Raw genomic sequence first — 43247 nt, forward strand, 5'->3', positions numbered from 1 at the left:
CCGAAGCCGCCAGGCACCAGGATCGCGTCCTTGCCGGCCAGGCGTTCGGTGCCCTGACGCTCGATGATCTCGGAGTCGATGTAGTCGACGTTGACCTTGACCCGGGTCTGGATGCCGGCGTGGATCAGCGCCTCGTTGAGCGACTTGTAGGCGTCGAGCAACTCCATGTACTTGCCGACCATGGCGATGTTGATCGACTTCAGCGGGTTGAGCTTGGCATCGAGCACGTGAACCCACTCGGTGAGATCGGCCGGCGCCGCCTCGAGACGCAGCTTGTCGCAGACGATCTCGTCGAGGCCGTGCTCGTGGAGCATCAGCGGAATGCGGTAGATGGTGTCGGCGTCCTGCAGCGGCACCACGGCGCGCTCTTCGACGTTGGTGAACAGCGCGATCTTGCGCCGCTCGGTCTCTTCCAGCTCGACTTCGCTGCGACAGATCAGGATGTCGGGCTGGATACCGATGGAGCGCAGCTCCTTGACGCTGTGCTGGGTCGGCTTGGTCTTGGTCTCGCCGGCGGTCTTGATGTAGGGCACCAGGGTCAAGTGCATGAAGATCGCCCGGCTCGCCCCCAGCTCGCTGCGGATCTGGCGGATCGACTCGAGGAACGGCAGCGACTCGATGTCGCCCACGGTACCGCCGATCTCCACCAGCGCCACGTCGAAGCCCTCGCCGCCGGCATACACACGACGCTTGATCTCGTCGGTGATATGCGGGATCACCTGCACGGTGCCGCCCAGGTAGTCGCCGCGGCGCTCACGACGCAGCACGTGCTCGTAGACGCGGCCGGTGGTGAAGTTGTTGCCCTGGGTCATCTTGGTGCGGATGAAGCGCTCGTAGTGGCCCAGGTCGAGGTCGGTCTCGGCGCCATCTTCGGTGACGAACACCTCGCCGTGCTGGAAGGGGCTCATGGTGCCCGGATCCACGTTGATGTAGGGATCGAGCTTGAGCATGGTGACCTTGAGGCCACGCGCCTCGAGAATCGCCGCCAGCGAGGCCGACGCGATGCCCTTGCCAAGAGAGGACACAACGCCGCCGGTCACGAAGATATATCGTGTCATGGAGAACCTGTCGAAACGTGATCGGTAGGCCCGGCAGAAAGCCGCGCCAGGATGGGACGACAGCGTAGCAGATTACGACCAATGGCTCAATTTCAGCCGACCGCAGCCATCAAACAAGAGCAAGCCTGTGAGAATGAGCCATCCACAAGGTGAGCGGCGCTGGGGGCAGGTCGAAGCGGGGGTCCGATTCCAGGGAAGGAATCGGTAGCGTACAGGGATGTATTCACAGCGCCCCCGCCTAGACCTGTCGACGGGGTAGCCGCGGAGGCGGGCCATCATAGGCCCGCCCCACATCAGCAGAGCCTCAAACCTTCAGGTAGTCGAGGATACCCTCGGCGGCCTGACGGCCTTCGAACACGGCGGTGACCACCAGATCGGAGCCGCGCACCATGTCGCCGCCGGCGAAGATCTTCTCGTTGGTGGTCTGGAAGGCGTAGGTGCCCTTCTCGGGCGCCAGCACACGGTCGCGCTCGTCGAGCTCGATGCCGAACTTCTCGAACCAGGGTGCCGGGCTCGGCTGGAAGCCGAAGGCAATGACCACGGCATCGGCCTGCAGGATCTCCTCGGAGCCGGGCACCACCTCGGGGCGACGACGGCCGTTCTCGTCGGGCTCGCCCAGACGCGTGCGCACCACCTTGACCCCCTCGACCTTGCCTTCACCGACCACCGCCACCGGCTGACGGTTGAACAGGAACTCCACGCCCTCCTCGCGGGCGTTGGCCACCTCGCGCTTGGAGCCGGGCATGTTCTCCTCGTCTCGGCGGTAGGCGCAGGTCACCGTGGCCGCACCCTGGCGAATCGCCGTGCGGTTGCAGTCCATGGCGGTGTCGCCGCCGCCTAGCACCACCACCTTCTGGCCTTCCAGCGAGACGTAATCGGCCGGATCCTTCTCGAAGCCGAGGCAGTGGTTGACGTTGGCGATCAGATAGTCGAGTGCCTTGTGCACGCCGGGCAGGTCCTCGCCGGGGAAGCCGCCGGTCATGTACTTGTAGGTGCCCATACCGAGGAACACCGCGTCGTACTCTTCGAGCAGCTGTTCCATGGTGACATCCTTGCCCACCTCGACATTGAGACGGAACTCGATGCCCATCTCCTCGAACACCGCACGCCGCCGCTCCATTACCGTCTTGTCGAGCTTGAACTCGGGTATGCCGAAAGTCAGCAGGCCGCCGATCTCGGGGTATTTGTCGAACACCACCGGCTTGACGCCATTGCGCACCAGGATATCGGCACAGCCGAGCCCGGCCGGACCGGCCCCGATGATGGCGACCTTCTTGTCGGTCCAAACGACCTGAGACATGTCGGGGCGCCAGCCCATGGCGAAGGCGGTATCGGTAATGTACTTCTCCACCGAACCGATGGTCACCGCGCCGAAGCCGTCGTTGAGGGTGCAGGCGCCCTCGCACAGGCGATCCTGCGGGCACACCCGGCCGCACACCTCGGGCAGCGAGTTGGTCTTGTGCGACAGCTCGGCGGCCTCGAGGATGTTGCCCTCGGCCACGAGTTGCAGCCAGTTGGGAATGTAGTTGTGCACCGGGCACTTCCACTCGCAGTACGGGTTGCCGCAGTGCAGGCAGCGGTGCGACTGGCTGGCCGCCTCCTGGGGCTTGTACGGCTCGTAGATCTCGGCGAACTCGCGCGAGCGGGTCCGGGCATCCTTCTTCTGCGGGTCTTGACGGCCCACGTCGAGGAATTGAAAGTCGTTTCTGGTCAATCGGTTGGCCATTTGCGTATCTCCTGGAATCCGGCTCACTCGGGACGTCTGCGCGATTCGTCGAGCAGGCTGCCAAGGCTTGCCGCCTTGGGCTTGACCAGCCAGAAATGACGCACGTGTTCGCTGAAGTCGTCGAGAATCTCGTGTCCGCGGGCAGAGTTCGTCTCACTCACGAACTCCTCGATGATCTCCCGCAGGTGACGCCGGTAGGCCTCCATGGCCTCGGTGTTGATCCGGTGAATCTCCACCAGCTCATGGTTGTAGCGATCGACGAAGGAGCGGTCCTCGTCGAGCACGTAGGCAAAGCCACCTGTCATGCCGGCACCGAAGTTGACCCCGGTCTCGCCGAGGACGCAGACCAAGCCGCCGGTCATGTACTCGCAGCAGTGGTCGCCGGCCCCCTCGATCACTGCATGGGCGCCGGAGTTACGCACGGCGAAGCGCTCGCCGGCAGTGCCGGCGGCAAACAGCTTGCCACCGGTGGCGCCGTACAGGCAGGTGTTGCCGATGATCGCCGTCTTGTGGCTCTCGAAACGGCTGCCGCGGGGCGGTACCAGCACCACCTTGCCGCCGTTCATGCCCTTGCCGACATAGTCGTTGGCATCGCCTTCCAGGTAGAGATTGAGACCGCGGGCGTTCCACACACCGAAGCTCTGCCCGGCCACGCCGGTGAAGCGCAGCGTGATCGGGGCGTCCTCGAGGCCGGCTTCGCCGTAGTGCTTGGCCACCGCACCCGAGGAGAGCGCCGGCACCGAACGGTCGCAGTTGGTGATGGTGAACGAGAACTCACCGCCGCTCTTGTCGGCAATGGCCTGCTCGATAGCGGCCAGTATCTCCTGGTTCTTGGCGCCCGGGTCATGCGGCACATTGCGGCTGACCTGGCAGAACTGCGGCGCGTCGGCGGGCACGAAGTCGTTGACCAGCAGCGGCGTCAGGTCGAGCTTGCGCTGGGAAGCGGTCTCACCCTCCAGCACCTCGAGCAGGTCGGTGCGACCGATCAGGTCGGTCAGCTTGCGCACGCCCATCATCGCCATCAGCTCACGCACTTCTTCGGCGATGAAGCGGAAGTAGTTCTTGACCATGTCCACGGTACCGCGGAAATGCTCGTCGCGCAGGTACTGATGCTGGGTGGCCACACCGGTGGCACAGTTGTTGAGGTGGCAGATGCGCAGATACTTGCAGCCCAGCGCCACCATCGGCGCGGTGCCGAAACCGAAGCTCTCGGCGCCGAGGATCGCCGCCTTGACCACGTCGAGGCCGGTTTTCAGGCCGCCGTCGGTCTGCAGACGGATCTTGTCGCGCAGGCCGTTGATGCGCAGCGCCTGATGCACCTCGGGCAGACCCAGCTCCCACGGCGAGCCGGCGTGCTTGATCGAGGTCAGCGGGCTGGCCGCGGTGCCGCCGTCGTAGCCGGACACGGTGATCAGGTCGGCGTAGGCCTTGGCCACGCCGGTGGCAATGGTGCCGATGCCGGGCTCGGAGACCAGCTTCACCGACACCTGCGCCTCGGGGTTGACCTGCTTAAGGTCGAAGATCAGCTGCGCCAGGTCCTCGATGGAATAGATGTCGTGGTGCGGCGGCGGCGAAATCAGCGTCACGCCGGGCACCGAGTAGCGCAGCCGCGCGATCAGATCGTTGACCTTGCCGCCGGGCAGCTGACCGCCTTCGCCGGGCTTGGCACCCTGGGCCACCTTGATCTGCAACACCTCGGCGTTGACCAGATAGGTCGGGGTGACGCCGAAGCGTCCGGAGGCGACCTGCTTGATCTTGGAGCTGCGGATGGTGCCGTAGCGGGCCGGATCCTCACCGCCCTCGCCGGAGTTGGAGCGTCCGCCGGCCTCGTTCATGGCCTGGGCCAGCGCCTCGTGGGCCTCGGGGGAGAGCGCGCCCAGCGACATGCCGGCGCTGTCGAAACGCGGAATCAGCTCATCGATCGACTCCACCTCCTCGAGCGGCAGCGCCGTTTCGGCGGCCTTGAGCTTGAGCAGGTCGCGGATGGTCGCGGCCGGGCGCTCGTTGACCAGCTGAGCGAATTTCTTCCACTTGGCGTAGTCGCCCTCCTGCACGGCCTCCTGCAACGCCTTCACCACGTCGGGGTTGTAGGCGTGATACTCGTGGTCGTGCACGTACTTGAGCAGGCCGCCCTGGGCGATGCCCTTGCGCGGCGTCCAGGCGTCGCGGGCCAGCAGCTCCTGCTGCAGCTGCAGCTCGCTGAAGCCGGTACCCTCGATGCGCGAGGCCATGCCGGTGAAGCACAGCTCGATCACCTCGGAGGAGAGTCCCACCGCCTCGAACAGCTGCGAGCCGCGGTAGGAGGCCAGCGTCGAGATCCCCATCTTGGAGAGAATCTTGTAGAGCCCCTTCTGCATGCCCTTGCGGTAGTTCTCGCGGGCATCGGCCGGGTTGCCGGTGAGCTCGCCGGTGCGGTGCATGTCGGCCATCACCTGATAGGCCAGCCACGGGAACACCGCGGTGGCGCCGACGCCGAACAGCACCGCCATCTGATGAGCGTCGCGGGCATAGCCGGTCTCGACCACGATGTTGGCGCGCGGGCGCAGGGCCAGCTTGCCCAGATGATGGTGCACCGCCCCCACCGCCAGCGCGGCGTGGATCGGCAGCTGCCCCTTCTCGAGGTTGGCATCCGACAGCACCAGGATCACCCTGCCCTCGTGCACCGCGGCTTCGGCCTGACGGCACAGCTCGTTGATGGCCGCCTTGAGCCCCATCTGCTCCGGGTCGTAGCCCAGGCAGAGGCGGTGATGGGAGAAGGCCGGGTCGTCCTGCTCAAGCAGCGCGGTGAACTTGCGCGGCGACAGCACCGGCGTGGTCAGAATGATCCGGTGGGCATGCTCGGGCGTGGCCTTGAACACGTTGAGCTCGGCGCCGATGCAGGTCTCCAGCGACATTACGATCGCTTCGCGCAGCGGATCGATGGGCGGGTTGGTGACCTGGGCGAACTTCTGGCGGAAATAGTCGGTGAGCAGCCGGCTGCGGCCGGACAGCACCGCCATGGGGGTGTCGTCACCCATGGAGCCCACCGCCTCCTGACCGCTCTCGGCCAGCGGGCGCAACACCTGGTCACGCTCCTCGAAGCTGACCTGGAACATCTTCTGCCAGGTATTGACCGCATCGGAGTCCATGTTCTGGAAACTGGCCAGCTCAGTCAGCGCCGATTCCAGATAGTGCGCCTCTTCCTTGAGCCAGCGCTTGTAGGGATACGCGGACTTCAGCCGCTCGTCGATGTCTCCGGTGTGCAGCACTTCGCCGGTGTGGGTGTCCACGGCGAGGATCTGACCCGGGCCGACACGCCCCTTGGCCACCACATCGTCGGGCTTGTAATCGTAGGTGCCGATCTCGGAGGCCAGGGTGATGTAGCCATTCTTGGTGATCACCCAGCGCGCCGGACGCAGGCCGTTGCGGTCGAGCATGCAGATCGCCTGGCGGCCGTCGGTCATGACCAGGCCGGCGGGGCCATCCCAAGGCTCCATGTGCATGGAGTTGTATTCGTAGAAGGCGCGCAGCTCTGCGCCCATGGTCTCGACGTTCTGCCAGGCCGGCGGCACCATCATGCGCACCGCCCGATGCAGCTCCATGCCGCCCATCAGCAGCACTTCGAGCATGTTGTCCATGCTCGAGGAGTCGGAGCCCACGGTATTGACGATCTCGTCGAGCTCGGCGATGTCGGGCAGCCGCTCGTTGACGAAGTTCTCCTTGCGCGAGTTGGCCCAGCCGCGGTTGGCTTCGATGGTGTTGATCTCGCCGTTGTGGGCGAGGAAACGGAACGGCTGCGCCAGCGGCCAGCGCGGCTCGGTATTGGTGGAGAAGCGCTGGTGGAACACGCAGATCGAAGTCTGCAGCCGCTCGTCGCCCAGGTCCTGATAGAAGGTGGGGAGATCCACCGGCATCATCAGGCCCTTGTAGGAGATCACCTGGGACGACAGCGAGCTGACGTAGAAGTCCTCTTCGTCGCGCAGCATCTGCTCGGCGCGACGGCGCGCCATGAACAGGTCGACGTCGAAGCGCTCGGGGTCGCTGAGCTTGCCCGGCTCGACGAACAGATGGCGAATGCGCGGCAGGCAGGCGCGGGCGATGGGCCCGCAGTAGGAGGGATCCACCGGCACGTTGCGCCAGCCACGGATGACCAGGCCACAGGCACGCAGCTCACCTTCCAGAATACCGCGTGCGCGAGCTTCCTTGGCGTCGTCGTCGGGCAGGAACACCGCGCCCACGGCGAACAGCTCGCCCAGCTCGACGTCGAGCGCCTCGGCGGCGGCCTCGCGCATGAAGGCCTCGGGCATCTTCAGCAGCAGACCGCAGCCGTCACCGGTCTTGCCATCGGCGGCAATACCGCCACGATGGGTCATGCAGGTAAGGGACTCGATGGCGGTACGCAGCAGATCGTGGCTGGCCTGCCCTTCCATATGTGCGATCAGGCCGAAACCGCAGTTGTCACGGAACTCGCCTGGTTGATGAAGGCCTCGGTTCATGGGCGTGCCTCAGAAAATGACTATTGACCAAACAACAGCAGTTATGTATTTTGATCTGTTTTCTTCTTATTATGACTGCCTGGAGCAGCCTGCTGCCGTCGCGAGAAAAGGACGCCCAGCATAGACACTTACTGCCCCGCCGTGCAATCTCCCGCCCGCCACGCCGCCTCCAAAACTCTCGTCAAATCCGCAACTTGCTGAATGACCCAAAGCAAAAAAAACCACCAGTTCAAAGACTTGCGAATCCCATAAACGGATTTCAAACGCTCAAAACCAAGAATACGACTTTAGTCTAAAAACGACCGTTTTCCCCATGCCGATACGGCATGAGGCATACGGATTTGATGCTTGAGCTGCAACACGGGTTGCTCTGAACAGTTCAGAACAGCGCTCGACGAACGGCAAGAAGGCCGCACGAATCGCTTCGTGCGGCCTTCTTGCACTCAAGAGAGGAAAAAGCGGCGGAACGTCAGCGCCGGGGAAACGTAGCCAGCAATTCCTCGAGCAACTCCCGAGGGGTCTGGTCGTGGATCACCGCCCGGCCCAGCGTCTCGAGCAGGATCAGGCGCAGATGCTCATCGACGTTCTTCTTGTCCAGACGCATGCGGGTGAGGAAGTCCTCCACGCCCATGTCGGCGGGAGCCTCCAGCGGCAGGCCTGCGGCAGTGATGATAGCGGCGGTGCGCTCGACGTCACCGGCATTCAGCCAGCCGAGCCGATGCGACAGCTCGGTCGCCATCAGCATGCCGACACCCACCGCCTCGCCGTGCAGCCACTGGCCGTAGCCCTGGTGCGCCTCGATGGCATGACCGAAGGTATGCCCCAGGTTGAGCAGTGCCCGTACGCCTTGCTCGGTCTCGTCCTCGGCCACGATCTCGGCCTTGAGCCGGCAGCTACGCTCGATGGCCCTGGCCAGCGCCTCCGGCTGCAAGGCTCGCAGCGCGGCCATTTCGCCTTCCAGCCAGGCGAGGAACTCGGCATCGCGGATCAGGCCGTACTTGATCACCTCGGCCAGCCCCGCCGAGAGCTCCTTGGCCGGCAGCGTGCGCAGGGTATCGGTGTCGATCAGCACCACCCGAGGCTGCCAGAAGGCACCGATCATGTTCTTGCCCAGCGGATGATTGACGCCGGTCTTGCCGCCCACCGAAGAGTCCACCTGGGAGAGCAGCGTGGTGGGCACCTGAATGAAGGCCACGCCGCGCTGATAGCAGGCGGCGGCGAAGCCGACCATGTCGCCGATCACCCCGCCGCCCAGGGCGACCAGGGTGCAGCGGCGGTTGAAGCCGGCCTCGAGCAGCGCATCCCAGATCAGGCCGACGCTGGCCAGGGTCTTGGTCGCCTCACCGTCGGGCAGCACCAGCTCGCGCACCACGGCGTCATTCGGTAGCCCCGCCTTGAGGCGCTCGAGATAATGAGGGGCGACCGCTTCGTTGGTCACGACCATGACCTGGCGCCCGGCCAGGTAGGGGGTCAGCCAGACGGGATCGCCGAGCAGGCCTGCACCGATGTGAATGGGATAGCTGCGCTCACCCAGCGCCACCTGAAGCGTGCGCGGGACGGTAGAGGTGTCACTCACGGTCATGGTTCATGCCTTGGCTTGTAAAGGGTCGACCAGCCGCTGCACGCGGCGCACGATCTCGTTGACTACCGCACGGGGGCTGCGCCGGTCGGTGCGCACTACGATATCGGCCGTGGCGCGATAGAGCGGGTCGCGCAGATCGAACATCTCGCGCAGCACCTGTTCGCGGTCGGGGCGCTGCAGCAGAGGGCGGTTGCGATCCTTGGCCACGCGCTTGAGCTGCTGCTCGACGGTGGTGAACAGATAGATCACACTGCCTCGCTCGCGCAGGCGCCGACGGTTCTCCTCGCGCAGCACTGCCCCGCCGCCGGTGGCAATGACCACCCCTTCGAGTTCGGTCAGCTCTTCGATCATCTGCACTTCGCGCTGGCGAAAGCCCGCCTCGCCCTCGACGTCGAAGATCCACGGGATGTCGGCACCGCAGCGGGCCTGGATCTCATGGTCGCTGTCGAGGAACTGACGCGAAAGTTCGGCCGCCAGAAGGCGGCCGATGGTGCTCTTTCCCGCCCCCATGGGGCCGATCAATATCAGATTGGGCAAATCCTGCATCAGCGAATCGCCAGGCCGTCCTCGAGTATGCGTGGAGTGATGAAGACCAGCAGCTCCACCTTCTGATTGCTCGACTCATTGTACCGGAAAAGCCTGCCCAGCACAGGCAGGTCGCCGAAGAAGGGCGTCTTGGCCAGACGACTGAGCTGTTCGGTAGTGAGGATGCCGCCGAGCACCACCGTCTCACCGTTGTCGACCAGCACCTGGGTCTCGATGCGATTGGTATCGATGGGCGGCGCCTGGCCCGGCAGGGCCTCACGGAAGCTGTCGTTGGTGATCACCAGGTCCATGATGATGCGGTTGTCCGGGGTAATCTGCGGCGTCACCTCCAGCGACAGCAGTGCCTCCTTGAAGTCGGTCTCGGTGCCCCTGTCGCTGACGGTCTGGAAGGCCCGCTCCTCGCCCTGCTGAATGAGAGCAGTGCGCTGGTTGGCGGTGATCACCCGCGGCTGCGAGATGGTCTGACTCTTGTTCTCGCTCTCCAGTGCCCGCAGCTCGAGATCGAGCAGAATGTCGCCGGAGAGGTAGCCGAAGCCGAAGCTGGTCATGGGGTTGGCGCTGCCCAGATCGACGGCTAGGCCGCCGCGTTGGAAGCGGCTGCCGGGTGGAGTGTCGAACTCGCCGGTGAACTGGCCGCGCGGGTCGCGCTGTCCGGTGAAACCGTCACCCGTCACGGCAGTGGGCACGCCGGTGGAGGCACCCCCCAGGTTGAGGCGGCTGCTGCCGCGCGACGACGCTCCCCAGTTGACGCCAAGCTCCTGGGTCACGCCATCGCGGGCGATGACGATACGCGCCTCGATCTGCACCTGACGCACCGCCACGTCGAGCTGGTCCAGGGTGCGCAGGATCTCCTGGATCTGATCGGCGGTGTCCTGGATCAGCAGGATGTTGGTACGCTGATCCACCGCCACGCGACCGCGCTCCGTGAGCAGGCCGAAGCCGTCGCCGCCGCGCAGCAGCTGCGCCAGATCCTCGGCGCGGGCATAGCGCACCTGAACGTACTCGGAGACCAGCGGCGCCAGGGTTTCGACCTGGGCCCGCGCCTCAATCTCCTGGCGCTCGATGTTGGCCAGCTCGCTGGCCGGTGCCACCATGATCACGTTGCCCTCCTGACGACTGGCCAGGCCATGGCTCTTGAGCACCAGATCGAGCGCCTGGTCCCAGGGTACATCCTGTAGATTGAGGGTGACCTGGCCGGTCACGCTGTCGCTGGCCACCAGGTTGAGACCGGTGAAATCGGCGATGATCGCCAGCACCGAACGCACTTCGATGTCCTGGAAATTGAGCGTGATGCGCTCGCCGGTATAGGGAAACTGCTGGCGCACGCGCTGCTCGCGCTCCTGCTGGGTGACGGGCTGTGCCTCGATGGTGAGCTGGCGCCCGCTCTGGGTGGAGAGCATGGCGAACTCACCGCTGCCTTCTATCTCCAGGGTCACGCCGTCGCGCCCGACCCTCGGCGTGATGCGCCGCAGCGGCGTGCCGAAGTCGCTGACATCGAGCACCTGGTTATGCGCTTCCGGCAGGTCGACGCCACTGAGCTCGGCGACGATGCGGTTGCGGCCCGATTCGCGCACCCTGGCGTCGACCCCGCCCCGGTCGAAAGTGACGATCAACCTCCCAGCACCACCCTCGCCGCGGCGAAAGTCGATGTCGGCGATACTCGGCATGCCGCCGGGGCAGCCGCTGCCGGCACCGAGGCCTGAGGCGCCGCCGGCTCGGGGCGCGCCGTGGCCGTGGACGGCGCAGTCGCCGGTCCACCGATGGTCAGCCGCAGCTGGTCGCCCTGCTGCACGGTGTCGTAGGGCAGCGGGCGGTCCATATGAAAGACCAGCCGCGTACGCGAGCCGGCCTCGAGCGCCGTGACCTGCTCGACGCCGCCGATACCCAGGTCGAGACGGCGACGCTCCAGGGCGTTGGCCGTATCGACGAGATCGATGGTCAGCCGCGCGGGCTCATCCAGCCGGTAGCCGCGCACTTCGGGCACCCCGCCACGAAAGCTCAGGTCGATCAGCAGCTCGCCGCGCTCGCCTTGACGAAAGTCGAGATCGGTCAGCGTGGATGCCGCCAGGACCGGTGCCGCCGTCAATGCCAGGCAGAGTGCCGCCAATGTGCCAATCAGTTGTCTCATCGTTCCCTTTCCCCTCTGCCCGTTACCACTACCCTGCTGCCACGATCGGAATGCTCCCGTCGCTTTGCTCTAGCGACGCTCTTCGAGCGCCAGGCGAGCCGTGCGCTCCATCCACCCACCACCGCCGGTGGGCACCAGCTCCACCAGTTGCACCGACGAATCGGTGATGCCGACCACTCGGCCGTGATCGCGTCCCAGATGGTTGCCGGTGCGCAGGCGATGAACCTCGCCTCCCGGCGCCCTCACCAGGGCATTCGTCTGGCCGCCCATGGTCAGGATGCCCACCAGCCTGAGCGCTTCCAGGTCGTATGCCTCGAGGGGCTCCCGGGAGCGCTCGGGATCGGGCGCCAGGTCGCTACTGCCCCGCGGCACCGCGTCCGGCTCCGGCAACTGCGGCCTGAACGGGCTGCGACGATCGCTGGCCCGGTAGGGCACCGATTCGTAGTCGGGCACCTCCGGCATTTCCAGCGGACGCGGCGTACCGGGATCGTTGCGAATGTCGGTCAGCCGGCGGTCCAGCTCGCCCAACTGGGGATCGGCGCAGCCGGCCAGCAGCAGGATTGCCAAGGCCGGCAGCCAGCGCACTTTCATCGCGCACCCTCCCCGCCCTGCGGCCGATAGCTGTAGGTGCGTGCCAGCATGGAGAGGCGCAGACGATCGCCGCCCTCCGCCGGCGCCAGCACGAAGTCGTGCAGCGTGACGATGCGCGGCAATGCCGCAACGCCGGCAAGGAAGCCGGCAATGTGGTGATATTCGCCCTCCACCTGGATATCGAAGGGCCGCTCTATATAGAAGTCGCGCTCCACGGTGCTGCGCAGCCGAATGAAATCGATCGACAGGTGGTGGTCGAGGGCGCTTTCGCTGATGCTGTCTATCAACGAGGGAATCTCGGCGCCGGAAGGCAGCATGGCCATGAGCTCGCCCATGCGCGTTTCGAGCCGGGCCATCTGCTCGAGCATCTCCGGCAGTTGGGCCGCCTGAGCGGCACGGTTGCGGTAATCCGCCAGCAGGCGTGCCTCCTCGGCCTGGGCACGCTGCAGCTCATCGGCCTTGGGGCCCGCCAGGTACCAGTGTGTGGCGGCGAAGGTCAGGCCCAGCACCAGCAGGCAGCAAAACCACTGCAACAGTAGCGGCCAGGTGCCGGACTCCTTGAGGTCCAGTTCGCGCCAATCGAGCTCGCGAAGACGACGAATCTCTGCCTGCAGGTTCATGATTCGTCTCCCGCTTCACCGTTTTCCGCGCCCTGAGCGCCCTCCAGGAGCTGCACCACACCGAGACTGAAGCGACGGCGCTCACCGCCGCCATCGGCCTCGACCTCCGACAGCACCGGCTCGGAGAACGAGGGCGCGGCCGCCAGGGCCCGCATCTGCTCGGAGACCCGGTGATTGCTCTCGGCCCGACCCGACAGCCGCAGTTGATCGCCCTGCCGGCTCAGTTGGGTGTAGTGCACACCATCGACCAGACTCAGGGTCAGGTCGCGAAACACACGCACGGTCTGGGAGCGTCCCTGCTGCAGGTCGCTGAAGACCTGGACCTGACCGATCATGCGCTCGCGTATGGCTTCGTATTCGCGAATCGAACGTATGTCGCCGTCGAGCTGCTGCATGCGGGCCTGCACATGGGCGTTGCGCTGCTGCTGGGCACTCACTGCCATGTCGTAATAGTGGGTCATGCCCAGCCCACCGGCGCCGCCGAGCACCGCCATTGCCGCCAGGGCCAGATAGAAGCGCCGACTGCGGCGCGCGCGCTGTTGCTCCCGCCAGGGCAGGAGATTGATTTCGATGCTCATGAGACCGACCTCATCGCCAGGCCACAGGCGGTCACCATGGCCGGCGCATCGCTGGCCAGGGTCTGCACGTCGATACGTGAATTGATCCGCATGCGCAGGAAAGGATTGGCGATCACCACCTGCATGGCGCTCTCCTGGGCGAGCCGCTCGGCCAGCCCCGGAATCACGCTGGAGCCACCGGCAAGGACCATGCGCCTCACTTCATGCTTGCGCCCGGCGGTGTAGTAGAGCTGTAGCGAGCGGCCGACCTGCTGCACGACGGTCTCGATGAAAGGGGCCAGGACGCTGGCGCGATAATCTTCGGGCAGGCCGCCGCGCTTCTTGGCCAGCCCCGCCTCCTCCAGGGTCAGACCGTAGCGCGCGCGAATCTCCTCGGTGAGCTGACGTCCGCCGAAGACGGTGTCGCGGCTGTAGACGATGCGACCGCCGCGCAGCACATGGAAGGCATTCATGGTGGCGCCGACATCGACCAGCGCCACGCAGTCGTCTTCGCCCGCCGCGGGCGGCAGCTGCTGGCGCAGCTCGCCGAAGGCGCGCTCCATGGCAAAGGTCTCGACGTCTACCGCCGCGGGCACCAGCCCTGCCTGGTTCAGCGCATCGGTGAGCTGGTTGACGTCCTGCTGGCGGCAGGCGACCAGCAAGACGTCCTGCTGGTCACCATAGCGGGCATTCAGCCCCAGCCGCTGAAAATCGAAGGCCACTTCACTGAACGGAAACGGAATGTGCTTGTCAGATTCGAGTTGAATGCGCGCCTCGATCTCGTCGTCGTTGAGCGAGGCGGGAAGCGTGAGGGTCTTGGTGATGGCGGCGCTGGCCGGAACGGCTGCCACGGCCAGGCGTGACGTGGGACGTGCACTCTCCACGGCTCGTCGCAGCGCGTCGGCCACTTCGCCCATGTCGCGTATGCGCCGTTCGACCACGGCACCTTCACGCAGCGGCCTCACGGCATAGCTTTCGATCTGGTAGCGGGAACCCATCCGCCTGAGTTCGATCAGCTTGACCGTTGCCGAGGTAATGTCGACACCGATCAACCCTTTACCGGAGGGTCTGAGTCGCATCAATCGTTGCCCTTGCGTATGTGCTGCGATGAGCGGCTGTCCTGCATTATGCTTATGCGCCTTGAAGCAGCAGGAACCACAAGGCTGACAGAAATCATACTCGCTCTCCATGACCGAGGTTACATGATATTTGGCCAGCCCACACAAAGTTGGACGGACACTCCCTCAACGCTGGTGGTAGAAGGTCCGGATTCCTTATAATGGGCAGGCCAGTGAAGGCTCCCTTTCATCGCCATTTCTTCACGCTCTCACCACGGACAACGCCTTTTCATGAAGTGGATCAAGACTTTGGTTTTCTCGGCCTTCTGGCTATTGGTATCGCTGACCGCCGCGGCACTGCTCAGCGTGGCCGGGGCGGCCCTCTACTTCGCCCCGGGTCTGCCCGACGTGCGCCAGTTGCAGGACTTCGAGCTGCACACGCCGCTGCGCGTCTTCACCCGTGACGGCAAGCTGATCGGCGAGTTCGGCGAGGAGCGTCGCATGGCGGTCTCCTTCGACGAGATTCCCGAAGACTTCATCCAGGCACTGCTGGCCGCCGAGGACGCCGCCTTCTTCGAGCATCGCGGCGTGGACCCCCGCGGCCTGGCGCGAGCCGCCGTGGAACTGGTCTCCAGCGGTGGCGACATCCAGTCGGGCGGTTCCACCATCACCATGCAGGTGGCGCGCAACTATCTGCTCACGCTCGACCGCACCTTTACCCGCAAGATTCGCGAGATCCTGCTGGCGCTGCAAATGGAGCGCATCCTCACCAAGGAGGAGATCCTCGAGCTCTACGTCAACAAGATCTTCCTGGGCAACCGCGCCTACGGCATCGCCGCCGCCGCGGAGGTCTACTACAACAAGCCGCTGGAAGAGCTGACCCTGGCAGAGAAGGCAATGATCGCCGGCCTGCCCAAAGCGCCGTCGTCGTTCAACCCACTGGCCAATCCCGAGCGCTCGCTGATCCGCCGCAACTGGATCCTCTACCGCATGCGTCATCTCGGCAACATCGACCAGGCCACCTATGAAGCCGCCGTGCAGGAGCCGGTCACGGCCCGCCGCCACGTGGCCCAGATCGAGGTCGACGCCGACTACGTGGCGGAGATGGCGCGTCAGTACGCCGTGGAACGCTTCGGCGAGGAAGCCTACACCGGCGGCTACCGCATCCACACCACCCTGGACAGCGAACTGCAGCCCTACGCCCGCCAGGCCCTGGCGCGCGGTCTGATCGACTACGATACGCGCCATGGCTGGCGCGGCCCGGAGGAGCGTGAAATCCCCTCGAGCCTCGCCGAGGCTCAGGCCCGTACCGAACGCCGCGGCCTGGAGGAAGAACTGGCCGAGTCGCCGGAGATCATGCAGACCGCCCGCCAGGCCGCCGAGCGCAGCCAGACCCGCGTGGAAGGCATCGAAGGCGACGTCAGCAACTGGCTGCGAGTGCTCGAGCGCACCCCCGGCTTCGGCCCGTTGCAGCCGGCCATCGTGGTGGCCAGCGAAGGCCGCGAGATGCGCGTGCTGACCCGCGGCGGCGAACTCGTCACGCTGAACTGGGACGGCCTGTCATGGGCCCGCGCCTACCGCAGCCCCAGGGCCCGCGGACCGGAGCCCAGCTCGGCCAGCGAGATCGCCTCGCGCGGCGACCTGGTGCGCATCCTGCAGCGTGACGATGGCAGTTGGCGACTCTCCCAGCGGCCCGATGCAGAAGGCTCCATCGTGGTCATGGAGCCCGATACCGGCGCCATTCTCGCCCTCCAGGGTGGCTTCAGCTTCAACGCCAGCAAGTTCAACCGCGCGGTGCAGGCCCAGCGCCAGTCCGGCTCGATCTTCAAGCCGTTCGTGTTCCTCGCCGCGCTGGACACCGGCCTGATGACTGCCTCTACCGTGGTCAACGACGCCCCGGTGGTCATGCACGACGGCAGCAGCCTGTGGCGTCCGGTGAACGCCAGCGGCGACTTCCTCGGCCCGACCCGGCTGCGCGAAGCCCTGGCCCGCTCACGCAACCTGGTGACCATCCGCATCCTGCAGACCCTGGGCCTCGACAGTACCATCGAGTACCTGGAAGGCTTCGGCTTCAGCCGCAGCCGCCTGCCTCACGGCCTGTCGCTGGCACTAGGCAGCGCCGACCTGACGCCGCTGGAGATGACCAACGCCTATGCCGTGCTGGCCAACGGCGGCCATCGGGTGTCCCCGTGGTTCATCGAACGCGTCACCCGCGGCAGCGACGACAACGTACTCGACGAGGCCCGCCCGACCATCGCCTGCCGTAGCTGCGACGAGGGCCAGACCGAGGTCGTCATCGATGGCAGAACCTATGACGTCGCCCCCCGGGTCGCCGACCCCACTGCCGTCTACATCTTGCGCGACATGCTGCGCGACGTGATCGAGAGCGGCACCGGGCGCTCCGCGCTGTCGCTCAATCGCAACGACGTGGTGGGCAAGACCGGCACCACCAACAACCAGCGCGACGGCTGGTTCGCCGGCTACAACGACGATCTGGTGGTCACCGTCTGGATCGGCAAGGACAACAACGAGACCATCGCCGAGTACGGCGGCAATGCCGCCCTGCCGATCTGGATCGACTTCATGGGCAATGCGCTCAACGGCCGCCCGGAAGCCAGGCCCGAGCCGCCTGCCGGCCTCATCACCGCCCGCGTCGACGCTCAGACCGGTCGCCGTCTGACCGACGGTCAGCCCGGCGGGATCACCGAGATCTTCCATCCGGACTATCTGCCCGACATGGAACCTCGCCGCGTCGAGCAGGAGATCGAGCAGCGCAGCGGCTCGCAGGGCACCGGTAGCTACGAGGCGATCTTCTAGCAAGCTCGCCGCTCCCGGCGGCAAGGATGCCGCCATCGTCTTGTCGACTGACGAATGCCGCCCTCGAGGCGGCTTTACCTTGGACAACAGGACAGGTTCGTTGCCATGTTACGATTCAGGCCACGACTCAGGCCATGGAGTGCCATTGGACTCGCACTTCTGCTTCTGCTCTTTCCGGGTCTCGCCCTTGCCGCCAGTGTATTCTATGCGCCGCCGCCGCCAGGAGAGGATTCCCCCACCTTCAGCGGCGAAGCCGAGCTCGGCTACACCCACCTCGCCGGCAATACCGACAGCCAGACCCTGATCGGCAAGAGCCGGCTCACCTGGCTGACGGGGCGCCTGAGCCACACCCTACGTGGCGAAGTGCGCAACGTGACCCGAGACGGCACCACCAGCGCCGAGCAGTACCTGCTCTCCCTGCGTGAACGCTACGACTTCTACGGGCCTCACTACCTGTTCGGCTTCGGCCGCTGGGAGAGGGACCGCTTCAGCGGCTACGAACATCAGCTTACTGCCATCGGCGGCTATGGACGCGACGTGATCGATACCCAGCGCCACCGCCTCTCGCTGGAGGCGGGGCCGGGCTATCGCTACGACCAAATCAAGGATGAGGAGAACGACAATCTAGGATTGCTATACGCCGCTCTCGATTACATGTGGACGCTCTCCCCTCACTCCTTCGTACGCCAGGAAATGTCGGTGGAAGCCGCCAACGAGAACACCACGTCTCGCTCGGTCTCCTCGCTGACCGCCAGGCTCAACTCCCGGCTGTCGATGCGCCTCTCCCATGAGGTGAGGCACAACTCGAGCCCGCCGGAAACGGCCGATGCCAACACCGACCATACCACCAGCGTGACGCTGCTCTACACCTGGTAATCGCTACCCACGCAACGCACTGCGCCGGCCCTTGGGCCGGCGCAGTGTAATGGGGACGAAGCCGCGAACGCGCTCGATCAAGCGCCGTAGACGTCATCCACCGTCTTCAGCGGGTAGTGGGCCGGATAAGGACGCCGTGCCACGCCGGAGTCCACCGCAGCCTGGGCCACCGCCGCCGGGATACGCTCCAGCAGACGCACGTCGACCGGCGTGGGAATGATGTACTCGGGGCCGAACTCCATGTGCTCGCGCTCGTAGGCGTCCAGCACTTCCTGGGGCACCGGCTCACGCGCCAGATCCTTGAGCGCATGTACCGCGGCCACTTTCATCTCCTCGTTGATGCGCGTGGCGCGCACGTCCAGCGCCCCGCGGAAGATGAAGGGGAAGCCCAGCACGTTGTTGACCTGATTGGGATAGTCGGAGCGACCGGTAGCCATGATCACGTCGGGACGCGCCTCGCGTGCCACGTCGGGGTGAATCTCCGGATCGGGGTTGGTGCAGGCAAAGACGATGGGGTTCGGCGCCATCTTGCGGATGTGCTCGGCGGTCATCAGGTTGGGCCCGGAAAGGCCGATGAAGACGTCGGCCCCATCGATGGCATCGTCCAGGGTGCGCTTGTCGGTGTCCAGCGCGAACATCGCCTTGTAGGGGTTGAGCCCCTCGCGCCCGGCGTGGATCACGCCACGACGGTCGAGCATCACCAGATTCTCGGAGCGCGCCCCGCAGGCCAGCAGCAGCTTCATGCAGGCGATGGCCGCCGCGCCGGCGCCCAGGCAGACGATCTTGGCATCTTCCAGCCGCTTACCGGCGATCTCCAGCGCATTGAGCATGCCGGCCGCGGTGACGATGGCGGTGCCATGCTGATCGTCATGGAACACGGGAATGCTGCACTGCTCGATCAGGGCCTGTTCGATCTCGAAGCACTCCGGCGCCTTGATGTCCTCGAGATTGATGCCGCCCCAGGTATCGGCAATGCGCGCCACCGTGTCGATGAAGGCCTGGGGGCTCTCGGCATTGACCTCGACGTCCACCGAGTTGATGCCGGCGAAGCACTTGAACAGCACGCCCTTGCCTTCCATCACCGGCTTGCTGGCCAGCGGCCCGAGATTTCCCAGGCCGAGGATGGCGCTGCCGTCGGAGATCACCGCGACCAGATTGCCCTTGCCGGTGTAACGGTAGGCATTCTCCGGATCACGGGCAATTTCCCGTACCGGCTCGGCGACACCTGGACTGTAGGCAAGGGAGAGATCACGAGCGGTAGCGGTGGGCTTGGTCAGCTCCACGGAGAGCTTTCCGGGAATCGGTTTGGCGTGATAGTCCAGCGCTGCCTGCTTCTTGGCGTCTGTCATGCTGAAAGTCCGGTATCCATCTTGGGGGAGGGCCACCTACCATATAGAAAAACCTTCCACATCTCAATGAAACACCCGTTCGCGCTTTTTATACGCGCTTTCGCGAACGTTGCTGACCATTTGCTGCAACTTATACCTCGCAAGGCAACCATAACCGATACCTTATCGATCTCCCCGGCAAACGACAGACAAAAGAAAACCCGCCGTTAAGGCGGGTTTTCTCGCGCTGCGATCGTCGCCCTGGGGGCGAGCCGGATCAGCCGCGCTTGATGGCAGCTCCGAAGCGCTTGTTGAAGCGCTCGACGCGACCACCGGTGGTCGCCTGCTTCTGCTTACCGGTGTAGAAGGGGTGGCACTGGGAGCAGACGTCCAGTGACAGGTCATGGCCGACGGTTGTGCCGACCTCGAAGGTTGCGCCGCAGGAGCAAGTCGCAGTGACCTTCTTGTAATCCGGGTGAATACCTTGTTTCATCTTGAGCCTCATGGAGCGGTATGCCGCCACCTGATCCGTTGCCAGGCACCGCATACGGGTTGTCTTTTCGTACAACGTTGAGTCGTTCAACCAACCGGTAGCCGCGGGCCCGAGCCAATGAGCTGGCGCCACGACGGCCGGATATTCTAGCAGAGTCGATGCCGGAGGCCAATTGCCCGACTCCATCTCCTCGCTTCCGCCTCGCGTGCTTCGCGTCGCGGTGCCCAGCCCCTTGCGACGCATGTTCGACTACCGTCCGTGCCGCGAGGCGCCTGCCTGCGGCTGGCAGCCCGGCATTCGCGTACGCGTGCCGTTCGGGCGGCGCCAGGTGGTCGGCGTGGTGGTGGAGTGCAGCGAGCGCAGCGACTTCCCCTTGGAGCAGCTCAAGCCGGTGGAGTGCTGGCTGGACGCCGAGCCGCTGCCGGAGGACTGGCTGTGGCTATGCCGCTTCACCGCGCGCTACTACCAGCATTCGCTAGGCGACACCCTGCATCAGGCGATGCCCGTGCTGCTGCGCCAGGGCCGCCCTTTGGCCGGCCGCATGCGCGAGCGCTGGCAGGCCCTGGTGGAGCCCGGTGACGACGACCCGCGCCTGAAGCGAGCGCCGCGCCAGGCCGAGCTGCTGGCCATGCTGCGCCAACATCCCCATGGGCTGCCGACCCAGGCGATAGTGGCCCAGGGCTATTCGCGCGAACAGTTGTCCACGCTGGTGGAAAAACGCCTTGCCGTGCGCGAAGAGATTCCCCTCACCGCCGCCGAACCCGCCACCGAGCAACTGCTTGCCGAGCCGGCGCTACCGCTCAACCGCGAACAGGCCCAGGCGCTGGCAACGATCCACGAACGCCTCGATGCCTTTCATCCCTGCCTGCTGCACGGCGTCACCGGCAGCGGCAAGACCGAGGTCTATCTGCAGCTGATCGAGGCGGTGGTCGCCCGCGGTCGCCAGGCGCTGCTGTTGGTGCCGGAGATCGGCCTGACACCGCAGACCCTGGCACGTTTCCGGAGCCGCTTCCGGGTGCCGGTGGTGGCGCTGCATTCGGGGCTCACCGACAACGAACGCCTGGACGCCTGGGAAGCCGTCGCCAGCGGCCGCGCGCCCATCGTCATCGGCACGCGCTCAGCGATCTTCACGCCGCTGGCACGCCCCGGCGCCATCATCGTCGACGAGGAGCACGACGGCTCGTTCAAGCAGCAGGAGGGCTTGCGCTACCATGCCCGCGACCTGGCAGTGGCCCGCGCCAAGCATCACGCCATCCCGCTGGTACTGGGCAGCGCCACGCCCTCGCTGGAGAGCCTCTATCACGCCGAGCGCGGCAACTATCGGCACCTGCGTCTGACCCGTCGCGCCAGCCGCCATGCCCCGGCCCGGCTGGAGCTGGTCGACCTGCGCGGCCGCCCGCGTCAGGGCGGGCTCATCCCGCCGGCCATCGAAGCGATTCGCACGACCCTCGCAGCCGGACATCAGGTGCTGGTATTCATCAATCGTCGCGGCTTCGCACCGACCCTGGCCTGTCACGCCTGCGGCTGGCTGGCCGACTGCGACTCCTGCGACGCGCGCATGACCCTGCATCGCCAGCCGCCGATGCTGGCTTGCCACCACTGCGACAAGCGCCGCCCAGTGCCGGATGCCTGCCCCGACTGCGGCAGCGCCGACCTGCGCCCCTTGGGCAGCGGCACCGAGCGCACCGAGGAGACCCTGGCCACGCTCTTCCCCAAGGTACCGGTGCACCGTATCGACCGCGACAGCACGCGGCGCCGCGATGCCTTCGAGCGCACCCTCGCTGAGGTCAGGCGCGGTGAGCCCTGCCTGCTGGTGGGCACCCAGATGCTGGCCAAGGGCCACCATCTGCCCCACGTCACCCTGGTGATCGTGGTCAATGCCGACGCCGGGCTCTATGCCAGCGACTTTCGCGCCCTGGAGCACAGCGCCCAGCTGCTTACCCAGGTGGCCGGCCGTGCCGGCCGTGCCGCCCACCCCGGCCGCGTGCTGGTCCAGACCCTGCACACCGACGATCCGCACCTGCGCCTGCTCGCCGAGCACGGCTACGACGCCCTGGCCAGCCAACTGCTGGCCGAGCGTCGCGCCGCCGCCCTGCCGCCGTTTCGCTTTCTCGCCCTGCTGCGCCTGGAGAGTCCGCGCGAAGAAACGTCCGCGGCACTCGGTCGCGAGGCGGCAGCGATGCTGCGCGACTGGGTGCGCGAGCACGCCCCCGACGTGCTCTGCCTGGGCCCGGTCCCCGCGCCCATGGAGCGACGCCAGAACCGCTATCATATGCAGTTACTGCTGAGCGGTGGCCGGCGCAGCCAGCTGCACGCCGCCTGTGCCCGGCTCACCGCCTGGCTGGAGGCGTCGCCCGAGGCCCGCCGGGTACGCTGGTCGCTGGACGTCGACCCACAGACGCTTGGCTGAACGCACGACCTTTAAAGCCGCGGCACAATTGCCGATAATGGCCGACCAGCCAAACTTTCGTGGCCGCGCCTTTTCGCGAGTGCCTTGTCACCGTCGCCCTCTCGTGCGCCAGCCGCTACAGGACATAACCGCTTCATGAAAGAGACGATCATTTCCCTGCTCGAGAACGCCGTCGACACGCTCAAGCAGCAGGGCACCCTGCCCGCCGACGTCACGCCGACCCTCAAGGTCGACCCGACCAAGGACAAGGCCCACGGCGACTACGCCACCAACCTGGCGCTGATGCTGGCCAAGCCGGCCGGCAAGAAACCCCGCGAACTGGCCGAGGCGCTGATCGCCGCGCTGCCGCAGAGCGACGCCGTGGAGAAGGTGGAGATCGCCGGCCCCGGTTTCATCAACTTCTTCACCGCCACCGATGCCGCCGCCCAAATCGTGCGCCAGGTGCTCGACGCCGGCGACACCTTCGGCCGCAGCCTGGCCGGGCGCGGCCACAAGGTGCAGGTGGAGTTCGTCTCCGCCAACCCCACCGGCCCGCTGCACGTGGGCCACGGCCGTGGCGCCGCCATCGGCGACTGTATCAGCCGGCTGCTCGAGGCCACCGGCTATGACGTGACCCGCGAGTTCTACTACAACGACGCCGGCGCCCAGATCGCCAACCTGGCCCTCTCGGTACAGGCCCGCACCAAGGGCCTGACGCCGGACGACGACGCCTGGCCCGCAGACGGCTACCGCGGCGACTACATCACCGAGGTGGCCAACGACTATCTGGCCGGCGAGACGGTGCATGCCGACGACCGTCACGTCACCGCCAAGGGCGACCCGGACGACCTCGATGCCATCCGCGACTTTGCCGTGGCCTGGCTGCGCCGCGAGCAGGATCTCGACCTCAAGGCCTTCGGCGTCTCCTTCGACGTCTACTTCCTGGAGTCCTCGCTCTATCGCGAAGGCAAGGTGGAAGAGGCGGTGGAACGCCTGATCGCCGGCGGTCACACCTACGAGCAGGACGGCGCCCTGTGGCTGCGCACTACCGACTTCGGCGACGACAAGGACCGGGTGATGCGCAAGTCCGACGGCAGCTACACCTATTTCCTGCCCGACGTGGCCTACCACCTGAACAAGTGGCAGCGCGGCTTCGAGACCGTGATCAACGAGCAGGGTGCCGACCACCACTCCACCGTGACCCGGGTGCGCGCCGGCCTGCAGGCGCTGGAAACCGGCATCCCTCAGGGCTGGCCCGACTACGTGCTGCATCAGATGGTGATGGTGACCCGCTCCGGGGTAGAGGTGAAGCTCTCCAAACGCGCCGGCAGCTACGTCACCGTGCGCGACCTGATCGACGAGGTGGGCCGCGACGCCACGCGTTTCTTCCTCGCCGCGCGCCGCGCCGACTCGCAGCTCACCTTCGACATCGACCTGGCCCGCTCGCAGTCCAACGACAACCCGGTCTATTACGTGCAGTACGCCCACGCCCGGGTGTGCAGCATGCTGCGCAAGGCCGAAGCCCAGGGCCTGGGCTTCGATCACGACTTGGCCATGGTCAGCCTCGGCAAGCTGGAAGAGGATCAGGAAAAGGCGGTGATGAACCGCCTGGCACGCTTCCCCGAGGTGGTCGCCCATGCCGCGGCCTCGCGGGAGCCGCAGCAGGTGGCCCAGTATCTGCTCGACCTCGCCGCCGAGTTCCACTCCTGCTACAACGCAGTGAAGGTCATGGTCGACGACGACGAGCTGCGCAACGCTCGCCTGGCCTTGGGCCTGGCCACGCGGCAGGTGCTGCGCAACGGTCTCGATCTGATGGGGGTCAGCGCCCCGGAGGAGATGTAAGTCATGGCCACCCGTCGCACGCCCAAGAGACGCGGCGCCACCACCAGCCGCAAGCGCGCCCCCGCCAGAGGCCAGGGCTTTCGCCTGCCCGGCTGGCTATGGGCATTGGGCGGCGTCATCGCCGGCTTCCTGCTCGCTCAGCACCAGCACGGCACCGCACCCTGGCAGGAGGGTAGCGACTCGCCGCTGGCCAGGCTGATGCCACGCACGCCGACCGAGACCGTCGAGCCGGCGCCGAGCGTCGAGCCGCGGGAACCGCGCATGCCGACCTTCGAGTTCTACACCCTGCTGCCTGAAGAGGTGGTAGCACCGCGGGAGGTGGCCTCCACCGCCTCGCCGCCGGAACCGACGGTCAACGTGCCGCCGCCGATCGAGCCCAGCGCCGCCGCCGAGCCGGCACCGGCCGACGATCCCATCGCCCAGGTCATCGCCGCCAACCTGCGCGACGAGGTCAACGCCACGCCGGAGAGCGAAGCGGCGGCCCCGGCAGGCACGCGCTACATGCTGCAGGCAGCCTCGTTCCGTGAGCCTGGCGATGCCGAGCAACTGCGCCAGCGTCTGCGCAACTTGAGTCTGATGGCCCAGGTCAGCCAGGTGCAGTCCGCCGACGGTCAGACCTGGCACCGGGTGATGGTGGGGCCATATGAAGACACCCGCGAGCTGAATCGCGCCGAGGATCTGATGACGACCCAGGGCATCACGCCGCTGCGTCACCGGGCCACCAACTGAGGAAACACGGCACCATGCCTGGTCGAACGCATCGCTGCGTTGCGCGGTCCATGACAACGGACCTTCCAGGCATGGGCGTTTGATCGGTGCGCTTGAATTCGCCTGCCGCCGCCCACACCTACCCTGAACGCTCTTGTCCGGCCCCCGATTGTCATGGGGCGCCGAAAGTCACCGGGAGCCCCGGCTCCCCGTTACGGAGTTATCTCCATGACCACGATCGTTTCCGTACGCCGCGGTGACCAGGTTGCCCTGGCCGGCGACGGCCAGGTATCGCTGGGCAATACCGTGATGAAGGGCAACGCCAGCAAGGTGCGCCGCCTCTATCGCGGCCAGGTGCTGGCAGGCTTCGCCGGCGGCACCGCCGACGCCTTCACCCTGTTCGAGCGCTTCGAGGCGCAGCTTGAGAAGTACCAGGGCAATCTGGTCAAGGCCGCCGTGGAGCTGGCCAAGGACTGGCGCACCGACCGCGCTCTGCGCCGTCTCGAGGCGCTGCTGGCCGTGGCCGACAAGAACGCCTCGCTGATCATCACCGGCAACGGCGACGTGGTGGAGCCGGAGCGCGGCATCATCGCCATCGGCTCGGGCGGCAACTTCGCCCTGGCCGCGGCCCGCGCGCTGCTGGAGAACACCGATCTCTCGGCCAGGGAGATCACCGAGAAGTCGCTCGCGATCGCTGGCGACATCTGCGTGTTCACCAACCACCACGTCACCCTCGAAACGCTGTGAAGGCCGCCACCATGTCCCAGATGACACCCCGCGAGATCGTCCACGCCCTGGATCAGTACATCGTCGGTCAGCAGGACGCCAAGCGCGCCGTGGCCATCGCCCTGCGCAACCGCTGGCGGCGCATGCAGCTCGACGACGAGCTGCGCCCCGAGGTCACGCCCAAGAACATCCTGATGATCGGCCCCACCGGGGTGGGCAAGACCGAGATCGCCCGCCGCCTGGCCAAGCTCGCCCGCGCCCCGTTCATCAAGGTCGAGGCGACCAAGTTCACCGAAGTGGGCTATGTCGGCCGCGACGTGGAGTCGATCATCCGCGACCTCACCGAAGCCGCCATCAAACTGGTGCGCGAGCATGCCAAGGACGAAGTGCGCCACCGCGCCGAGGACGCCGCCGAGGATCGCATCCTCGACGCCCTGCTGCCGCCGCCCCGCGGCCAGGAAGACAACCCCCGCAGCGACAGCTCGACGCGCCAGATCTTCCGCAAGAAATTGCGCGAGGGCGATCTCGACGACAAGGAGATCGACATCGAGATCACGCCCCAGGGCCCGGGTATCGACATCATGACCCCGCCGGGCATGGAGGAGATGACCAGCCAACTGCAGAGCCTGTTCTCCAACATGGGCCGCCACAAGACCGAGACCCGCCGGGTCAAGGTCAAGGATGCCTTCGCCCTGCTGCGCGACGAGGAAGCCGCCAAGCTGGTCAACGAGGAGGAGATCAAGCACCGCGCCATCGACGCCGTGGAGCAGAACGGCATCGTCTTTCTCGACGAGATCGACAAGGTGGCCAAGGGCAGCGGTCAGTCCAGCGGCGGCGAGGTATCCCGCGAGGGCGTGCAGCGCGACCTGCTGCCGCTGATCGAGGGCTCCACCGTCTCGACCAAGTACGGCATGGTCAAGACCGACCATATCCTGTTCATCGCCTCCGGCGCCTTCCACCTGTCGCGCCCCTCGGACCTGATCCCCGAACTGCAGGGCCGCCTGCCGATCCGGGTCGAGCTCGAGGCGCTCACGCCAGAGGACTTCAAGCGCATCCTCACCGAGCCCTCCGCCGCCCTGACCAAGCAGTACAAGGCACTGCTGGCCACCGAAGGGCTCGACATCGAGTTCACCGAGGACGGCATCGAGCGCATCGCCGAGATCGCCTGGAAGGTCAACGAGGGCACCGAGAACATCGGCGCACGGCGCCTGCACACGGTAATGGAGCGGCTGCTCGAAGAAGCCTCGTTCAAGGGCGGCGATTTCGGCAGCCCGCTGTCGATCGACGCCGCCTACGTCGACTCCCAGCTCGGCGAACTGGCCATGGACGAGGATCTGTCGCGGTATATCCTTTGAGACGAGCGCTGTAGCTGTAGTTGATGGTACTGCTCGGTTCGCCAGTGTCGCAGCAGCGAGGCCTACATGAGCGCAGCGCCGGGGACAGGTCGTAGCGGAGGTCATTCGCCAGGGATGGCGAATGTAGCGCCCAGGGATGGGTTCACAGCGCCTCCGCGAAGTGCCTGTCGCCGGACAGCTGCGCTTCACCAACGCAAGCGGAGTCCTGCATGACAGCCCCCATCCCCAGCAAGATTCACTACCACAAGAAGGCCCGCGAGCTGGAGCTCAGCTACGCCGATGGCGAGAGCCACCGCCTGCCGGTGGAGTATCTGCGGGTCTACTCACCCTCCGCCGAGGTGCGCGGTCACCATCCCAGCCAGGCCGTGCTGCAGGTCGGCAAGAAGGACGTCGGCCTCAAGAACATCGAGCCGGTGGGCCGCTATGCCGTCAAGCTCGTCTTCGACGATGGCCACGACAGCGGCATCTTCAGCTGGGAATACCTGCATGAGCTGATCGAGCACCGCGAGGCCTACTGGGCCGATTATCTCCAGCGCCTGGAAAAGGCCGGGGCCAGCCGCGCACCGCTGGGCATCGAGATCAAGCAGCTCTGATCGAGAGCAAGCAGCTCCAGTAGCCCCAGCAGGTCAAAGACAAGGCAGCCGGGGGAAGGCTACAATGTGGCCCATCATGAGGCCCAGCCTCACCTTTTGCAGCGATTCGGGAGCCTTTCACGCATGAGCCCTCACTCCACCCCCGGGGACCAGCGCACGACTCACTTCGGCTACCAGGAAGTGCCGATCGAGGAGAAGGCCTCGCGCGTGGCCGACGTCTTCCACTCCGTGGCGGCGCGCTACGACGTCATGAACGATCTCATGTCGTTCGGCATCCATCGGCTGTGGAAGCGGCTCACCATCGAGCGCAGCGGGGTGCGCCCCGGCCACAGCGTGCTCGACATTGCCGGCGGCACCGGCGACCTGACGCTCAAGTTCTCGCGCATGGTCGGCCCCCGCGGCCGGGTGGTACTGGCCGATATCAACGAGTCCATGCTGCGCGTCGGGCGCGACAAGCTGCTCGACAACGGCGTCGGCGGCAACGTCGAATACGTGCAGGCCAACGCCGAGTGTCTGCCGTTTCCCGATAACAGCTTCAACTGCATCACCATCGCTTTCGGCCTGCGCAACGTCACCGACAAGGACGCCGCTCTGCGCTCCATGGCCCGGGTGCTCAAGCCCGGCGGCCGCCTGCTGGTGTTGGAGTTCTCCAAGCCCAACAACCCCGTGCTGAGCCGCGCCTACGACGAGTACTCCTTCCGCCTGCTGCCCACCATGGGCCAGATGGTGGCGGGCGATGCCGACAGCTATCGCTACCTGGCCGAGTCGATTCGCATGCATCCCGACCAGGAGACGCTCAAGGCGATGATGGAAGCGGCCGGCCTCGAACGGGTCGAGTACACCAATCTCACCGGGGGCATCGTCGCCCTGCATCGCGGCATCAAGCTTTGAGGGCGCAATGACCTTGACCCCGACCCTGCTGCTGGCCGGCATCGAGCGCACCCTCAATGCCCTGCTCGCCCGCGACATGGCCGCTCCCACACGCCTGTCACGGCTGGCCGGGAGCCGGCTGCTGCTGCGCCTGGAGCGTCCGGCACTGACGCTGCTGATCGGCTTCCACCCGCATGGCGTCGACCTGATGCGTCAGGACGATCCCGACGAGAACACCGTCGACACCGTGGTCGAACTCGACACCGAAACCCTGGGCGAACTGCTGGGCGGCGAGTCGATGGAGCGCCTGATGTTCCGCGGCCGACTGGCGGTACGCGGACGCGTGCACCTGCTCGAGGAGGTGCGCGACCTGTTCTTCGATCTCGACATCGACTGGGAGGGCGAACTGGCCCGCTGGCTGGGCGACGTGCCGGCCCACAGCCTGGCCGAAGGGGTCAAGCGCATGGCCCGCTGGGGCCTACGCGCTCATGAGGAGATGCGTGCCGATATCGCAGAATACGTGTTCGAGGAGGCCCGCCTGCTGCCCGGGCGCCAGCAGCTCGATACCCTGCGCGATCACCTCACCGAGCTGGAAGTGGCCGCCGACCGCCTCGAAGCCCGTCTGAACCGCCTGCGGCGACGGCTGGAAAGCGAGGCCACGGCATGATGCTGCTTCGCCTGCTGCGCATCATCTGGGTGGTCACCCGCTACCGGCTCGACACTCTGCTGCCGCTGCAGCGCCTGCCCTGGTGGCTGCGACTGGCCTTTCTGTTCTCACCACTGCGCGTGGTACCAGTGGGCCGGCGCACGGGCGGCGAGCGCCTGCGCCTGGCGCTGGAATCGCTCGGCCCGGTGTTCGTCAAGTTCGGCCAACTGCTCTCCACCCGCCGCGACCTGCTGCCCGAGGAGATCGCCGACGAACTCCGCCGCCTGCAGGACCAGGTGCCCCCCTTCCCCGGCGAGGAGGCCCGGGCACTGGTGGAGAGCGAGCTACGCATGCCGCTCGACGTCGCCTTCGCCCACTTCGAGCCCGAGCCGCTGGCCTCCGCCTCCATCGCCCAGGTCCACGCCGCCCGCCTGCACAGCGGCGAGGACGTGGTGGTCAAGATCATCCGCCCGGCCATCGACCGGGTCATGCGCCAGGACATGGCGCTGATGTACCGCGTGGCCGGCCTGCTGACGCTGCTTCCGGAGGCGCGCCGCCTGCGTCCGGTGGAGGTGGTGCGCGATTACGAAGCGACCCTGTTCGACGAGCTCGACCTGCGCAAGGAGGCCGCCAACACCTCGCAGCTCAAGCGCAACTTCAACGGCTCCCCGCTGCTCTACGTGCCGGCGATCCACTGGTCGCTGACACGCAAGCGGGTCATGGTCCAGGAGCGCATCCACGGCATCCCGGTAGCCGACATCGCCGCGCTCAAGGCCCAGGGCACCGATCTCAAGCGCCTCGCCGAGCGCGGCGTGGAAATCTTCTTCACCCAGGTGTTTCGCGACAATTTCTTCCACGCCGACATGCACCCGGGCAACATCTTCGTCGCCCGCGAGCAGCCCCAGGACCCGCAGTACATCGCCATCGACTGCGGCATCGTCGGCAGCCTGACCCGCGAAGACCAGGACTACCTGGCGCGCAACCTGCTGGCCTTCTTCCATCAGGACTACTATCAGGTCGCCGCCCTGCACATCGAGTCGGGCTGGGTCGGCGAGGAGACCCGAGCCAACGAGTTTGCCGCCGCCATCCGCACGGTGTGCGAGCCGATTCTGGAGAAACCGCTCAAGGACATCTCCTTCGGTCAGGTGCTGCTGGGGCTGTTCCAGACGGCGCGGCGTTTCAACATGGAGGTCCAGCCGCAGCTGGTGCTGCTGCAGAAGACCCTGCTCAACATCGAGGGCCTGGGGCGCCAGCTCTATCCCGACCTCGACCTGTGGAGCACCGCCAAACCCTACCTGGAGCGCTGGATGCAGGAGCGCGCCGGTGCCGTGGGCCTGTGGGAGTCGCTCAAGCGCCAGGCGCCGGAGCTCTCGCGTCAGCTGCCCGAACTGCCCAGCGTGGCCCACCAGGCCCTGAGCCGCCTCGAACAGGAGCATCGCCAGCGCCGTCGCCAGGCCCTGGCCCTGAGCGGCATCCAGCGCCACCTGCGTGCCGGCCGGCGCGGGGGAAGGCGTTTGCGCCTGGGACTACTGCTGGCGGCCCTGGCATTGGCCTGGCAGCCGCTCACCGAATGGGCTGCGAACCAGCCCTGGCCGGTGCTGGCTGCCGGACTCATCGGGCTCGTGCTGCTGGCCTGGCAATGAACTTGACCCATCGCAACCGGAGCTGCCCGCATGCGTGATATTCTCGATGAACTCTTCGACGTACTGGCCAGCCGCCGCAGCGCCGACCCCGCCGAATCCTACGTTGCCGCCTTGCATGACAAGGGGCTTAACAAGATACTCGAAAAGGTCGGAGAGGAGGCCACGGAGACCCTGCTGGCAGCCAAGGATGCCGAGACCGGTGGCGAAGACGAACGTCAAGCGCTGGTCGCCGAAACCGCCGACCTGTGGTTTCATAGCCTGGTGATGCTGTCGCATCTTGGACTCGACCACCGGGACGTGCTCGACGAGCTGGCCCGGCGTTTCGGAATATCCGGGCACGAAGAGAAGGCCGCAAGGTCAAAGTAAAAATGACTTCCGGATCCTCCGGAATCCCGACTCAGAGGTAACCTTCATGTTAGGTGGCATCAGTATCTGGCAACTGCTGATCGTACTCGGCATTATCATTCTGATCTTCGGCACCAAGAAGCTGCGCAACGTCGGCACCGATCTGGGCGGAGCGGTCAAGGGCTTCAAGCAGGCCGTCAATGAGGAAGAGAAGGATGGCAAGCCTCAGGCCAAAGTGAGCCACGAAGAGCAGCCCAACACCTATGACGTTCGCGCCGAAGAGAAAAAGGCGGCGGACAGCGTCGAGGAACGAGAAGAGCGCAAGTAAGCCTCCATGTTTGATATCGGCTTTCTCGAACTTCTGATTCTGGGAATCGTGGGCCTGCTGGTGCTCGGTCCTGAGCGCCTGCCCAAGGCTGCGCGCACGGCGGGGCTGTGGGTCGGCAAGATCAAGCGCACCGTGTCGAGCATGCAGCGGGAGATCAACTCGCAGCTCGAGGCGGAGGAGCTGCGTCAGAAGCTCAAGGAGCAGCAGAGCAAGCTCGACGAGAGCCTGAACAAGGCCAAGCGCGACGTGGAGAGCATCGCCCAGCCCTACTCCACCTCGACCCCGCGCAAGGGCGACGACGACGCGCCAGCCACACCCGAGCACAAGCCCGACGACGTGGCGCCGCCGCCGTCCGCTTCGGCGCGGCTAGACGAGGCGCTGGCCGAGGTCAGGCAAAGCGACGACGCGCCCTCCTCTCCCCCCGACGATGACAAGGACGCCGCTTCCCGATGAGCGACTCCGACGACAAGCAGGAACTTGGCCAGGCCCCCCTGATCGAGCACCTGATCGAGCTGCGCTCGCGACTGCTGCGCGCGGTGCTGGCGATCTTCGTGATTTTCCTCGGCCTATACCCGTTCGCCAACGAGATCTATACCTTCGTGGCCCAGCCGCTGATGGGGATGCTGCCGGAAGGCTCGCAGATGATCGCCACCGAAGTGGCCTCGCCGTTCCTGGCCCCCTTCAAGCTGACCCTGGTGGTGGCGGTGTTCATCGCCATCCCCTACGTGCTGCACCAGGCCTGGGCCTTCGTCGCCCCGGGGCTGTATGACAACGAGAAGGCGCTGGCCCTGCCGCTGCTGGCCTCTAGCGTGGGCCTGTTCTATGCCGGCGCGGCCTTTGCCTACTACGTCGTCTTCCCGCTGCTGTTCCAGTTCTTCACCCAGACCGGGCCGGAGAACGTGGCGGTGATGACCGACATCAACCAGTACCTGAACTTCGTTCTCAAGCTGTTCTTCGCCTTCGGCGTGGCCTTCGAGATCCCCATCGCCACCTTTCTGCTGATCGCCTCCGGTGCCACCACGGTGGAGAGCCTGTCGAAGAAGCGCCCTTACATCATTCTGGGCTGCTTCGTGGTCGGCATGTTGCTGACCCCGCCCGACGTGATCTCCCAGAGCCTGCTGGCCATTCCCATGTATCTGCTCTACGAGGTGGGCATCCTGTTCGGCCGCCTGGTACGCCGGCGGCGCCGCAAGACGGCTGAGGCCAGCGAAGAGCGCGACGAGGCCTGAGCCCGAAAAACATAAAGCCGATACGCAAGCGCCCCGCTTCGAAGGAAGCGGGGCGCTTTCATTACCGCATTACCGCACTGGCTCAGAGATCCATCAGCTCGTCGATACGCTCCACCAGCTTGAAGATGCCGGTGGCGGCCTCGCCGATGCGGGTGGCGAGCATGTAGGCCGGGGTGGTCACCACACGGTTCTCGAAGTCCACCACGATGTCCTCCACGCCGCAGCTGCGGTGCAGCCCGCCCATGGAGCTGATGGCGCCGGAAACGCCGGGGTCGTGGCCGATGGTCACGGCGATGCCCGGCCCCAGCAGCTTGGGCACCAGGGCGGGGGCGATGCACATCAGACCGATGGGCTTGCGCGCCTGGTAAAAGGGAGCCAGCGCCTCGACCAGCTCGGGCAGCGGCTCCATGTCACTACCGGCTTCGGCGAAGTTGGAGAGATTCTTGGCCGCACCGAAGCCACCGGGCAGGATGACGGCATCGAACTCATCGACGTCCAGCTCGTCGAGCGGTGCGATATTGCCTCGCGCCAGGCGCGCCGATTCCGTCAGCACGTTGCGCGCCTCACCCTCGACCACCTCACCGCTGCGATGATCGATCACATGGTGCTGCATGATGTCCGGCGCGAAGCAACGATGGCCGATACCCAGTTGATCCAGCCGCAGCAGGGTCAGCGTGGTCTCGTAGATTTCCGAGCCATCCTGGACACCGCAACCCGACAGGATGACCGCCACTTGTTTGCTCATGCCTTTCTCCTTGTTGTGAAGGCGCTTCGAATGAAGGGTTCAGCCTTGGTTCCCGAAGCCAACACTTTAGAGAGTCGTGCGGGGTGCGACAAGGCGCGACTTTCGGCTTGGGGTGGCACTGATATACTCGTTCCATACACTCGCTTGTCATTGCACCATCATTCTTTCCAGGCACACTGCCGCCAGCTGACGTCAGGGCGGCAGTGGCCACAGCCGGAGTAGATAACCTTGAGTTTCCAGACCATGCGCCAATTTCCCGCCACGCGTATGCGCCGCATGCGGCGTGACGACTTCTCGCGCCGCCTGATGCGGGAGTCGATCCTGACCGCCGCCGATCTGATCTGGCCGGTATTCGTGCTCGACGGTGAACAGCGCCGAGAGGCCGTGCCCTCGATGCCGGGCGTCGAGCGCCTGTCGCTGGACCTGCTGATTCAGGAGGCACGCGAGGCGTACGAGCTGGGCATCCCGGCCCTGGCCCTGTTCCCGGTGGTGGATCAGGCGCTGAAGAGTGAGCTGGCCGAGGAAGCCTACAACGCCAACGGCTTGGTGCAGCGCAGCGTGAGAGCGCTCAAGGACGCCGTGCCGGAGCTCGGCATCATGACCGACGTGGCGCTCGACCCCTATACCATCCACGGCCAGGACGGCATCATCGACGACACCGGCTACGTGCTCAACGACCGCACGGTGGAGACGTTGCTCAAGCAGGCCCTGTCTCACGCCGATGCCGGCGCCGACGTGGTGGCCCCCTCCGACATGATGGACGGACGCATCGGCGAGATTCGTCAGGTGCTCGAGCAGGAGCATCTGCACAACGTACGCATCATGGCCTACAGCGCCAAGTACGCCTCGCGCTACTACGGCCCCTTCCGCGACGCGGTGGGCTCCGCCGCCAACCTGGGCAAGGCCGACAAGCGCACCTATCAGATGGACCCGGCCAACAGCGACGAGGCGCTGCACGAGGTGGCCCTGGACCTTGCCGAAGGCGCCGACATGGTGATGGTCAAGCCCGGCATGCCCTACCTGGACGTGGTGCGACGCATCAAGGACGAGCTCAAGGTGCCCACCTACGCCTACCAGGTCAGTGGCGAGTACGCCATGCACATGGCCGCCTTCGACAACGGCTGGCTCGACGGCGACGAGGTGATGCTCGAGTCGTTGATCTGTTTCAAGCGCGCCGGGGCCGACGGCATCCTGACCTATTTCGCCAAGCGCGCCGCCCGCCTGCTTGCCGGTTAGCCTCTAACTGCGCTTGAAGGCTGCCAGATCGTTGGGGTCGAAGCCATCGACCCGCTCGGGCAGCCCGCGCTCTTCGCGCAGCCGCTGGATCCTGGCGCGTTCGCCGAGCTGCTCGGCATCGTCGTCCAGGGTGCGACCGTTGAGCTCGGCAAGCTGGACCATGCCCTGGTGGTAGGCGGTCATCAGGTGCAGGGCCACGTGATTGCCCTGGTCCATTTCCCGGCGCAGGGTGGCAAGGTAGCTGCTGAGCCGTGAGAGCTGGTGCTTGAGCTGCCAGACATAGCGCATCTCGGTCATCCAGGGGCGCTCACGCAGTACGGCAAAGGTCAGGCTGGTGGCCAGCAACCCCAGGAATACGCCCAGAGCGTTGAGCCACAGGCTGGAGCCGAAGGCCGCCACCAGCAGTTGGGAGAACACCAGGCCGAAGACGATGAGCTGACCGGCCATGGCCAGACTGATGAGCCGGGCCTTGCGGCGATAGGTCTCGGGGTCGTGGTATTCGAAGGAAAACGGCATGCCCAACTCCTGTTGCAACGAGAATGCCGGGAATTATCCCGGCATCCCTCGCTCAGGTACAGCCGTGTGCCCTTCTTCTCAGCGCAACCGGTCAGCCGCTTCCAGCAACAGCGCCTCGGTGGCCTGCCAGCCCAGGCAGGGGTCGGTCACCGAAACGCCGTAGCGCAGGGCTCCGGGCGAGAGCTCCTGACGCCCCTCTTCCAGGTGGCTCTCGAGCATCAGCCCCATCAGGGCCGTCTCGCCGCGTATCCGCTGAGCTATCACGTCGCGCAGCACTTCGCCCTGACGGCGATGATCCTTGCGCGCATTGGCATGGCTGCAGTCCACCATCAAACGCGCAGGCAGTCCCGACTGCTCCAGCGCCCGACACGCCTCGGCGACCGAGCCGCTGTCATGGTTGGGCCCATGTCGACCGCCACGCAGCACCACATGGGCATAGGGATTGCCGGATGTCTCCCGCAGCGCGGGGCGGCCCTGGTCATCGAGACCGAAATGCTGGTGCGGGTGCGCGGCAGCGCGAATGGCATCCACCGCGACGCCCACGTCGCCGCTGGTGGCGTTCTTGAACCCCACCGCTGCCTCCAGGCCGCTGGCAAGCTCGCGATGCAGCTGCGACTCGGTGGTCCGAGCACCGATGGCTACCCAGGCCAACAGATCGTCGAAGTAGCTGGCCAGCATCGGCTGCAGCACCTCGGTGGCCACCGGCAGGCCCAGGACGGCGATCTCGTGCATCATGTGGCGCGACAGGTGCAGCCCGCGCGCCATGTCGCCGCTTCCGTCCAGGTCGGGATCGTAGGCCAGCCCCTTCCACCCCACCGTGGTGCGCGGCTTCTCCACGTAGACCCGCATCACGGGAAGCAGGCGGTCGGAAATCCGCGGGGCGAGCTCAGCAAGCCGCCGGGCATACTCCAGCGCGGCCAGCGGATCGTGGATCGAGCAGGGGCCAACCACCACCAGCATACGGTCGTCGCGCCCCGTCACGATGTCACGGATGGCGCGGCGCTGCGCGGCGAGCCGCTCGGCCACCGGCGGCGCCAGGGGTAAACGGCGTCTGAGCTCGCCAGGTGTGGGTAGCGTCATCTCGACCCGACTGGATGTGGCAGGGGCCATGTCGGCATGGCCATCGGTCAGGCGTTCAGCAAGTGTCGCGGGGGCATTCATGGTCAACTCCGTGAGGTCGGCAAACATCGTGTCGTCATGCCACCGGTCATCTCACGGTCGGAGGTGGCGCACTGGACCGACCGCGCGGCGCTAAATCGCCAGCCATAGCCCCAGCCATAGTAATCGTGGCGGGTACGGGCGGCGAAAGTGGCGCGGTATGCAGTCATGGTGCGTCTCCTCGAGTCGATTCCGTTTATGGGGTCTACCAACATTACGCACAAAACGTAAAACCCCCGGTCGGGTTGCCGACCAGGGGTTTCATGATGGAAGGCAACCCGGTTGGGTGTGCCCTTGCAGCTGTGTCCGATTCAGGACCCGGCCGCCGGCACACCGGCGCTAAACCAGTACCAATACTGACCGTCGAAGCCAAGCGACTGTCCATCGAAGCCAAACGACATTATCGCGCCAAAGGCACGGTTCGCATCGCTTGCTGTCAGATTCGCGGTCAGCGTCATGGTCGTCTCCCACTGTTCTGGATTCATCGTGCCGCATCGCGGCAGGCTTGGCAAGCCCGTATTCAGGCCAGCACGGCGCGGCTCACGCCGAGGATCAGCGGCAGCAGGTTCAGCGCCAGTACTGCCAACAGGGCCAGCAGCCACAGCGGGCCACTTTCATCATGATACTCCTTGGGCGGTGCCATGTTCGTCTCCTTTCAGCTCATGCCAGTGGCTAATAGTCTAGCGAAGATGGCGCCCGCCATCGACCGGCAGCGTGATCCCGGTGACATAACGGTTGTCGAGCAGGTAGCGCAGGCTCTGATAGATCACGCCCGGCCCCGGCACCATGGCCATGGCCGACTTGGCCCGGGCCTGCTCGGCATAGGTCTCGTCGTCGTCCTCGCCCAGCATGATCAATGCCGGCGCGATGGCGTTGACCTGAATCTGGGGGGCATACAAGGCCGCGAACGACAGCGTCAGGTTCTCGAGCCCCGCCTTGGTGGCGGCATAAGCGGCATGCTTTTTCGAGCCCTTCCGTGCCACGTAGTCGGTCATGTGCACGATGTCGCGCTGCGGCTCACCGCAGGCCTCGAGCAACTCACGGCAGTGGAGGTTGATGAGGTAAGGAGCGAGCATGTGTACGCGAAACAGCCGCTCGAAGGTGGCGCCCGCCGTCTCGTCGTGGCCGTCCGGCGCCCAGTCGCTGGCGTTGTGCACGATGGCACGCAGCGATGGCGTCTGCTGCTTGAGGCGCGCGATGAAGTCGAGAATGCCTGCCTCGGTGGCGAAATCCGCCAGCAGGGTGACGATGCCGCGGCTGCGCAACGCCTCGAGCTCCGGCCGCTCGCGCCGATAGCTGACGATCACCGGATGGCCGTCGTCGACCAGCCGCTCGGCGCAGTGGCGCCCCAGGCGCTGGGCACCGCCGGTGATCAGGATCGGCGAGGCGCTCACCCCGCACTCCCCCGGCGCAGTACCCCGGCAGTGGGCACCAGCGGCTGGCGCGGCGCATAGGCGAAGACGTCGGAGAAGACCCGCGACGGCTCGAGCCCCAGCGAGGCCAGCACGTCGACGCAGGCGTAGACCATGCCCGGCGAGCCGGAGAGGTAGACGTCATGACCGCTGACGTCGTCGAGCCCCATGGTCAGCGCCTGGTCGATACGACCCAGATGGCCCTGAACACGCTCGCCGGCCACTGGCGGCTGCGGCGCCACCTCGGTAACCACATGGAAGTGCAGGTTCTCGTGGTTCTCGGCCCACTGTCGAGGCAGGCTCTCGAGATAGAGATCACGGCGTTCGCGGGCCGCCCACCAAAGCTCGATGGGCCGCTCAGGCGTCTCGTGCAGGGAAGCCTCGACGATCGCCTTCATCTGGGCGAAGCCGGTACCGGCAGCGATCAACAGCAGCGGCCGCTGGCTGGTCGGATCGAGCACACAGTCACCGCCGGGCAGGCGCACCGTCAGGTGGTGGGCTACCACCACCAGCTCGCGCAACCGGGCGGAGTTCTCGCGCTCGGGCCAGTGCTGGATGTGCAGCTCCAGGGTGCCGTCGCCACTATGGGCGCTGGCGATGGAGAACGGCACCCAGGTCTCGTCATCGAGCTTGAGTTCCAGATACTGGCCCGGATCATGGGCCATGGCCTCGGCGCGCCCTTCCAGGCGCACGCGGAACACGTCGGGGGTCAGATCCTCCACTGCCATCACTTGGCAGGTCAGGGTCCTAGGGGTCATGCAGGCCTCTTGTCGTCAGGGTGTAGGGGGCAGGCGGATACCCAATTCGTCCCAGCGTTCGCTGACGCGGGCCTTGACGGCCTCGTCCATGACGATGGGCGTGCCCCATTCACGATCGGTCTCGCCGGGCCACTTGCTGGTGGCGTCGAGCCCCATCTTGGAGCCCAGCCCCGCCACCGGCGAGGCGAAATCGAGATAGTCGATCGGCGTGTTCTCGACCATGACGGTGTCCCGGGCCGGATCCATGCGGGTGGTGATGGCCCAGATCACGTCTTTCCAGTCGCGGGCGTCGACGTCGTCGTCGAGTACCACCACGAACTTGGTGTACATGAACTGGCGCAGGAAGCTCCATACGCCCATCATCACGCGCTTGGCGTGGCCCGGATACTGCTTCTTCATGGTCACCACTGCCATGCGGTAGGAGCAGCCCTCCGGCGGCAGGTAGAAGTCGACGATCTCGGGAAACTGCTTGCGCAGGATCGGCACGAACACTTCGTTGAGTGCGACGCCGAGGATCGCCGGCTCGTCGGGCGGACGCCCGGTGTAGGTCGAATGGTAGATGGCATCGCGGCGCATCGTCATGCGCGTCACGGTGAACACCGGGAACTCGTCGACCTCGTTGTAGTAGCCGGTATGGTCGCCGTAGGGGCCTTCCGGCGCCGTGTCGTCGGGGTAGATAAAGCCTTCCAGAATGATTTCGGCAGACGCAGGCACTTCCAGATCGGCGTGGCCGCACTTGACCAGCTCGGTGCGCGAGCCTCTCAACAGCCCGGCGAAGGCATACTCGGAGAGTGAGTCCGGCACCGGCGTCACCGCGCCGAGAATCGTCGCCGGGTCGGCGCCCAGCGCCACCGCCACCGGGAAGGGCTCGCCGGGGTTCGTCTGCTGGTGCTCCAGGAAGTCGAGCGCGCCGCCGCGGTGCGACAGCCAGCGCATGATCAGACGGTTCTTCGACAGCTTTTGCTGACGATAGATGCCCAGGTTCTGGCGCTTCTTGTACGGCCCGCGGGTCACCACCAGCGGCCAGGTAACCAGCGGAGCGGCGTCGCCGGGCCAGCAGTGCTGGATCGGCAGGCGGCCGAGGTCGACGTCGTCGCCCTCCAGCACTACCTCCTGTACCGGGGCGCTGCGCACCGTCTTCGGCCCCATGCTCATCACCTGCTTGAAGATCGGCAGCTTGTCCCAGGCGTCGCGAAAGCCCTTGGGCGGCTCGGGCTCCTTGAGGAAGGCGAGCAGTTCGCCCACCTCGCGCAGCGCCTCGACACTGTCCTGGCCCATGCCCATGGCGACCCGCTTGGGCGTACCGAACAGGTTGCCCAGCAGCGGCATGTCGTGACCCTTGACGTTCTCGAACAGCAGCGCCGGGCCACCGGCACGCAGGGTGCGGTCGCAGATCTCGGTGATCTCGAGATAGGGGTCCACCTCGGCTGAAACTCGTATCAGCTCGCCCTGAGCCTCCAGAGCGGCGATGAAGTCGCGCAGATCCTTGTACTTCATTGCAATTCCCGTTTCCGGAACGACGAAAGGGGCAGCATAGCATGCCGCCCCTTTGCGCACCGCCGATCCCGCTTAGCGGCGCTTCATGGCTTCGAAGAACTCGAGGTTCGTCTTGGTATCTTTCAGGCGGTCGATGAGGAACTCGGTGGCCGCGGTATCGTCCATCGGGTTGAGCAGCTTGCGCAGGATCCACATGCGCTGCATCTCGTCCTCGGAGGCGATCAGGTCCTCGCGGCGGGTGCCGGAACGACGGATGTTGAGGGCCGGGTAGACACGGCGCTCGGCGAGCTTGCGGTCCAGATGTGCTTCCATGTTGCCGGTGCCCTTGAACTCCTCGAAGATCACCTCGTCCATCTTCGAGCCGGTATCGACCAGCGCGGTGGCGATGATGGTCAGGCTGCCACCCTCTTCGATGTTACGTGCGGCACCGAAGAAACGCTTGGGCTTCTCCAGGGCGTGGGCGTCGACACCGCCGGTGAGCACCTTGCCGGAGCTCGGCACCACGGTGTTGTAGGCACGCGCCAGACGGGTGATGGAGTCGAGCAGGATGACCACGTCCTTCTTGTGCTCGACCAGGCGCTTGGCCTTCTCGATCACCATCTCGGCAACCTGCACGTGGCGCGCCGGCGGCTCGTCGAAGGTGGAGGCGACCACTTCGCCGCGCACGGTGCGCGACATCTCGGTCACTTCTTCCGGGCGCTCGTCGATCAACAGCACGATCAGGTGACACTCGGGGTTGTTGCGTGTGATCGAGGTGGCGATGTTCTGCAACATCAACGTCTTGCCCGCCTTGGGCGGCGAGACGATCAGGCCGCGCTGGCCTTTGCCGATGGGCGCGGTGAGATCGATGATGCGTGCGGTGAGATCCTCGGTGGAGCCGTTGCCGATCTCCATGCGCAGCCGCTCCTGGGGGAACAGCGGCGTGAGGTTCTCGAACAGGATCTTGTGCTTGGCGTTTTCCGGCTTGTCGAAGTTGATCTGGCTGACCTTGAGCAGCGCGAAGTAGCGCTCCCCTTCCTTCGGCGGACGGATCTTGCCGGAGATCGAATCGCCCTTGCGCAGGTTGAAGCGACGGATCTGCGACGGCGAGACGTAGATGTCATCGGGACCGGCCAGGTAGGAGCTGTCGGCGCTGCGAAGGAAGCCGAAGCCGTCCTGAAGAATTTCCAGAACACCGTCGCCATAGATATCCTCGCCGCTCTTGGCGTGCTTCTTGAGGATGGCGAAGATGATGTCCTGCTTGCGTGAGCGGGCCAGGTTGTCGATGCCCATCTCGCGGGCGAGCTCCAGGAGCTCTGGCACGGTTTTTTGCTTGAGTTCGGTAAGATTCATCGGTGTGTTCGGAAGTTGCTCATGTCAGCGTGGCGGCACGGCGGCCGTGGGAATGTGCGGATAAAGAACGGTACGCCGCTTGGGTGCGTTCAGAGCCCGATGGAGCTGCCGCTCATGAGCGATGCTCGTTGCGCTACGACCACTCTGCGCAAGAGGTCGAGGCACGGTATCGTGTAAGAGGGAGCAGCGCTTCGTGTCGCATGGATTCATCGCCTGTGCGTTTCAAGTGCCACCATGGCTTCGGCACATGACAACGAGCGACAAGAAGGGGCTGTCTGACGACTTGATGTTGACCGCGACGCGGTCGGAAAGCATTCGGAACAGGCGAACGTCTCGATGTTAGTCAAGGCCGGCGACGAACGCAACCCCATCGATCAACCCCCGTGCGATTGACACGTTCGCGCCAGCGCCGCAACCTTTAGCCATCCGCTATCAGGACGCTTAGATGACTGCACCCAAGGATCGGCCTCAAACCGCCAACGATGACGCCATGCTCCAACGGCAAGACCCACGGCAACTGGCAGCCATCGATCTGGGTTCCAACAGCTTCCACCTGCTGGTCGCCCGCTATCAGGACGACCGGCTGCAGGTGGTGACACGCTGCGGTGAAAAGGTGCAGCTGGCCGCCGGCCTGGATGGCCGCAACCATCTGGACGAAGCCGCCATCCAGCGTGCGCTGACCTGTCTTGACCGCTTCCTTCCCTACTTGGCGGGAGTGGCCCGTGATCGTCTGCGTGTGGTAGGCACCAGTGCGCTGCGCACGGCGCTCAATCGGCAATCCTTCGTCGAGCGGGCCGAAGCCCTGCTGGGCTGCCGCGTGGAGATCATCTCCGGCGAGGAAGAGGCTCGCCTGATCTACCTCGGGGCGTCCCACACGCTGGCCGCGAACGGGCGTCGCCTGGTCGTCGATATCGGCGGCGGCTCGACCGAGTTCATCATCGGGGATCCCTCTGGGCCGCTGCTGCTGCAGAGCCTCGACGTTGGCTGCGTCACCCACACTCGCCGACATTTCAGCGACGGTACGGTCAACGAAGCCAACATGCGCCGGGCGGAAGCGGACGTGCTGGCCCGGCTAGAGGCCATTGAAGCCAACTATCGCGAGCTGGGCTGGAGCGAAGCGCTGGGCTCCAGCGGCACCATCAAGGCGGCCGCTTCGGTGCTTGCCACAAGCGGTGGCCAGCCGGGCATCGTCACCCGCAGCGGCTTGCAGACGCTACGCCAGCGCCTGATCGAGTGCGAGCGTTTGGACAACGTCACGCTGGAGGGGCTCAAGCCGGACCGCTCGCGCATCTTTCCCGCAGGCGTGGCCATTCTCGGAGCCATCTTCGAGACATTCGAGCTGACGACGATGAACTATGCCGATGGTGCACTGCGTGAGGGCGTGCTGCACGACATGCTGGCTTGTGCACCGTTGCAGCAGGCATAGCGCAGCGCCGCTCACTACGCCCTCGCCACAGAACACCACCCAGCCGCCACGGCCAGCCAGCGCCCTTCCGGCAGCAGCAGCGCCGCTACCGGGGTCTGCTCGTGCCAGACCACCGCGACACGCTCCCGCGCCCAGGGCGGCACCAGAGCCTCCTGCAGCAGACGTTTGAGGTCGCGGCTGCCACGCCCGGCAAGGCGCAGTCGCTCGCCGCCCTGGCGAGCCTTCAGTGTCAGGCGCACCGGTGGGCCCTCGACGGGCGCCAAGCCGACGCCGATCTCGCCCCAGGGCGACACCAGCGGTGCCCTGCCGTCCCATTCGAGAGTCCAGTCCGGCATCAGCGATTCCCAAGAGGGCAGCAGGTAGAGCTGGCCGCGCCAGATGCGCGCCTCGGCGCTGCTCCAGCTCACCCGGACCTGGGCGTCGCTGCGCGCCTCGAGCTGCTCGAGCAGCGTTTCGAGACGACCCGCCGGCGGTGTGGACACACCCAACCGGCGGCAGGCGTGACGCAACAGCGAGCGCCGCCGAGGCGTAGAAAGCCTCAGCAACGCTTCAACGCCGAGGCAGCCCGGGTCGTCGCCCAACGCAGCGAGGTCGCCTGCGGCAAGCTCCTCGAGCAGTTGCTCCGCCTCGCCGGCAAG

Annotated in this window: 40 protein-coding genes; 17 read left to right on the plus strand and 23 right to left on the minus strand. The window is 65.8% G+C overall.

Annotated features, from left to right (window positions below; translation table 11 throughout):
• The 11 genes from B8115_RS22405 to pilM all read right to left on the minus strand — a co-directional run.
• A partial coding sequence (locus B8115_RS22405; RefSeq protein WP_010630106.1) for a CTP synthase occupies positions 1–1058 on the minus strand: 1058 nt, incomplete at its 3' end.
• A gap of 304 nt (positions 1059–1362) precedes the next feature.
• Entirely contained in the window at positions 1363–2784 is a 1422-nt protein-coding gene (locus B8115_RS22410) for an FAD-dependent oxidoreductase (protein ID WP_026038323.1), read from the minus strand.
• Positions 2785–2807: 23 nt separating this feature from the next.
• Entirely contained in the window at positions 2808–7259 is a 4452-nt protein-coding gene (gltB, locus tag B8115_RS22415) for a glutamate synthase large subunit (RefSeq protein WP_010630108.1), read from the minus strand.
• 469 nt (positions 7260–7728) lie between these two features.
• Positions 7729–8841, minus strand: a complete 1113-nt coding sequence (gene aroB / locus B8115_RS22420; protein ID WP_010630109.1) for a 3-dehydroquinate synthase — start codon at positions 8839–8841, stop codon at positions 7729–7731.
• A 3-nt stretch (positions 8842–8844) separates the two neighbouring features.
• Entirely contained in the window at positions 8845–9387 is a 543-nt protein-coding gene (gene aroK / locus B8115_RS22425; RefSeq protein WP_010630110.1) for a shikimate kinase AroK, read from the minus strand.
• Positions 9387–11054 (minus strand): type IV pilus secretin PilQ, encoded by a 1668-nt coding sequence (locus tag B8115_RS22430; RefSeq protein WP_238539255.1) that lies wholly within the window; start codon positions 11052–11054, stop codon positions 9387–9389. Before B8115_RS22430 ends, aroK begins: the two co-directional genes overlap by 1 nt.
• On the minus strand, positions 10997–11515 hold the full coding sequence (locus tag B8115_RS24005; RefSeq protein WP_238539256.1) for an AMIN domain-containing protein: 519 nt from the start codon (positions 11513–11515) through the stop codon (positions 10997–10999). Before B8115_RS24005 ends, B8115_RS22430 begins: the two co-directional genes overlap by 58 nt.
• A gap of 69 nt (positions 11516–11584) precedes the next feature.
• Positions 11585–12106 carry a pilus assembly protein PilP gene (locus tag B8115_RS22435; protein WP_010630111.1) on the minus strand — a complete coding sequence of 174 codons (522 nt, stop codon included), beginning with the start codon at positions 12104–12106 and terminating at the stop codon, positions 11585–11587.
• Positions 12103–12726 (minus strand): type 4a pilus biogenesis protein PilO, encoded by a 624-nt coding sequence (locus B8115_RS22440; protein WP_010630112.1) that lies wholly within the window; start codon positions 12724–12726, stop codon positions 12103–12105. The genes B8115_RS22435 and B8115_RS22440 overlap by 4 nt, the downstream gene beginning before the upstream one ends.
• Positions 12723–13304: a PilN domain-containing protein gene (locus B8115_RS22445; RefSeq protein ID WP_010630113.1), complete on the minus strand. Its 582-nt coding sequence runs from the start codon at positions 13302–13304 to the stop codon at positions 12723–12725. Before B8115_RS22445 ends, B8115_RS22440 begins: the two co-directional genes overlap by 4 nt.
• On the minus strand, positions 13301–14362 hold the full coding sequence (gene pilM / locus B8115_RS22450) for a type IV pilus assembly protein PilM (protein ID WP_026038324.1): 1062 nt from the start codon (positions 14360–14362) through the stop codon (positions 13301–13303). Before pilM ends, B8115_RS22445 begins: the two co-directional genes overlap by 4 nt.
• Positions 14363–14632: 270 nt before the next feature.
• On the opposite strand from pilM, the gene B8115_RS22455 reads away from it, so the two are divergent.
• Entirely contained in the window at positions 14633–17158 is a 2526-nt protein-coding gene (locus B8115_RS22455) for a penicillin-binding protein 1A (protein ID WP_010630115.1), read from the plus strand.
• 105 nt (positions 17159–17263) lie between these two features.
• Entirely contained in the window at positions 17264–18034 is a 771-nt protein-coding gene (locus B8115_RS22460; RefSeq protein ID WP_010630116.1) for a YdiY family protein, read from the plus strand.
• A 77-nt stretch (positions 18035–18111) separates the two neighbouring features.
• Here the strand turns inward: B8115_RS22460 and B8115_RS22465 are convergent, their stop codons facing one another.
• Both B8115_RS22465 and rpmE read right to left on the minus strand, forming a co-directional pair.
• Positions 18112–19383, minus strand: a complete 1272-nt coding sequence (locus tag B8115_RS22465; protein ID WP_010630117.1) for a malic enzyme-like NAD(P)-binding protein — start codon at positions 19381–19383, stop codon at positions 18112–18114.
• A 256-nt stretch (positions 19384–19639) separates the two neighbouring features.
• Positions 19640–19855, minus strand: a complete 216-nt coding sequence (gene rpmE, locus B8115_RS22470; RefSeq protein ID WP_026038326.1) for a 50S ribosomal protein L31 — start codon at positions 19853–19855, stop codon at positions 19640–19642.
• Between the two features lie 172 nt (positions 19856–20027).
• On the opposite strand from rpmE, the gene B8115_RS22475 reads away from it, so the two are divergent.
• The 13 genes from B8115_RS22475 (at position 20028) to tatC (ending at position 32529) form a co-directional block, all read left to right on the plus strand.
• Positions 20028–22265: a primosomal protein N' gene (locus B8115_RS22475; RefSeq protein WP_010630119.1), complete on the plus strand. Its 2238-nt coding sequence runs from the start codon at positions 20028–20030 to the stop codon at positions 22263–22265.
• Positions 22266–22400: 135 nt separating this feature from the next.
• Positions 22401–24086 (plus strand): arginine--tRNA ligase, encoded by a 1686-nt coding sequence (gene argS / locus B8115_RS22480; RefSeq protein ID WP_010630120.1) that lies wholly within the window; start codon positions 22401–22403, stop codon positions 24084–24086.
• 3 nt (positions 24087–24089) lie between these two features.
• Positions 24090–24815 (plus strand): SPOR domain-containing protein, encoded by a 726-nt coding sequence (locus B8115_RS22485; protein WP_010630121.1) that lies wholly within the window; start codon positions 24090–24092, stop codon positions 24813–24815.
• 207 nt (positions 24816–25022) lie between these two features.
• Positions 25023–25541, plus strand: a complete 519-nt coding sequence (hslV, locus tag B8115_RS22490) for an ATP-dependent protease subunit HslV (protein ID WP_010630122.1) — start codon at positions 25023–25025, stop codon at positions 25539–25541.
• An 11-nt stretch (positions 25542–25552) separates the two neighbouring features.
• Positions 25553–26875, plus strand: a complete 1323-nt coding sequence (gene hslU / locus B8115_RS22495; RefSeq protein ID WP_010630123.1) for an ATP-dependent protease ATPase subunit HslU — start codon at positions 25553–25555, stop codon at positions 26873–26875.
• 209 nt (positions 26876–27084) lie between these two features.
• Positions 27085–27468, plus strand: coding sequence for a gamma-butyrobetaine hydroxylase-like domain-containing protein (locus tag B8115_RS22500; RefSeq protein WP_010630124.1), 384 nt, complete (start codon positions 27085–27087; stop codon positions 27466–27468).
• Positions 27469–27591: 123 nt separating this feature from the next.
• Positions 27592–28359: a bifunctional demethylmenaquinone methyltransferase/2-methoxy-6-polyprenyl-1,4-benzoquinol methylase UbiE gene (gene ubiE, locus B8115_RS22505; protein WP_010630125.1), complete on the plus strand. Its 768-nt coding sequence runs from the start codon at positions 27592–27594 to the stop codon at positions 28357–28359.
• Positions 28360–28366: 7 nt separating this feature from the next.
• A complete protein-coding gene (locus B8115_RS22510; protein ID WP_010630126.1) occupies positions 28367–29005 on the plus strand; it encodes an SCP2 domain-containing protein in 639 nt (212 codons plus the stop codon).
• Positions 29005–30627 (plus strand): ubiquinone biosynthesis regulatory protein kinase UbiB, encoded by a 1623-nt coding sequence (ubiB, locus tag B8115_RS22515; RefSeq protein ID WP_026038327.1) that lies wholly within the window; start codon positions 29005–29007, stop codon positions 30625–30627. Before B8115_RS22510 ends, ubiB begins: the two co-directional genes overlap by 1 nt.
• 30 nt (positions 30628–30657) lie before the next feature.
• Entirely contained in the window at positions 30658–30993 is a 336-nt protein-coding gene (locus B8115_RS22520; RefSeq protein ID WP_010630128.1) for a phosphoribosyl-ATP diphosphatase, read from the plus strand.
• Between the two features lie 46 nt (positions 30994–31039).
• Positions 31040–31300, plus strand: coding sequence for a Sec-independent protein translocase subunit TatA (gene tatA, locus B8115_RS22525; RefSeq protein ID WP_010630129.1), 261 nt, complete (start codon positions 31040–31042; stop codon positions 31298–31300).
• A 6-nt stretch (positions 31301–31306) separates the two neighbouring features.
• Positions 31307–31753 (plus strand): Sec-independent protein translocase protein TatB, encoded by a 447-nt coding sequence (tatB, locus tag B8115_RS22530; protein ID WP_010630130.1) that lies wholly within the window; start codon positions 31307–31309, stop codon positions 31751–31753.
• Complete coding sequence (tatC, locus tag B8115_RS22535; protein ID WP_010630131.1) at positions 31750–32529, plus strand: twin-arginine translocase subunit TatC; 780 nt, start codon at positions 31750–31752, stop codon at positions 32527–32529. Before tatB ends, tatC begins: the two co-directional genes overlap by 4 nt.
• Positions 32530–32611: 82 nt before the next feature.
• Here tatC and elbB read toward each other — a convergent pair whose 3' ends face one another.
• Entirely contained in the window at positions 32612–33274 is a 663-nt protein-coding gene (gene elbB / locus B8115_RS22540) for an isoprenoid biosynthesis glyoxalase ElbB (protein ID WP_010630132.1), read from the minus strand.
• A 243-nt stretch (positions 33275–33517) separates the two neighbouring features.
• On the opposite strand from elbB, the gene hemB reads away from it, so the two are divergent.
• On the plus strand, positions 33518–34510 hold the full coding sequence (gene hemB / locus B8115_RS22545; RefSeq protein WP_010630133.1) for a porphobilinogen synthase: 993 nt from the start codon (positions 33518–33520) through the stop codon (positions 34508–34510).
• Between the two features lie 3 nt (positions 34511–34513).
• Here the strand turns inward: hemB and B8115_RS22550 are convergent, their stop codons facing one another.
• The 8 genes from B8115_RS22550 to rho form a co-directional block, all read right to left on the minus strand.
• Positions 34514–35026 (minus strand): DUF3087 family protein, encoded by a 513-nt coding sequence (locus tag B8115_RS22550; protein ID WP_010630134.1) that lies wholly within the window; start codon positions 35024–35026, stop codon positions 34514–34516.
• 78 nt (positions 35027–35104) lie between these two features.
• Complete coding sequence (locus B8115_RS22555) at positions 35105–36187, minus strand: 3-deoxy-7-phosphoheptulonate synthase (RefSeq protein WP_026038329.1); 1083 nt, start codon at positions 36185–36187, stop codon at positions 35105–35107.
• 308 nt (positions 36188–36495) lie between these two features.
• Positions 36496–36642, minus strand: a complete 147-nt coding sequence (locus B8115_RS23685) for a hypothetical protein (RefSeq protein ID WP_158409672.1) — start codon at positions 36640–36642, stop codon at positions 36496–36498.
• A gap of 62 nt (positions 36643–36704) precedes the next feature.
• On the minus strand, positions 36705–36827 hold the full coding sequence (locus B8115_RS24090; protein WP_267963375.1) for a hypothetical protein: 123 nt from the start codon (positions 36825–36827) through the stop codon (positions 36705–36707).
• Between the two features lie 37 nt (positions 36828–36864).
• Positions 36865–37578, minus strand: a complete 714-nt coding sequence (folM, locus tag B8115_RS22560; RefSeq protein WP_010630136.1) for a dihydromonapterin reductase — start codon at positions 37576–37578, stop codon at positions 36865–36867.
• Entirely contained in the window at positions 37575–38354 is a 780-nt protein-coding gene (locus B8115_RS22565) for an NAD(P)H-flavin reductase (protein ID WP_010630137.1), read from the minus strand. The genes folM and B8115_RS22565 overlap by 4 nt, the downstream gene beginning before the upstream one ends.
• Before the next feature lie 15 nt (positions 38355–38369).
• The gene (gene ubiD / locus B8115_RS22570) at positions 38370–39851 is read right to left on the minus strand and encodes a 4-hydroxy-3-polyprenylbenzoate decarboxylase (RefSeq protein WP_010630138.1); all 1482 of its coding nucleotides are present in this window, start codon (positions 39849–39851) and stop codon (positions 38370–38372) included.
• Between the two features lie 72 nt (positions 39852–39923).
• Positions 39924–41183, minus strand: coding sequence for a transcription termination factor Rho (rho, locus tag B8115_RS22575; RefSeq protein ID WP_010630139.1), 1260 nt, complete (start codon positions 41181–41183; stop codon positions 39924–39926).
• Positions 41184–41628: 445 nt separating this feature from the next.
• On the opposite strand from rho, the gene B8115_RS22580 reads away from it, so the two are divergent.
• Positions 41629–42609 carry a Ppx/GppA family phosphatase gene (locus tag B8115_RS22580; protein ID WP_010630140.1) on the plus strand — a complete coding sequence of 327 codons (981 nt, stop codon included), beginning with the start codon at positions 41629–41631 and terminating at the stop codon, positions 42607–42609.
• Between the two features lie 14 nt (positions 42610–42623).
• Here B8115_RS22580 and tilS read toward each other — a convergent pair.
• Positions 42624–43247: tRNA lysidine(34) synthetase TilS (gene tilS / locus B8115_RS22585; protein WP_010630141.1), on the minus strand; the 624-nt coding region annotated here is incomplete at its 5' end.

This window comes from Halomonas sp. KM-1, from assembly GCF_000246875.1.
Taxonomy (GTDB): Bacteria; Pseudomonadota; Gammaproteobacteria; order Pseudomonadales; family Halomonadaceae; genus Halomonas; species Halomonas aerodenitrificans.

Coding starts and splice junctions, on each gene's coding strand:
- B8115_RS22550 (WP_010630134.1), bottom strand. CDS start 35,026: ATGCCGTTTTCCTTCGAATACCACGACCCCGAGACCTATCGCCGCAAG.
- B8115_RS22555 (WP_026038329.1), bottom strand. CDS start 36,187: ATGAATGCCCCCGCGACACTTGCTGAACGCCTGACCGATGGCCATGCC.
- B8115_RS24090 (WP_267963375.1), bottom strand. CDS start 36,827: ATGGCACCGCCCAAGGAGTATCATGATGAAAGTGGCCCGCTGTGGCTG.
- B8115_RS23685 (WP_158409672.1), bottom strand. CDS start 36,642: ATGACGCTGACCGCGAATCTGACAGCAAGCGATGCGAACCGTGCCTTT.
- ubiE (WP_010630125.1), top strand. CDS start 27,592: ATGAGCCCTCACTCCACCCCCGGGGACCAGCGCACGACTCACTTCGGC.
- B8115_RS22520 (WP_010630128.1), top strand. CDS start 30,658: ATGCGTGATATTCTCGATGAACTCTTCGACGTACTGGCCAGCCGCCGC.
- B8115_RS22510 (WP_010630126.1), top strand. CDS start 28,367: ATGACCTTGACCCCGACCCTGCTGCTGGCCGGCATCGAGCGCACCCTC.
- hemB (WP_010630133.1), top strand. CDS start 33,518: ATGCGCCAATTTCCCGCCACGCGTATGCGCCGCATGCGGCGTGACGAC.
- hslV (WP_010630122.1), top strand. CDS start 25,023: ATGACCACGATCGTTTCCGTACGCCGCGGTGACCAGGTTGCCCTGGCC.
- B8115_RS22485 (WP_010630121.1), top strand. CDS start 24,090: ATGGCCACCCGTCGCACGCCCAAGAGACGCGGCGCCACCACCAGCCGC.
- B8115_RS22500 (WP_010630124.1), top strand. CDS start 27,085: ATGACAGCCCCCATCCCCAGCAAGATTCACTACCACAAGAAGGCCCGC.
- hslU (WP_010630123.1), top strand. CDS start 25,553: ATGTCCCAGATGACACCCCGCGAGATCGTCCACGCCCTGGATCAGTAC.
- gltB (WP_010630108.1), bottom strand. CDS start 7,259: ATGAACCGAGGCCTTCATCAACCAGGCGAGTTCCGTGACAACTGCGGT.
- aroB (WP_010630109.1), bottom strand. CDS start 8,841: ATGACCGTGAGTGACACCTCTACCGTCCCGCGCACGCTTCAGGTGGCG.
- B8115_RS22410 (WP_026038323.1), bottom strand. CDS start 2,784: ATGGCCAACCGATTGACCAGAAACGACTTTCAATTCCTCGACGTGGGC.
- rpmE (WP_026038326.1), bottom strand. CDS start 19,855: ATGAAACAAGGTATTCACCCGGATTACAAGAAGGTCACTGCGACTTGC.
- B8115_RS22465 (WP_010630117.1), bottom strand. CDS start 19,383: ATGACAGACGCCAAGAAGCAGGCAGCGCTGGACTATCACGCCAAACCG.
- rho (WP_010630139.1), bottom strand. CDS start 41,183: ATGAATCTTACCGAACTCAAGCAAAAAACCGTGCCAGAGCTCCTGGAG.
- ubiD (WP_010630138.1), bottom strand. CDS start 39,851: ATGAAGTACAAGGATCTGCGCGACTTCATCGCCGCTCTGGAGGCTCAG.
- ubiB (WP_026038327.1), top strand. CDS start 29,005: ATGCTGCTTCGCCTGCTGCGCATCATCTGGGTGGTCACCCGCTACCGG.
- B8115_RS22580 (WP_010630140.1), top strand. CDS start 41,629: ATGACTGCACCCAAGGATCGGCCTCAAACCGCCAACGATGACGCCATG.
- tatC (WP_010630131.1), top strand. CDS start 31,750: ATGAGCGACTCCGACGACAAGCAGGAACTTGGCCAGGCCCCCCTGATC.
- B8115_RS22435 (WP_010630111.1), bottom strand. CDS start 12,106: ATGAAAGTGCGCTGGCTGCCGGCCTTGGCAATCCTGCTGCTGGCCGGC.
- pilM (WP_026038324.1), bottom strand. CDS start 14,362: ATGCGACTCAGACCCTCCGGTAAAGGGTTGATCGGTGTCGACATTACC.
- B8115_RS22430 (WP_238539255.1), bottom strand. CDS start 11,054: ATGCCGAGTATCGCCGACATCGACTTTCGCCGCGGCGAGGGTGGTGCT.
- B8115_RS22455 (WP_010630115.1), top strand. CDS start 14,633: ATGAAGTGGATCAAGACTTTGGTTTTCTCGGCCTTCTGGCTATTGGTA.
- B8115_RS22445 (WP_010630113.1), bottom strand. CDS start 13,304: ATGAGCATCGAAATCAATCTCCTGCCCTGGCGGGAGCAACAGCGCGCG.
- tatB (WP_010630130.1), top strand. CDS start 31,307: ATGTTTGATATCGGCTTTCTCGAACTTCTGATTCTGGGAATCGTGGGC.
- aroK (WP_010630110.1), bottom strand. CDS start 9,387: ATGCAGGATTTGCCCAATCTGATATTGATCGGCCCCATGGGGGCGGGA.
- B8115_RS24005 (WP_238539256.1), bottom strand. CDS start 11,515: ATGAGACAACTGATTGGCACATTGGCGGCACTCTGCCTGGCATTGACG.
- B8115_RS22440 (WP_010630112.1), bottom strand. CDS start 12,726: ATGAACCTGCAGGCAGAGATTCGTCGTCTTCGCGAGCTCGATTGGCGC.
- argS (WP_010630120.1), top strand. CDS start 22,401: ATGAAAGAGACGATCATTTCCCTGCTCGAGAACGCCGTCGACACGCTC.
- elbB (WP_010630132.1), bottom strand. CDS start 33,274: ATGAGCAAACAAGTGGCGGTCATCCTGTCGGGTTGCGGTGTCCAGGAT.
- B8115_RS22565 (WP_010630137.1), bottom strand. CDS start 38,354: ATGACCCCTAGGACCCTGACCTGCCAAGTGATGGCAGTGGAGGATCTG.
- tatA (WP_010630129.1), top strand. CDS start 31,040: ATGTTAGGTGGCATCAGTATCTGGCAACTGCTGATCGTACTCGGCATT.
- B8115_RS22460 (WP_010630116.1), top strand. CDS start 17,264: ATGTTACGATTCAGGCCACGACTCAGGCCATGGAGTGCCATTGGACTC.